At 72.4% G+C, this 45,433-nt stretch carries 34 protein-coding genes and 3 tRNA genes; 20 read left to right on the forward strand and 17 right to left on the reverse strand.

The window, feature by feature from the left end; translation table 11 throughout:
- Positions 1-387: 387 nt before the first annotated feature.
- Positions 388-1,824, reverse strand: a complete 1,437-nt coding sequence (locus FRZ03_RS26850) for an MFS transporter (protein ID WP_146467715.1) — start codon at positions 1,822-1,824, stop codon at positions 388-390.
- Between the two features lie 101 nt (positions 1,825-1,925).
- Between FRZ03_RS26850 and FRZ03_RS26855 the strand changes: the two genes are divergently transcribed.
- Both FRZ03_RS26855 and FRZ03_RS26860 read left to right on the forward strand, forming a co-directional pair.
- A complete protein-coding gene (locus FRZ03_RS26855) occupies positions 1,926-2,801 on the forward strand; it encodes a helix-turn-helix transcriptional regulator (protein ID WP_146467716.1) in 876 nt (291 codons plus the stop codon).
- A 134-nt stretch (positions 2,802-2,935) separates the two neighbouring features.
- Positions 2,936-4,303 carry a S53 family peptidase gene (locus FRZ03_RS26860; RefSeq protein ID WP_146467717.1) on the forward strand — a complete coding sequence of 456 codons (1,368 nt, stop codon included), beginning with the start codon at positions 2,936-2,938 and terminating at the stop codon, positions 4,301-4,303.
- A gap of 70 nt (positions 4,304-4,373) precedes the next feature.
- Here the strand turns inward: FRZ03_RS26860 and FRZ03_RS26865 are convergent, their stop codons facing one another.
- A complete protein-coding gene (locus tag FRZ03_RS26865; protein WP_146467718.1) occupies positions 4,374-5,819 on the reverse strand; it encodes an MFS transporter in 1,446 nt (481 codons plus the stop codon).
- Between the two features lie 165 nt (positions 5,820-5,984).
- Between FRZ03_RS26865 and dusB the strand changes: the two genes are divergently transcribed.
- Positions 5,985-7,115, forward strand: a complete 1,131-nt coding sequence (dusB, locus tag FRZ03_RS26870; protein WP_146467719.1) for a tRNA dihydrouridine synthase DusB — start codon at positions 5,985-5,987, stop codon at positions 7,113-7,115.
- Positions 7,116-7,197: 82 nt separating this feature from the next.
- Here the strand turns inward: dusB and FRZ03_RS26875 are convergent, their stop codons facing one another.
- A complete protein-coding gene (locus FRZ03_RS26875) occupies positions 7,198-9,135 on the reverse strand; it encodes an amylo-alpha-1,6-glucosidase (RefSeq protein WP_146467720.1) in 1,938 nt (645 codons plus the stop codon).
- Entirely contained in the window at positions 9,132-10,550 is a 1,419-nt protein-coding gene (locus FRZ03_RS26880; RefSeq protein ID WP_146467721.1) for an MGH1-like glycoside hydrolase domain-containing protein, read from the reverse strand. Before FRZ03_RS26880 ends, FRZ03_RS26875 begins: the two co-directional genes overlap by 4 nt.
- Before the next feature lie 139 nt (positions 10,551-10,689).
- Here FRZ03_RS26880 and FRZ03_RS26885 point away from each other — a divergent pair, with 139 nt between their 5' ends.
- The 5 genes from FRZ03_RS26885 to FRZ03_RS26905 all read left to right on the forward strand — a co-directional run bounded on the left by FRZ03_RS26885 (position 10,690) and on the right by FRZ03_RS26905 (position 18,367).
- Complete coding sequence (locus FRZ03_RS26885; protein WP_186785628.1) at positions 10,690-11,919, forward strand: ROK family transcriptional regulator; 1,230 nt, start codon at positions 10,690-10,692, stop codon at positions 11,917-11,919.
- A 413-nt stretch (positions 11,920-12,332) separates the two neighbouring features.
- Entirely contained in the window at positions 12,333-15,053 is a 2,721-nt protein-coding gene (ppdK, locus tag FRZ03_RS26890; RefSeq protein WP_146467722.1) for a pyruvate, phosphate dikinase, read from the forward strand.
- A 332-nt stretch (positions 15,054-15,385) separates the two neighbouring features.
- A complete protein-coding gene (locus FRZ03_RS26895) occupies positions 15,386-16,642 on the forward strand; it encodes an ABC transporter substrate-binding protein (protein ID WP_186785629.1) in 1,257 nt (418 codons plus the stop codon).
- Positions 16,639-17,541, forward strand: a complete 903-nt coding sequence (locus tag FRZ03_RS26900; RefSeq protein ID WP_146467723.1) for a carbohydrate ABC transporter permease — start codon at positions 16,639-16,641, stop codon at positions 17,539-17,541. The genes FRZ03_RS26895 and FRZ03_RS26900 overlap by 4 nt, the downstream gene beginning before the upstream one ends.
- On the forward strand, positions 17,534-18,367 hold the full coding sequence (locus FRZ03_RS26905; RefSeq protein ID WP_146467724.1) for a carbohydrate ABC transporter permease: 834 nt from the start codon (positions 17,534-17,536) through the stop codon (positions 18,365-18,367). Before FRZ03_RS26900 ends, FRZ03_RS26905 begins: the two co-directional genes overlap by 8 nt.
- A gap of 10 nt (positions 18,368-18,377) precedes the next feature.
- Here the strand turns inward: FRZ03_RS26905 and FRZ03_RS26910 are convergent, their stop codons facing one another.
- The gene (locus tag FRZ03_RS26910) at positions 18,378-19,052 is read right to left on the reverse strand and encodes a class F sortase (RefSeq protein WP_146467725.1); all 675 of its coding nucleotides are present in this window, start codon (positions 19,050-19,052) and stop codon (positions 18,378-18,380) included.
- Positions 19,053-19,206: 154 nt separating this feature from the next.
- Positions 19,207-19,761: a hypothetical protein gene (locus FRZ03_RS26915; RefSeq protein ID WP_146467726.1), complete on the reverse strand. Its 555-nt coding sequence runs from the start codon at positions 19,759-19,761 to the stop codon at positions 19,207-19,209.
- 624 nt (positions 19,762-20,385) lie between these two features.
- Here FRZ03_RS26915 and FRZ03_RS26920 point away from each other — a divergent pair.
- Positions 20,386-21,168 carry an HAD family hydrolase gene (locus tag FRZ03_RS26920; protein WP_146467727.1) on the forward strand — a complete coding sequence of 261 codons (783 nt, stop codon included), beginning with the start codon at positions 20,386-20,388 and terminating at the stop codon, positions 21,166-21,168.
- Positions 21,152-21,628, forward strand: a complete 477-nt coding sequence (locus tag FRZ03_RS26925) for a CYTH domain-containing protein (protein WP_222443412.1) — start codon at positions 21,152-21,154, stop codon at positions 21,626-21,628. Before FRZ03_RS26920 ends, FRZ03_RS26925 begins: the two co-directional genes overlap by 17 nt.
- 53 nt (positions 21,629-21,681) lie before the next feature.
- Here the strand turns inward: FRZ03_RS26925 and FRZ03_RS26930 are convergent, their stop codons facing one another.
- From FRZ03_RS26930 to FRZ03_RS26940, 3 genes are all read right to left on the reverse strand, one after another.
- Positions 21,682-23,331: a M4 family metallopeptidase gene (locus tag FRZ03_RS26930; RefSeq protein WP_146467728.1), complete on the reverse strand. Its 1,650-nt coding sequence runs from the start codon at positions 23,329-23,331 to the stop codon at positions 21,682-21,684.
- 133 nt (positions 23,332-23,464) lie between these two features.
- On the reverse strand, positions 23,465-24,952 hold the full coding sequence (locus tag FRZ03_RS26935) for a translocation/assembly module TamB domain-containing protein (protein WP_146467729.1): 1,488 nt from the start codon (positions 24,950-24,952) through the stop codon (positions 23,465-23,467).
- Between the two features lie 2 nt (positions 24,953-24,954).
- Positions 24,955-25,656, reverse strand: a complete 702-nt coding sequence (locus FRZ03_RS26940) for a SanA/YdcF family protein (protein WP_146467730.1) — start codon at positions 25,654-25,656, stop codon at positions 24,955-24,957.
- A gap of 182 nt (positions 25,657-25,838) precedes the next feature.
- Here FRZ03_RS26940 and FRZ03_RS26945 point away from each other — a divergent pair, with 182 nt between their 5' ends.
- The 4 genes from FRZ03_RS26945 to FRZ03_RS26960 all read left to right on the forward strand — a co-directional run bounded on the left by FRZ03_RS26945 (position 25,839) and on the right by FRZ03_RS26960 (position 31,622).
- On the forward strand, positions 25,839-27,113 hold the full coding sequence (locus FRZ03_RS26945) for a deoxyguanosinetriphosphate triphosphohydrolase (protein WP_146467731.1): 1,275 nt from the start codon (positions 25,839-25,841) through the stop codon (positions 27,111-27,113).
- A 107-nt stretch (positions 27,114-27,220) separates the two neighbouring features.
- Entirely contained in the window at positions 27,221-28,486 is a 1,266-nt protein-coding gene (locus FRZ03_RS26950) for an NAD(P)/FAD-dependent oxidoreductase (protein ID WP_146467732.1), read from the forward strand.
- A 46-nt stretch (positions 28,487-28,532) separates the two neighbouring features.
- The gene (dnaG, locus tag FRZ03_RS26955) at positions 28,533-30,440 is read left to right on the forward strand and encodes a DNA primase (protein WP_146467733.1); all 1,908 of its coding nucleotides are present in this window, start codon (positions 28,533-28,535) and stop codon (positions 30,438-30,440) included.
- Positions 30,441-30,518: 78 nt separating this feature from the next.
- A complete protein-coding gene (locus FRZ03_RS26960) occupies positions 30,519-31,622 on the forward strand; it encodes an RNA polymerase sigma factor (protein ID WP_398661177.1) in 1,104 nt (367 codons plus the stop codon).
- 45 nt (positions 31,623-31,667) lie between these two features.
- Here FRZ03_RS26960 and FRZ03_RS26965 read toward each other — a convergent pair whose 3' ends face one another.
- The 4 genes from FRZ03_RS26965 to FRZ03_RS26980 form a co-directional block, all read right to left on the reverse strand.
- Complete coding sequence (locus FRZ03_RS26965; RefSeq protein ID WP_146467734.1) at positions 31,668-33,596, reverse strand: ABC transporter ATP-binding protein; 1,929 nt, start codon at positions 33,594-33,596, stop codon at positions 31,668-31,670.
- Entirely contained in the window at positions 33,596-35,329 is a 1,734-nt protein-coding gene (locus FRZ03_RS26970) for an ABC transporter ATP-binding protein (protein ID WP_146467735.1), read from the reverse strand. Before FRZ03_RS26970 ends, FRZ03_RS26965 begins: the two co-directional genes overlap by 1 nt.
- A 164-nt stretch (positions 35,330-35,493) precedes the next feature.
- On the reverse strand, positions 35,494-36,942 hold the full coding sequence (locus tag FRZ03_RS26975; protein ID WP_146467736.1) for a xylulokinase: 1,449 nt from the start codon (positions 36,940-36,942) through the stop codon (positions 35,494-35,496).
- A gap of 50 nt (positions 36,943-36,992) precedes the next feature.
- Positions 36,993-37,298, reverse strand: coding sequence for a YtxH domain-containing protein (locus FRZ03_RS26980; RefSeq protein WP_146467737.1), 306 nt, complete (start codon positions 37,296-37,298; stop codon positions 36,993-36,995).
- A 159-nt stretch (positions 37,299-37,457) separates the two neighbouring features.
- Here FRZ03_RS26980 and FRZ03_RS26985 point away from each other — a divergent pair.
- The 4 genes from FRZ03_RS26985 to FRZ03_RS27000 all read left to right on the forward strand — a co-directional run bounded on the left by FRZ03_RS26985 (position 37,458) and on the right by FRZ03_RS27000 (position 40,001).
- Positions 37,458-37,530 (forward strand) — tRNA-Asn (locus FRZ03_RS26985).
- Between the two features lie 6 nt (positions 37,531-37,536).
- Positions 37,537-37,609: transfer RNA gene (locus FRZ03_RS26990), tRNA-Asn, on the forward strand.
- Between the two features lie 177 nt (positions 37,610-37,786).
- A tRNA-Ile gene (locus FRZ03_RS26995) sits at positions 37,787-37,860 on the forward strand.
- Positions 37,861-38,318: 458 nt separating this feature from the next.
- Positions 38,319-40,001 (forward strand): SWIM zinc finger family protein, encoded by a 1,683-nt coding sequence (locus FRZ03_RS27000; RefSeq protein ID WP_261399346.1) that lies wholly within the window; start codon positions 38,319-38,321, stop codon positions 39,999-40,001.
- A gap of 11 nt (positions 40,002-40,012) precedes the next feature.
- Here the strand turns inward: FRZ03_RS27000 and FRZ03_RS27005 are convergent, their stop codons facing one another.
- Both FRZ03_RS27005 and FRZ03_RS27010 read right to left on the reverse strand, forming a co-directional pair.
- The gene (locus tag FRZ03_RS27005) at positions 40,013-40,426 is read right to left on the reverse strand and encodes a PIN domain nuclease (protein WP_146467739.1); all 414 of its coding nucleotides are present in this window, start codon (positions 40,424-40,426) and stop codon (positions 40,013-40,015) included.
- Positions 40,423-40,680, reverse strand: a complete 258-nt coding sequence (locus FRZ03_RS27010; RefSeq protein WP_146467740.1) for a type II toxin-antitoxin system VapB family antitoxin — start codon at positions 40,678-40,680, stop codon at positions 40,423-40,425. The genes FRZ03_RS27005 and FRZ03_RS27010 overlap by 4 nt, the downstream gene beginning before the upstream one ends.
- Positions 40,681-41,384: 704 nt before the next feature.
- Here FRZ03_RS27010 and FRZ03_RS27015 point away from each other — a divergent pair.
- On the forward strand, positions 41,385-42,449 hold the full coding sequence (locus FRZ03_RS27015; RefSeq protein ID WP_146467741.1) for a fatty acid desaturase family protein: 1,065 nt from the start codon (positions 41,385-41,387) through the stop codon (positions 42,447-42,449).
- Positions 42,450-42,623: 174 nt separating this feature from the next.
- Here the strand turns inward: FRZ03_RS27015 and FRZ03_RS39330 are convergent, their stop codons facing one another.
- Positions 42,624-43,379 carry an EamA family transporter gene (locus FRZ03_RS39330; protein WP_186785630.1) on the reverse strand — a complete coding sequence of 252 codons (756 nt, stop codon included), beginning with the start codon at positions 43,377-43,379 and terminating at the stop codon, positions 42,624-42,626.
- Positions 43,380-43,434: 55 nt separating this feature from the next.
- On the opposite strand from FRZ03_RS39330, the gene FRZ03_RS27020 reads away from it, so the two are divergent.
- Complete coding sequence (locus FRZ03_RS27020) at positions 43,435-44,298, forward strand: MurR/RpiR family transcriptional regulator (protein WP_146467742.1); 864 nt, start codon at positions 43,435-43,437, stop codon at positions 44,296-44,298.
- Between the two features lie 18 nt (positions 44,299-44,316).
- On the opposite strand, the gene FRZ03_RS27025 is transcribed toward FRZ03_RS27020, so the two are convergent.
- Positions 44,317-45,354 carry a rod shape-determining protein gene (locus tag FRZ03_RS27025; protein ID WP_146467743.1) on the reverse strand — a complete coding sequence of 346 codons (1,038 nt, stop codon included), beginning with the start codon at positions 45,352-45,354 and terminating at the stop codon, positions 44,317-44,319.
- Positions 45,355-45,433 lie beyond the last annotated feature (79 nt).

Consider the following 45,433-nt stretch of genomic DNA (forward strand, 5'->3'; position numbering starts at 1 on the left):
GGCTGCGGCCGTACCGCCGGTGAGCAGCGCCACAGTGAGGGCGCCGGTGCCCAGCGCGCGGCCGTAGCGGTGGTGGCGGAGTACGGAGGTCATGGTTCTCTCCTGTCGCTCGATCGTCGCTCGATCGGACGTCATCCAGGCTGACCCGACTTCGCTCCGTCGGCCACTCGAAGCGCTCCGTGACCGCCCTTGGTGATCTGTGTACACGCAGGTCAGGGGCGTATTGCGGGAGTTTTCCGAAGGCCCTTTCCCGGCCCGGGGGGAGCGGTGGCGACCCTGTCCCGGGTTGCGCCATGCGGCGGGGTCCGGGTAGTGACCCGGCGGGCGCCGACAGGGGCTTCGCGGGGCCGCCCCTCACGGACGGCTCACCGACGTCTCGCGGATGCCCTACGGCAGCTCCCCGACCGCCCGCGGCAGCCGCAGTCCGAGCAGCCCGGTCACCGCGATCCCGCCCACCTGCGCGAGCAGCGTGACCAGCAGGGCGTCGCGCATGCCCAGGTGCGGGACCAGGGCGAGGAACAGCGTGCCCAGCGTGGCCACCCCCAGCGCGAGCGCCGACTGCTGGGCGGTGACCATCACCCCGCCGCCCACCCCGGCCCGGGCCGGCGGCACCTCGGACAGCACGATCCGCATGATGTTGGGGAGTTGGAGCGCCTGACCGGCCCCGGCCACGGCCATCCCCGGCACCAGCGCGACCACGTCCAGGTGCGGCCACCCGTGCCGGACGGCGAGCGCGATCAGCAGCACGCCGACGACCTGGACGACGGACCCGGCGCTGACCACGCGGGTGCCGTAGCGACCGATCAGCCGGGGACCGGCGAGGGAGGTGAACAGGAACGCCACGGCCATCGGCGCCAGCGCGAGCCCGGCCGGCACCGGACCGAGCCGGGCGCCCTCCTGGAGCGCCAGCGCGATCACGAACATGAAGCCGCTGAAGGCGACCGCGAACGGCACGATCAGCACCAGTCCGCGCCGCAGCGACACCAGCTCCAGCAGGCTCGGCGGCACCAGCGGGGTCCGCCCCGCCCGGTCCGCCCGCCGCTCCACCAGCCAGAAGGCGGCCGCCGCGAACGGGAACGCGGCCAGCGACAGCCAGGTCCACAGGGGCCAGCCCGTCGCCTCGCCCTCGGCGAGCGGGGCGAGCAGCGCCAGCAGGGACAGCCCGAGCAGCACGGTACCGAGCCCGTCGACGGGTTCCGGGTGCTGCGAGCGGGTCTCGGGCACCACCCGCACGGCGAGGATCAGCCCGAGGACCACCACCGGCACGTTGACCAGGAACACCGCGCGCCATCCGGAACCGGCGATGTCGGCGGCGACCAGGACCCCGCCGAGTATCTGCCCGGCCACCATGGCCAGGCCGGCCGTGGCGCCGTACAGGCTCATCGCCCGGGCCCGGCGCGCGCCCCGGGTGGCGGACTGGATGGTGGCGAGGACCTGCGGCAGCATCGCGGCGGCCGCGGCGCCCTGCGCCACCCGCGCGGCCACCAGTGACCAGGGGCCGGGCGCGAGTCCGCAGGCCAGCGAGGTCAGCCCGAAGGCCGCCATGCCGCCGAGGAACAGCCGGCGGCGGCCGAACAGGTCCCCGAGCCGGCCGCCGAGCACGAGCAGGACGGCGTACGCCACCCCGTACCCCGCGACCACCAGCTCCAGGACGGCCTCGCTCGCGTGCAGGTCGGCGCCCATGGTCGGCAGGGCCACGTTGACGATGAAGAAGTCGACCAGCGGCAGCGCCGCGGCCAGGAGGACGGTGAACAGTCCGAGCGCGCCGAGCGCGGGCGGCGCGGTCGCCCGGCGTACGGCGTCGACGGTGATGGTCTCACTCATGCCATCGAGCCTGCGGTCCGGCCCAGACGGGTACCAGAGTGTCCTCATCCTGGTACCAGGAGTACCTGGAAACAGGATGACCGTACCGGCACCCTGGAAGCATGACGAGCACGGTCACCGCCCGGCAGCAGGACACCACCGTCAAGGGCGCGGAGATCCGGCGGCACGAACTGGCCGCCTTCCTGCGCAGCCGGCGCGAGCGCATCAGTCCCGAGCAGGTCGGGCTGCCGCGCGGCCCCCGTCGGCGGACGCCGGGGCTGCGCCGCGAGGAGGTGGCGCACCTGTCCGCGGTCGGCGTCACCTGGTACACCTGGCTCGAACAGGCCCGCCCCATCCAGGTCTCCGTGCAGGTGCTCGACGCCCTCGCGCGCACCCTGCGGCTCGACGCCAGCGAGCGCGCCCACCTGTTCCAGCTGGCCGGCGCCAACGACCCGTCGCCCGCGGCGAGTTGTCCGAGCGTGACCCCGGCGATCCGGGAGATGCTGGAGCGCCTCGAACCGATCCCGGCCGCCGTGCAGAACAGCCGGTACGACATCGTCGCCTACAACCGCACCTACGGCCGCCTCATGGGCGACCTGGACGCGATCGCGCCGGAGGACCGCAACTGCGTGCTGCTCGCCTACACCAACGCCGACTGGCAGGCGGCGATCGTGCACCTGGAGGAGAGCCGGCGGCTGATGGCCGCCCGGCTGCGCGCCTCCCTCGCCGGTCATCTCGGGGAACCGGCCTGGAAGATGCTGCTCGCCCGGCTGGAGGAGTCGCCGGTGTTCCGGGAGCACTGGGAGCGCTACGAGGTGGTGCGCCACCGGTCCAGGACCAAGGAGTTCATCAACCCCTATGTGGGCCGCCTGACGCTGGAGCACACCGATCTGTGGCTGGCCCCCGAGGCGGGCTTCCGGATGGTGACGTACACGCCGCGGAACGACGAGACGCGGGAGCGTCTGGAGCGGCTCCACCTGCTGGCGCAGGGGAGCTGACGGACCGCCGGGGGCGGGTGGGCTTTCGGTAAAAGGTTCGACATCTGCGGTTCAACTGGGTTGTCCTGTGCATGACTCGCCCGATGGGATGCGCACGACCACTTCGGTCGTCACCGGATCTCTCAGGGGACTTCATGCACATAGCCCGTACCGGGCGAGGCGTCGCGGCCGCCACCGCGACCGCCGCCGCCCTCGTCGCCGCCGCGCTGGCCACCGCCGCCCCCGCAGGCGTCGCCGCCGCCCCCGCCGCCGTGCCGCACACCTTCGCGGCTCCGGCCGTCGCCGGGCACACCCTGGCCCACGACGTGGACAGCCCGATCTCCATCGCGCAGTGCCAGGCCAAGTGGCACATCAACTGCTACACCCCGTTGCAGTACCGCACCGCGTACCACCTCGACTCGCTGTACCGCAAGGGCGTCACCGGCAAGGGGCGCACGATCGTCATCGTCGACTCGTTCGGCTCCCCGACGATCCAGCACGACCTCGACGTCTACAGCAAGCAGTTCGGCATGCCGAGCACCAAGGTCGACGTGGTCAAGTGGGGCAAGGTGCCCCCCTTCGACCCCAAGAACTCCGACATGACGGGCTGGGCCGGCGAGTCCACCCTGGACGTCGAGATGGCCCACGCCGTGGCGCCGGGCGCGAAGATCGTCCTGGTGGAGACGGGCGTCGCCGAGACCGAGGGCGTCACCGGTCTGCCGGAGATGATGAGCGCCGAGAAGTCCCTGATCGACCACGGTGTCGGCGATGTCATCACGCAGAGCTTCGGCGCGACGGAGAACACCTTCCCGGGCTTCGACAAGGGCGACTTCTCCAGCATCCGCGGCCTGCGGTACGCCTTCGAGGACGCGGCCCGCAAGCACGTGACCGTGCTCGCCTCCTCCGGTGACGGCGGCGCCACCGACAGCACCGCGGACGGCAAGGGCTACTACAAGGAGCGGGTCAACTCCTGGCCCTCCGCCGACCCGCTGGTGACCTCCGTCGGCGGCACCCAGCTGCACCTGGACGAGCAGGGCAGGCGGATCGCGCCGGACAGCGTCTACAACGACTACGGCGCGGGCGGCGGCGGTCAGTCCCACGTCTTCACCCGGCCTGACTTCCAGAACGGCGTGAAGAAGGCCGTCGGCAGCCGCCGCGGCACCCCGGACGTCTCGATGGCCGCCGCGGTCAACGGCGGTGCCTGGGTGTACTCCAGCTACGACCCGACCGCGGTCGGCTGGGACGTCTACGGCGGCACCAGCGAGGCCAGCCCGCTCTTCTCGGGCATCGTGGCCCTCGCCGACCAGGTGGCCGGACACCGCGTGGGCGACATCAACGCGGCGCTCTACAGCCTGGCCAAGCACAAGGGCACCGGCGTCGTGGACGTCAACGACGGCACGGACAACAGCTACGCGGGCGTCACCGGCTACCAGGCCGTCGACGGCTACGACATGGCCACCGGCGTCGGCACGGTGGACGCGCCGGCCTTCGTCGCGGCGCTGGCGAAGGCCGCCCGCCACTGAGGCGGCCGTCCGGACACGAGTGAGCCGGCCCGGGTTCCGTACCCGGGCCGGCTTCGCCGTGCGGGGACCGCTACCGGCCGGCGGCGACCGTCTGCCGGATCTCCGTCGTCTCCAGCCGCTGCGCCGTCAGCTCGGCCGTGCGGTGGGCCCAGCGGCCGCTGGTGAGCAGGCCCAGGACCAGCACCGCGACACCGCAGACGGTGAGGATCCACCAGCCGGGACGGGCGGCGGAGACGAACGCGGTGCGGTAGGACGACGCGCCGATGCCGGAGGCGAGCACGGCGCCGATCACCGCGACGCCGAGGGTCTGGCCGAGCTGCCGGCTGGTGGAGGCGACGGCGGCGGCGACGCCGGCCTGGGTGCGGGGCATGCCGGAGACGGCCGTGTTGGTGATCGGCGCGTTGACGAAGCCGAAGCCGACGCCGAACAGGACGTAGCCGAGGAACAGGGTGACGTTCGAGGTCTCCGCCTCGAACAGCGCGAACAGGACGGCGCTCACGGTCATCGCGGTACCGGCGATCAGCAGCGGCACCCGGGGGCCGCGGGTGCCGACCAGCCGGCCGGACAGCGGCGCGCACAGGAAGGTCGGCACGGCCATGGGCAGCATCCACAGGCCCGCGTGCAGGGCGTCGAGGCCGCGCACGTTCTGGAGGTACAGCGTCGACATGAACAGGAAGCCGCCGAGCGCGGAGAAGGCGCAGATGGCGATCACGGTCGCCCCGCTGAACGGAGCGGAGCGGAAGAAGCGCAGGTCGATGAGGGGTTCGTCACGCCTCGGCTCGTACCAGAGCAGGGCCGCGAGGGCAGCGACGGCGATCACGAAGTACGGCGCGACCGAGGCGAGACCGGACTCCGGGGCCTGGATGATGCCGTACGTCAGCGCGCCGAACAGGGCGATGACCAGCACCTGCCCGGCCGGGTCGGGACGGCGGGCCTTGGGGGCGCGGGACTCCGGCACGAAGCGGAGGGTGAGCAGCAGGGCCGCGAGGCCGATCGGGAGGTTGATCCAGAAGATCGCGCGCCAGCTCACGGACTGCACGAGCAGCCCGCCGACCAGCGGGCCCGCGGCCATGGATATGCCGACCACCGCGCCCCAGGCGCCGATCGCGCGGGCGCGCTCACGGGCGTCGGTGAAGGTGTTGGTGATGATCGACATCGCGACCGGGTTGAGCATCGAGCCGCCCACCGCCTGGATCATGCGGAAGACGACCAGCAGCGACAGGTTCGGTGCGAGCGAGCAGAGCACCGAACCGATGGTGAAGACCGTGAGCCCGGCCATGAAGACGCGCTTGCGGCCGATCCGGTCGGCCGTGGAGCCCGCCAGCATCAGCAGCGAGGCGAGGACGAGGGTGTACGCGTCGATGGTCCACTGCAGACCCGAGGTGGTGGCGTGCAGATCGCGCTGCATGGAGGGCAGTGCCACATTCAGCACGGTGTTGTCGAGGCTCACGATCAGCAGGCTCATGCAGCAGATCGCAAGCACGAGCATGCGCCTGCGGTGACTCAACTCTGGCATAGCCGTCATCGTACGCCGATTTCGATAGTGCGTCTAACTAATGACTATTACACGGTCCCGGGCGGATCCGGGGCATCCGAGGGCCGGGCATCGCGGCCGGTGAGGGACAATGGGTTCTTGTCCCACGCCGTTCTTTCCGTTGTACAGCCGTTCCGGAGCCGTCTGATGACCCACCCGCTGACCATCGGCCCGCACGCCGTGACGCCGCCCGTGGTGCTCGCACCCATGGCGGGCATCACCAACGCCCCCTTCCGCACCCTGTGCCGGGAGTTCAGCGGGGGCAAAGGCCTGTTCGTCAGCGAGATGATCACGACCCGGGCGCTGGTCGAGCGCAACGAGAAGACCATGCAGCTGATCCGGTTCGACGCGAGCGAGACCCCGCGTTCGATCCAGCTGTACGGCGTGGACCCGGCGACCGTCGGCAAGGCCGTCCGCATGATCGCGGAGGAGGACCTCGCCGATCACATCGACCTGAACTTCGGCTGCCCGGTGCCCAAGGTGACCCGCAAGGGCGGCGGCTCGGCGCTGCCGTACAAGCGGAACCTGCTGCGGGCGATCCTGCGCGAGGCGGTCTCCGGCGCGGGCGACCTGCCCGTGACCATGAAGATGCGCAAGGGCATCGACGACGACCACATGACCTACCTCGACGCCGGGCGCATCGCCGTCGAGGAGGGCGTGACGGCGATCGCGCTGCACGGCCGTACCGCCGCCCAGCACTACGGCGGCACCGCGGACTGGTCGGCCATCGCGCGCCTGAAGGAGCACGTGCCCGAGATCCCCGTGCTCGGCAACGGCGACATCTGGTCCGCGCAGGACGCGCTGCGGATGGTCCGGGAGACCGGCTGCGACGGAGTGGTCGTGGGCCGGGGCTGCCTGGGCCGGCCGTGGCTGTTCGCCGACCTCGTCGCCGCGTTCGAGGGGCGCACCGACCACCAGCGGCCCACGCTGCGGGAGGTCGCCGACGTGATGGTGCGGCACGCGCGGCTGCTGGGGGAGTGGCTCGGGGACGAGTCCAAGGGCGTGATCGACTTCCGCAAGCACGTCGCCTGGTACCTGAAGGGCTTCGCCGTCGGTTCCGAGATGCGGGGGCGCCTCGCGATCACCTCGTCCCTGGAAGAACTGCGGGCCGGCCTCGACGAACTCGACCTCGACCAGGAGTGGCCCGCCGGCGCGGACGGCCCGCGCGGCCGGACCTCCGGCAACAACCGGGTGGTGCTGCCGGACGGCTGGCTGAAGGACCCGTACGACTGCGCGGGCGTGGGCGCGGAAGCGGAACTGGACACGTCGGGCGGCTGAGCCGCCGCCCGCCTGCCCTGTCCCGCGCCGCTCTTCGGTCCCGTCCGGCCGTCCGGCCGTCCGGCGCCGCTCCCGCCCCGGCTCAGGCGCCCCCCACCGCCGTCAGCAGCGCCAGTGGCGCCGCCGCCGAGCGGGACTCGCGGGTGCAGGCGTGCGGGTAGGGGACCGGTTCGGGGTGCGTGGAGCGCGGATAGCCGGCCAGCACCTCCGGGAGGCGGTGGCCGCCCGCCGTGGCGGCGTCGACCAGGGCGTGGGCGATGGTGCGGGCCTCGTCGTGCAGGCCGTAGCGGGCCAGGCCGAGGGCGATCAGGGCGTTGTCGTGGGGCCAGACCGAGCCGCGGTGGTACGAGAGCGGGTGGTAGGCGGGCTGGCCCGCGGCCAGCGTGCGCACGCCCCAGCCGGAGAAGAAGTCGGGCTCCAGCAGCCGGCGGCCCACCACCTCGCCGTACTCCTTGTCCAGCAGACCGGTCCACAGCAGGTGCCCCGCGTCGGAGGCCAGCGCGTCGATCCGGTGCCCCTCGCCGTCCAGGGCCAGCGCCGGGAAGGAACGGTCCGCCAGCCAGAAGTCCCGCTGGAAGCGGTCGCGCAGATCGGCGGCCGACTGTTCCAGCAGCGCCGCGTACGCCCCGTCGGACCACACCGTGCGCGCCACCCACGCCGTGCGGCGCAGCGCGTCGTACGCGTACCCCTGGGCGCCCGCGGCCATCACCGCCCCGCTGGGCCGGGTGCCGTCGGCGCAGCAGATCGCGCCCGGGGAGTCCTTCCAGTTCTGGTTGGCGAGGCCGCCCTCGTCCGCGCGGTAGACGAGGTAGCCGCGGGAGGTGAGGCCGCCGTGGTCCAGCATCCAGGCGACGGCGGCGCGGGCGTGCGGCTCCAGCCGGCGGGCGAGGGCGGCCTCGCCGGTCCGCTCGGTGTAGGCGCCGAGCAGGATCAGGAAGAGCGGCGTCGCGTCCACCGAGCCGTAGTAACGGCCGTACGGCACCTGCCCGAAGTGCGCCAGCTCGCCGTGCCGTACCTCGTGCACGATCTTGCCCGGCTGGGCGGCCCCGGAGACGCCGCCGCCGGTCGCCTGGGTCGCGGCGAGCGCGAGGAGGGTGCCGGCGGCCGGCCCGGGACGGTAGGGGAGCGCGAACAGCGAGGTGAGCAGGGCGTCCCGGGCGAGCAGCGTCAGGTACCAGGGGGCACCGCCGGCCGGCACCCGCAGCTCCTCCCCGTCCGGCCCGGTGGCCGGGATCTGGAGCGCCGCGAGGTCCGTGAGGCCGCGCGCGCAGGCCGCGGCCAGCTCCGGCCAGCCGGTCGGGAAGGCCACGCCCTCCACGAACGCGCTCTCCTCGGCGGTGAGTTGGCCGTGCACGGCGGCCGGGTCGCGGGGCACGCGCAGGGCGCGCCGGTCGCCGTGCGGGCGGGCCATCACCCGCAGCACGAGTTCCCGCGTGCCGTGCGGGGGCAGCTGGAGCGTCCACACCAGCCGGCGGGCGCCGGTGCCGGTCTCCTCCACGGCGTCCGGCGCCGGGTCGGCCGTGATGGTCGTGCAGGACCGCCATTCCGCGCGCCGGTAGGTGAACTCGATGCCGTCGTCCATGACGACCCGGGAGCGCAGGGCGCCCGCCTTGACGTAGGTGCGGTGGTCCGGGCGCAGCTCGAACTGGTCGGTGAAGTCCGCGTCGGCGGTGATGGCCAGCCGGATGGTGGTGGGCACCGGGCGGTTGCTGGTCACCCGCACCGTCTCCACGAACGAGCTGTCACCGACCGCCTGTTCGCGGAAGAGCGTGTGCGCCGGGGGCTCCGGCCGGCCGCCGCGCGGGACGAGGACACAGCGCGCGGTGCCGCCGTCCGCGACCGGCGTGAGCACCTCGGGCACCGCGCCGTCCACGGTGAGCTGCCAGCGGCTGAGATGGCGGGCGTCGCGCACGAACAGTCCGTCCGGGGAGCCGCCGCCCCGGACCCCGCTGATGTCGCCCCGCTCGCCCACGGCGGCGAACGTCGCGCCGTGCACGAGCAGATGATGCCGGTCGGTCATCCCCGGTCCCTTCCCTCGTCACTTGTGTCGAACGTGCCGGTGCCTGTCTTGGACACGCCCTGTGACGGGCGCTTGAGAAGCTCTTGGTGCAGGTCGAGTGCGAGGGCCGCGGTCCAGCCGAAGCCGCTCGCGCCGCAGGCCTCGCCCGTGAACGGGTCGACGTACTCCGCGAAGCCGGTCGCCTCGGCCAGCTCCAGCAGCGCTCCGCGCAGCGCGTCGGCCGTCGCCGGCTCGCCGTGCAGCCGCAAGCCCCGCTCCAGCAGCCAGCCGGTGTTGAACCAGGCCGGTCCCCGCCAGTACCGGTGCGGGTCGAACGCCTCCCCGAGCAGGTCGTAACTGGGCACCAGCCGGGTGCGGGAGCCGAGCCCGAAGTGGGGGCCGGTCAGCGTGCGGACGAGCGGGGCGGCCAACTCGCGGGGCAGGGAGGGCAGGAGGAGCGGGACGAGGCCGGCGACGCCGCGCTCCGGGAGCAGGCCGCCGCCGCGCAGGTCCCGGCACAGGAACATCCCCGCCTCCGGGCTCCACAGCCGGTCCACCAGCGCCGCCGTCAGCCGTTCGGCGCGGGCGTGGCGGGCGGTGGCGGTCGCGCCGAGCTCGGAGGCGATCAGCGCGAGGGCGTGTTCGGAGGCGACGAGCAGGGCGTTGAAGGCCGGGTCCTCGACGGCGAACTCGCCGTGCCCGTCGGCGTACCCGGCGTCCCGGTAGTCGGCGGCCAGCCGCACGTACCGCCCGTAGTCCAGGTCCGTCGGCCGGTCCTCGGGCGCGCCGTGGTCGAGGTCGGCGCGGCGGAAGGAGCGGGCCGGGGCCGGGGTGATCCGGGCGAGCGGGGCGTCCCAGCAGGGGCTGTTGTCCATCCCCTGCTCCCAGGGGTGGACGACGCACACCAGGCCGCCGCCGCCCAGGTCCCGGCGGTGCAGCAGATAGCGGTGCCAGGCGGCCAGCCGCGGGTAGACCCGGGCGAGGAAGCCCCGGGCGGCGGACAGACCGGGGTCGGCGCGGTGCACCAGCCAGGCCGCGAGCGCGTGCACCGGTGGCTGCACGATGCCCGACGTCTGTACGGTGCGCGGAGCGCCCGCGGCGCGTCCGGCGGTGGCGGAGCGCCAGAAGCCGGGGCCGGGGAAGTAGGCGCCGGGCGGGACGGAGGGGTTGAAGACGATGTGCGGCACGCGCCCGTCGGCCCACTGGGCGGCCAGCAGCGTCTCCAGTTCGGTCTGGGCGCGCAGCGGCCACAGGTGCCGCAGCCCGATCGCGATGAACGCCGAGTCCCAGGACCACTGGTGCGGGTACAGACGGCGGGAGGGGACCGTCGAGCTGCCCGTCCAGTTGGCGTCCAGTACCCGGGCGGCCCGGCTGCACAGGCGGCACCGGGACTCGTGCTGCGCGGCGCGGGCGATGAGTTGGGCGGTGCGGTCCACTCGGGGCTCCCCGGAGACGATGGTGTCCGGACGGCCGCAGGACCCTCGGGTTCGGTCGTGGCCGTCGTCGAGTTACGCCTATTTAACACGCAAAACCCACTATGTAATGCAGGGTTGGGAAACACAAGAGGGGGTGCGCATGGCCGGACGACCGAGCAGAACCGGGAACCACACCAGGAACGGCAGTCAGGCGGGCGCCGGTGATCTGCTCGAACTGGTGCGCCGCGGGCGGGCGGTGACCCGGGGCGCGCTGCAGGAGGCGACCGGACTGTCCCGCGCGACCGTCGGCCAGCGGCTGGACCGGCTGTTCCGGGCCGGCTGGCTGCGCGAGGGCGCCGGCGGCCCGGTCGGCTCCCCGCTCGGCGGACGCCCGTCCATCACCCTGGAGTTCGACGGCTCCCACGCGGTCGTCCTCGCCGCCGACCTGGACACCCGGCACGCCCGTGCCGCCGTGCTCTCGCTGACGGGCGAGATCCTGGCCGAGCACTCCGGCACCCTGGTGATCGAGGACGGGCCGGAGCCGGTGCTGGCCGAACTGGGGCGCTGGTGCGGGGCGTTGCTGGAGAAGGCCGGGCGGCGCGCGGGTGAGGTGTGCGGGATCGGGCTCGCGGTGCCGGGCCCGGTGGACAGGGAGACCGGCCGGGTGGTGCAGCCGCCGATGATGCCCGGCTGGGACGGCTACGACATAACCGGCCGCCTCTCCCGGGCCTTCACCGAGCACACCGGGGCGGCGCCGGTCCCGGTCCTCGTGGACAACGACGCCAACCTCATGGCCTACGGCGAACAGCGCGCCGGCCACCCCGACTGCGCGGCCTTCGTGCTGGTGAAGGTGTCCACGGGGATAGGCGCCGGGGTGGTGGTCGACGGCTCGATCTACCGGGGCGTCGACGGCGGCGCGGGCGACATCGGGCACATCAGGGTGGGCACGGACGCCTTGTGCCGCTGCGGTTCGTACGGCTGTCTCGCCGCGGTGGCGAGCGGGGGCGCCGTGGCCCGCAGGCTCGCGGCCTCCGGGGTGCCGGCCGCCTCCGGCTCGGACGTGCGGGAGCTGCTGGCGGCCGGGCACCCGGAGGCGGCGGCGCTGGCCCGGGAGGCCGGGCGCCGGGTCGGCGACGTGCTGGCGACCGTGGTCACGCTGCTCAATCCGGGTGTGCTGATGATCGCGGGCGACCTGGCCGGAACCCCGTTCCTCACGGGGGTGCGGGAGCTGCTGTACCAGCGGGCGCTGCCGCGTTCAACGGCCCACCTGGACGTGGTCACCTCCCGGCTGGGGGAGCGCGCCGGGCTCATCGGAGCGGGGGCCCTGGTGGTGGAGCACCTGTACGCGCCGGAGCGGGTGGAGGAGCGGCTGCGGGCGCTCGGGGTGTGACGGGGGCGCGGTCCGCGAGGCGGTCCACAGGGCGGTCCGGATGGTGAAATCCCGGGCTCTGTGGCAGCGTGATTCTCACCACCCCTGATAAGGGTTGCGCTCATATGAGCAGACAAATGGCGGCTGCACTTCTCAAAGGGTGGCACTGGGTGCCACCCTTTGATCGTTCATCGATCGAACTCAATCGTGGAAGCAGTCGCTCATCTGAGCGTCAAACCGAGCTTCCGAGTGAGTTTGCGTTCAAGAAGTGAAGACATAACCGTGGTCGAGCTTGCCAAGCTTTGACTTTCGATCCGCTGGCGGACGAGTGGTTACATGCGCATGACGCGCAAGTGGACGTACCCATGTGCCTTCGATCTGGGTATGTTCCTCGCCGTCAGGGCAGCCACCGTGGCCTCAAGGAGTCGAGTCCCGTGTCGGAAAACAAAGCACCCCACGCAGCGAAGTTCGTTTACGACTTCACCGAGGGGAACAAGGACCTCAAGGACCTCCTCGGTGGCAAGGGCGCGAACCTCGCCGAGATGACCAACCTGGGTCTCCCGGTTCCTCCCGGTTTCACCATCACCACGGAGGCCTGCAAGGTCTACCTGGAGAGCGGCGAGGAGCCGACGGCACTGCGTGACGAGGTCAGTGCGCACCTCGACGCCCTCGAAGCCCGCATGGGCAAGAAGCTCGGCCAGGCTGACGACCCGCTGCTGGTGTCGGTCCGTTCGGGCGCCAAGTTCTCCATGCCCGGCATGATGGACACGGTCCTCAACATCGGTCTGTCGGACAAGTCGGTGCAGGGCCTGGCCAAGCAGGCCGGCGACGAGCGCTTCGCCTGGGACTCCTACCGCCGCCTCATCCAGATGTTCGGCAAGACCGTCCTCGGCGTCGAGGGCGACCTCTTCGAGGAGGCGCTCGAGGCGGCCAAGGCCGCCAAGAAGGTCACGGTCGACACCGACCTGGAGGCCGCGGACCTGAAGAAGCTGGTCACCACCTTCAAGAAGATCGTCAAGAAGCAGGCCGGCCGCGACTTCCCGCAGGACCCGCGCGAGCAGATGGACCTCGCCATCAAGGCCGTCTTCGAGTCCTGGAACGGCGACCGCGCCAAGCTCTACCGCCGCCAGGAGCGCATCCCGCACGACCTCGGCACCGCCGTCAACGTCTGCTCGATGGTCTTCGGCAACCTCGGCCCCGACTCCGGCACCGGCGTCGCCTTCACCCGCGACCCCGCCTCCGGCCACCAGGGCGTCTACGGCGACTACCTCCAGAACGCCCAGGGCGAGGACGTCGTGGCGGGCATCCGCAACACCGTCGCGCTGGCGGAGCTGGAGCAGATCGACAAGAAGTCGTACGACCAGCTGATGCAGATCATGGAGACGCTGGAGAACCACTACAAGGACCTGTGCGACATCGAGTTCACGATCGAGCGCGGCCGGCTGTGGATGCTCCAGACCCGGGTCGGCAAGCGCACCGCGGGCGCCGCCTTCCGCATCGCCACCCAGCTGGTCGACCAGGGCCTGATCGACGAGACCGAGGCGCTCCAGCGCGTCACCGGCGCCCAGCTGGCCCAGCTGATGTTCCCGCGCTTCGACGAGAAGGCGAAGGTCGAGCAGGTCGGCCGGGGCATCGCGGCGTCGCCGGGCGCGGCCGTCGGCAAGGCGGTCTTCGACTCGTACACCGCCGTCAAGTGGTCCCGCTCGGGTGAGAAGGTCATCCTGGTCCGCCGGGAGACCAACCCCGACGACCTCGACGGCATGATCGCGGCCGAGGGCATCCTCACCTCGCGCGGCGGCAAGACCTCGCACGCGGCCGTGGTCGCCCGCGGCATGGGCAAGACCTGTGTCTGCGGCGCGGAGGACCTGGAGGTCGACACCAAGCGGCGCCGGATGACGGTGCCCGGCGGCCATGTGGTCGAGGAGGGCGACGTCATCTCCATCGACGGCTCCACGGGCAAGGTCTACCTGGGCGAGGTCCCGGTGGTCCCGTCGCCGGTCGTGGAGTACTTCGAGGGCCGGATGCACCCGGGCGCGGACGACGCCGACGAGCTGGTCGAGGCCGTGCACCGGATGATGGCCTTCGCCGACCGCAAGCGCCGGCTGCGGGTGCGGGCCAACGCGGACAACGCCGAGGACGCGCTGCGCGCCCGCCGTTTCGGCGCCCAGGGCATCGGCCTGTGCCGCACCGAGCACATGTTCCTCGGCGAGCGGCGCGAGATGGTCGAGAAGCTGATCCTCGCGGACACCGCGGCCGAGCGCGAGGCGGCCCTGTCCGAGCTGCTGCCCCTCCAGAAGAAGGACTTCGTCGAGCTGTTCGAGGCGATGGACGGGCTGCCCGTCACCATCCGCCTCCTCGACCCGCCGCTGCACGAGTTCCTGCCCGACATCACCGAACTCTCCGTACGGGTGGCCCTGGCCGAGTCCCGCCAGGAGCCGCACGAGAACGACCTGCGCCTGCTCCAGGCCGTGCACCGGCTGCACGAGCAGAACCCGATGCTGGGCCTGCGCGGCGTCCGCCTCGGCCTGGTCATCCCCGGCCTGTTCGCCATGCAGGTCCGCGCGATCGCCGAGGCGGCCGCGGAGCGCAAGGCGGCCAAGGGCGACCCGCGCGCGGAGATCATGATCCCGCTGGTGGGCACGGTCCAGGAACTGGAGATCGTCCGCGAGGAGGCCGACAAGGTCATCGCGGAGGTGCAGACGGCCACGGGCACGGAGCTGAAGCTGGCGATCGGCACGATGATCGAGCTGCCGCGCGCCGCGCTGACCGCCGGGCAGATCGCGGAGGCGGCTGAGTTCTTCTCCTTCGGCACCAACGACCTCACGCAGACCGTCTGGGGCTTCAGCCGCGACGACGTCGAGGCCTCCTTCTTCACGGCCTACCTGGAGAAGGGCATCTTCGGCGTCTCCCCCTTCGAGACCATCGACAAGGACGGCGTGGGCTCCCTGGTGAAGGCCGCCGCGGAGGCCGGCCGGCGCACCCGGCCCGACCTCAAGCTCGGCGTCTGCGGCGAGCACGGCGGCGACCCGGAGTCGGTCCACTTCTTCCACGAGGCCGGCCTCGACTACGTCTCCTGCTCCCCCTTCCGCATCCCGGTCGCCCGCCTCGAAGCGGGCCGCGCCGCGACGCAGTCCACGGGCAGCGACCACCGCTGATCCCGGCCGGGACCCGGACCCCGGGCCCGCCGTCGGTCCCCGACCCTCATCCGATCGACGGCGGTCCCGGCCCACGAAAAAGGAGGGGCGGCACCCTGTGCGGGGGTGCCGCCCCTCGGCGCGTTCCCCGCGGGGACCGCCCCGGACCCCGGTCCGCCGGTGGTCGGCCGATGCAGGGCGTTCGGCGTGCGGCATCGAGGCCACGGCGGGCCGCCCGTCGCGTCACAGACCGTCCGTCCCGAGTGACACACCGCAGTAACACCCCTTTCGTAATCGCCGCGCATGGTTGATCGTTGGGCCGTGCGTTGAGGACCGACGTCAGGGGGAAGAGCATGACGATCAGCCGCAGGACGCTGCTGGGCGCGGGTGCCGGGGCCGGGGTCGCGGTGGTGAGCGCGTGCGGGTCCAACACCGGGCGTGGCGGCGGGGGTTCGGGCGGGACGGCGCTCGCGCAGTGGTATCACCAGTACGGGGAGCCGGGGACCGAGCAGGCCGTCGAGCGGTATGCCGCCGCCTACAAGAAGGCGCACGTCACGGTGCAGTGGCGGCCGGGGGACTACGACCGGCAGACCGCCGCCGCGCTGCTCACCGACTCCGGGCCCGATGTCTTCGAGGTCAACGGGCCCTCCCTCGACCAGATCCAGGGCCGGCAGGTGGAGGACCTGACCGAGCTGGTGGCGGGGGTCAAGGACGACTTCAACAGCGCCGTGCTCGCGCCCAAGACGTACCGGGGGCGGGTCTACGGGATTCCGCAGACCATCGACATGCAGATGCTCTACTACCGCAAGAGTCTGCTGGCCGACGCCGGGGTGCGGCCGCCCGAGAGCCTCGACGAACTGGTGGACGCGGCGCGCGAGCTGACCAGCAGGAAGGTGAAGGGGCTCTTCCTCGGGAACGACGGGGGCGCGGGCGTGCTCGGCGGAACTCCCCTGTACGCGGCGGGACTCCGGCTGGTCACGGAGGACGGCAAGGCCGGCTTCGACGATCCGGCCGCCGCCCGCACCCTCGGCAAGCTGCGCCGGCTGTACGCGGAGAAGTCCCTGCTGCTGGGCGCTCCCGCCGACTGGTCCGACCCGTCCGCCTTCCTCCAGGGGCTGACCGCGATGCAGTGGTCCGGGCTGTGGGCGCTGCCGCAGGTGCAGAAGGAACTGGGCGACGACTTCGGGGTGCTGCCGTTCCCCAAGGACGGCGCCGCCGGCCGGCCCTCCGTGCCCGTCGGGGCGTACGGCGCCGCCGTCAGCGCGCGCGGCAGGCACAAGGAGGCCGCCAAGGAGTACGTGAAGTGGCTGTGGGTCGAACGGACCGACTACCAGGAGGACTTCGCCCTCTCCTACGGGTTCCACATCCCGGCCCGGATCTCCCTCGCCAAGAAGGCCGCCAAGCTGCGGACCGGCGCCGCCGCCGACGCCGTGCGGTTCACCACCGAGCACGGCTACGCCCAGCCGCTGCTGTGGACCCCCGCGAGCCAGGTCGCCTACCAGGACGCGCTCAGCCGGATCATCAAGGACGGGGCGAACCCGGAGAACGAACTGCGCACCGTCGTACGGAAGGTGTCCGCCGAACTCGACCGCGTCACGCACACGTCGTGAGGCGCCGAAGGGTCCTGTGGTTCTGGGTCTTCGTGGGCCCATTCACGATCGGGCTCGCGCTGTTCACCTACGTTCCGCTGCTGTGGAGCGTCGGCCTGAGCTTCTTCGACGCGCACAACACCGTGACGCCCACGCACTTCGTCGGCCTGGACAACTACGTGTCGATGCTCCGGGACGACGCGTTCACCGGCAGCCTGCGCACGTTCCTCGTCTTCACCGCGTTCATCGTGCCCGTCACCTTCGCCCTGTCCCTCGCCCTCGCCCTGATGGTCAACCGGGTGCGGCGGGCCCGCGCCTTCTTCCGGTCGGTGTTCTTCCTGCCCGCCGCGTGCAGCTACGTCGTGGCCGCCCTGATCTGGAAGATGTCGATCTTCAACGGGGTGCGGTTCGGGCTCGCCAACACCCTGCTCGGCTGGTTCCACACCGACCCCGTGGCCTGGCTGTCGACCACCGATCCGCCGTGGTACTGGCTGGTCATCGTGACCGTACGGCTGTGGCTGCAGGCCGGGTTCTACATGATCCTGTTCCTCGCCGGGCTCCAGCGGATCGACCCGGTGCTCTACGAGGCCGCCGCCGTGGACGGGGCCCGGCCCGGCTGGACCGTGCTGCGGCACATCACCCTGCCCCAGCTGCGGGCCACCTCGGTCGCGGTGGCGCTGCTGCTCGTCGTCAACGCCTTCCAGGCCTTCGACGAGTTCTACAACCTGCTGTCGGACGCGCGGGGTTACCCGCCGTACGCCCGCCCGCCGCTCGTCTACCTCTACTACACCGCCCTCGGGCAGGGGCAGAACCTGGGGCTCGGCAGCGCGGGGGCCGTGATCCTCGCGCTGATCATCGCCGTCGTCACCGTGGGGCAGGCGCGCTGGCTGCGGCTGGGAAGGACGGAAGCCGATGGATGACGCCCTGGTACGGGCCGGACGGGCGCTGCGCGCGGTGCTGCTCGTGGTGCTCGCGCTGCTCTTCCTGATCCCCTTCTACCTGCTGGTCCGCAACGGGCTGTCCAGCGAGCGGGACATCACCTCGCCCTCCTGGACCCTCTTCCCGGGCGAGGTGCGGTGGGGCAACGTACGGGAGCTGTTCGACGACCCGTCCGTGCCGTTCGCCCGCTCGCTGCTCAACTCCGCGCTGATCGCCGTCGCCACGACCCTCGGCACCCTGCTGCTGGCCTCCCTCGCCGGGTACGGCCTCGCCCGCATCCCCTACCGGCACGCGAACAAGGTGTTCTACGGCATCCTCGGCACCCTCCTGGTCCCGGCCGCCGTCACCTTCGTCCCGAGCTTCGTGCTGGTGTCCACCCTGGGCTGGATCTCCACGCTGCGCGGCCTGATCGTGCCGACCCTGTTCTCGGCGTTCGCCTGCTTCGTCTTCCGGCAGTACTTCCTGGGCTTCCCCAGGGAACTGGAGGACGCGGCGCAGGTCGACGGGCTCGGCTACTGGCGGACGTACTGGCTGGTGGTCGTGCCGAACGCGCGGCCGGTGTTCGCGGCGGTCGGCACCATCGTCTTCCTCGGCGCCTGGAACTCCTTCCTGTGGCCGCTGGTGATCGGGCAGGACCAGAGCGCCTGGACGGTCCAGGTGGCGCTGTCCTCCTTCACCACCGCCCAAGTGGTGCGGCTGCACGAGCTGTTCGTCGCGGCGGCGGTGTCGATCCTGCCGCTGCTGCTGGTGTTCCTGTGCTTCCAGCGGTGGATCGTGGCGGGCGTGGAGCGCTCGGGGATCGACTGACCCCGGCCGCTCAGCGGCTGCCCGTCAGATGGGCGAAGACGACCACGTTGCCCTGGTAGCCGGTGGTCTTCGAGTAGCCGCCGCCGCAGGTGATCACGCGCAGCTCGGGGCGGCGGGCGGCGCCGTAGACCTTGCGGTCGGGGAAGGCGCTGGCGGCGTAGACCTCGACGGCGTCCACGGTGAACTCGGCCACGGTGCCGTCCCGGCGGTCGATCTCGATCCGGGCGTCCCGCTTGAGCGCGCCGAGGTCGTAGAAGACGGCCGGGCCCTCCGTGTTGTCCACGTGTCCGGCGACGATCGCGGTGCCGGTCTCACCCGGCATGGTGCCGGCCTCGTACCAGCCGGCCAGGTTCTTGTCCTGCGCGGGCGGCACGTCCAGGCTGCCCGAGGGGGTGAGGGCGAGGCCCATCAGGGGCGCGTTCACCCGGATCGACGGGATGCGGATGCGCAGCGGCGGGGACGGCGGGAGCGAGGGCGCGGCGAGGCGTTGTCCGCCGGGGTCGGGCCGGCCCTCGGCGGCCGTCGGCTGCGGGGGCGCGTGGGTGTCGCCGAGCAGCCAGACCCCCGTGGCCAGGGCCACGACGGTGACCGCGGCTATCGCGGTGTCCCCGAGCCTGCGCGCCCGGCGCCCGCGGACCCGGCGGGTGCCACGGGCACGGCTCCCCGGCAGGCGTGTGCTGCGCATACCAACCCCTCTCCCGGGGGTGGACCCCCGCAGTGGACCTGGGGCGGCCCCGCCCGGTGCGGCGGGACCCCCTCCCCCTCCGGGCCGCGAGGGGCATCGGACCCGGAGGGGGCGGGACGTGCGGTACCGGCGGACGGACAGCGGAGGGTGTCCGTCAGATCCCGTCGCCTCTCGCCCGGCGATGCAGGAGCCAGGTACCGCCCGCGGCTGCGACGGCCAGTGCCGCCACGCCCGCCGCGGTCTGCACGGGGTCGGGGCCGAGTGCGCCGCCGACCCCCGTCTTCACGCTTCCCCGCGGCTGCACCTGGTCGTGCGCCGCGCTCAGGGCCACCACCAGGTCGCCCGTCACCTGCCTGCTGCCCTCCGCGCACTTGGCGACGATCTCGTACGTCCCCGGCTGCGCGCTCGGCGGCACCTGGAACTGGCCGATCGCCTCGCCCTGGTGCGTGGTCGGCGCCAGGGTGAAGACACCGGCGCCCACCGCGCCCGCGTCCCCGGTCGCGCCGCCCTTCTCCCCGCACGCGGCGGTGTTCACCGTGACCTGGCCGCCCGGGATCGCGGTGGCCGGATACACCTCCAGGCTGCCCGTGGGGGCGCCGTAGGGCCGGGCCGCCGGCCGCGGCGCGCCGCCGTGGGCGGGCGCGGTGGCGAGCGCCGCCGTGGCCACGGTGAGCGCGGTACCGGTCAGCAGACGGGCGGTGCGTCGCATGGTGCTCCCCGAGCTTGTCCGACTGATGTGCTGTGCCTGATGTGCTGTGTGCCCTTCCGAGGTAACGGGGTGATGGCCGGATCCGCTTGCCGAGAGATCGTCGGGACTGCGGTGAACGGGTGGCGGGCCGGGTGCCCGTACGGCGTAGCCGTCGGGGAGTTCCGGCAGGTCAGGGGCGGTCTGCCGGGAAATGGGAGAAGAAAGTACGAAGAACACACGAATGGAGCGACGGGAGCGGTCGAACGGGTGACCGGGCCCCGCCCCGGCCGTCCGCACCGCCAGAGGGGCATGCGCCGGATCTGTACCGCCCGGGTGAACCGGAACGAACCCCGACGGTAGGAAGATCTTGACTCCGGATGCGGCCGCGGTTAGTTTTTGACGCGCCTTCGGGGGAAGGTGCCATGGAACCGGGGGCTCTTTGACCGGAACGCCGGCCGCGACAGGCCTGAGAAGTTCCTGATTCTTCTGCGCGGTGTCGCAGTCATCGCATTCCTCGTTCAAAGCCTTCGGCGGTTCGCCGTGCGGCGTCAGGGGCCTCGCGCGGCCGCTAACCTCTGTCATGCCCATGATTAGGCGCCCGGTTGCTCGCTGAGGGCCACCCCCCAGCGGAGGGAAGTGGAGAGCATGGAGAACGTCGAGGTCATCGATCTGGAGGACGACATCGGCGAGTCCGAGTCCGCCGAGGACGGCGCCGCGCCCGCCACCTCCCGCACGACCGTCTCGCTCGTCATCTTCGACTGCGACGGCGTACTCGTCGACAGCGAGCCGATCGCGGTGCGCACCCATGTCGCCCTGGGCGCCGAACTGGGCTGGCCGCTGAGCGAGTCCGACGTCATGAACCGCTTCGTCGGCCGCTCGACCACCTCGATCGGCGAGCAGATCGCCGAGCGCCTCGGCGCCGAGACCGCCCGGATCTGGGACGAGCGGTTCCGGGAGATGCACGCCCGGGCGGTGGACGAGGACCTGACCGCGGTCGACGGCATCACCGAGGCCCTGGACGGCCTGGAGGCCGCGGGACTCGGGGCCCCGCACTGGTGCATCGCCTCCAGCGGCAGCCACGAGAAGATGCGGCACACCCTCGGCCGGGTCGGCCTCTACGAGCGGTTCGAGGGGCGCGTCTTCAGCGCCCACGAGGTGGCGCGGGGCAAGCCCGCGCCGGACCTCTTCCTGCACGCCGCGCGGCGGATGGGCGTCGAGCCGTCCCGCTGTGTCGTCGTGGAGGACAGCAGGTTCGGCGTCCAGGCGGCCGCCGCCGCCGGGATGCGCTCCTTCGGGTACGCGGGCGGCCTCACCCCGGCCGAATGGCTCACGGGGACGGCGACGGCCGTCTTCACCGACATGCGCCGGCTGCCGGACCTGGTGGCCGCGCACGGCACGAGGGAGGTGCCGGGTGCCGCTGGAGATTGAGCGCAAGTTCCTGCTCGGCGACGAGCCGGTGCCGCCCGCCGTGGCGACCGAGCCCATCGAGCAGGGCTACCTCGCCGTCACCGCGACGGGCACCGAGGTACGGGTGCGCCGCATCGCGGGCCGGTGCGTCCTCGGGGTCAAGCACGGACACGGCGAGCTGTCCCGGGTCGAGGTCGAACTCCCGCTCACCGAGTCGGAGTTCGACGACCTGTGGCCCGCCACGGCGGGTGCCCGGCTGGTGAAGACCCGGCACTCCGTGCCCGTGCGCGACACCCTCGCCCATGTCGACGTGTACGAGCAGGAGCTGTCCGGCCTGCGCACCGTCGAGGTCGAGTTCCCCTCCGAGGAGGCGGCGCGGGCCTTCAGCCCGCCGGAGTGGTTCGGTCCGGAGATCACCGGCGACAAGAAGTACCGCAACCGCCGGCTGGCGACCGAGGGCCTGGGCGAACTCGCGCCCTGAGAGCCGCGGCCGTCGCCCCGCGCCCGCCCGGGCGCGGGGCGACCACCGTTCGCTCAGTTCACGTTGACCGCGCTCCAGGCCGCCGCCACCGCGCTGTACTCCGCGCTGCCGGCGCCGTAGAGGTCCTTGGCCGCGTCGAGGGTGGCCGCGCGGGCGCCCGCGTAGTCGGTGGAGGAGGTCATGTAGACCGTCAGCGCCCGGTACCAGATCTTGCCGACCTTGTCCCGGCCGATGCCGGTGACCGTGGAGCCGTTGTACGTCGGAGAGTCGTAAGCGACGCCGTTGACGGTCTTCGCGCCGCTGCCCTCGGCGAGGAGGTAGGCGAAGTGGTTGGCGACGCCGGACGAGTAGTGGACGTCCAGGCTGCCGACCGAACTGCTCCAGTAGTCCGCCGAGTTGCCGTCCTTGGACGGCCGGTCCATGTAGCGCAGCGCCTTCTGGCCGAAGCCCGGGCGGACGATCTGCTCGCCGATGAGGTAGTCACCGGGGTCGGAGGAGTTGTTCGCGTACCACTCGACCATGGTGCCGAGGATGTCGGAGGTGGCCTCGTTCAGGCCGCCCGACTCGCCCGAGTACGTCAGCCCGGCCGTCGTGGACGTGACGCCGTGCGACATCTCGTGCCCGGCCACGTCCAGCGCCACCAGCGGGCCGAAGGTGGTCCCGTCGCCGTCGCCGTACGTCATGCAGAAGCAGCTGTCGTCCCAGAAGGCGTTGTTGTAGGCGTTGCCGTAGTGGACGCGGTTGTACGAGCCCTTGCCGTCGCCCGCGATGCCGGTGCGGCCGTGCACGTTCTTGTAGTAGTCCCAGGTCTCGTCGGTCCCGTACTGCGCGTCGACCGCGGCCGAGGAGCGGTCGGCGGTGCTGCCCGTGCCCCAGTGGTTGTCGGCGTCCGTGAACAGGGTCGCGGGGGCGCGGCTGATGCAGATGCCGAAGATGCACAGGTCGGTCTTGTTCGCCGCGTCCCCGGTGTAGGTGTTGCCCCGGGTCGGGTCCTTGAGCTGGTACGACGATCCGGACTGCGTCGTCTCCAGCGGCACGGTGCCGCCGTACAGCGACCGGCCGTCGCCGGTGACGGTCTCGATGGCGTCCCAGGCGTCGATCCGCGCGCCGCTGCGGGCGTCGGTGAGCACGGTGCGCGCGACGGGGTTGCCGAGCGGGTCGAGGCCGGCCGCGTCGGTGCGCCAGGCGAGCCGCGGGGCGCCGTGCAGCGCGTCGACCACCAGCCGCGGCTCGGCCGCGACCTGCCGCAGCCGCTCGCCCGGGTGGGCCGCGCGCAGCGCATTCACCGCGAGGCCGGCGGCCTTGGGGGCGGAGACCTCCGGGGTGGTCGAGGGCGGCGCGATCGCGGCCCGGGTGGCCCGGTTCGCGCCGCGATAGTGCCCGTCGGGCCCGAGATGCACGACGAAGTCGCCGCCGAGCACGGGCAGTTTCCGGTACGTGCGCTCGTACCGGACGTGCTGGCTGCCGTCCTCGTCCACGATCACGTCCTTGACCCGGGTGGTCTGCGCGGCGCCGAGCCCGAGGCCCGACGCGTGTGCCACGAGTGCCGCGGCCGCGTGCTCGACGGCGGCGGCCCGGGTGGGTCTCGGGGCGGCCTGGGCGGTGGGGGAGAGGGCGGCTGCCAGCAGGGTCGCGGCGGTGACGGCGACACCGGCGGTGGCGAGACGACGGGTTCCTCGGACGTGCTGCCGTATCCGGCTCATCTGTCTCCTCGGAAAAGGCGCCTGGCGGGGCGTGGGGATGACGCGGGATGCCCTGGATTTAAGGAGACATGACAAGCAATGTCCATAGGGAGTTCACAGGAAGGGCGGGAAGAGGCCGCCTTGTGCCCGGTTCCTACTGCCGGTTCAGGGAGCGCGTGATGCCCGCCGCGATCGTCGTCGCCAGCACCCAGCCCAGGGCGATCAGCAGGTAGGACAGCCACTGGTAGGCGCCGCGCGGCGCGAACGCCGGTTCCTGGCCGAAGTCGATGACGGGCAGCAGCAGGTCGAGGGTGTAGAAGAGCGGGTTGAAGCCGGGGGCCTCGGACGGTTTGAGGGCGGGCGGACGGTGCAGGGCGAAGACGAGGGTGCCCGTGCACAGCAGGAGCAGCAGCCAGCCCGCGGCCCGCATCGGGCGGAAGCCGTAGCCGACGGCCGCGTCCTGGAGGTGGCCCCACAGTCGGGCGTACGGCGGCAGGGTGCGGCGGCGGCGGCGCAGCTTGGCCAGCTGGACGGTGCGGGCCGCGGCGTCGTCCCCCACCGTGCGGTACGCCGTGGCCAACTGCTCGTAAGGGTGCGGGAGATAGCCGTCCGGCTCGCGCTCCAGCAGCGGCAGCCGCTGCTCGGCGGGCAGGTGCGGGGTGAGCACCCGGTAGGCCAGCCCGTCGAGGTGGACCCGGTCCGGCCACACCTCGGGCGGCACGTGCAGCAGGTCGAGCTGGGCGCGGCGCAGATTGACGTCCCCCTCGACCGGCGCGGCCTCCCGCAGCCACAGCTCGCCGATGACGCCGCTGCTGGCGCGCAGGGCCACTCCGCCCGGGTTCGCCAGCCGGGCGTGCGCCAGGTTGAGCTGGCGGGGGATGCGGGCGCCACCCAGATTGACCCGGCCCCTCACGCGCAGCCGCATCGCGTGCAGATCGGTGCCCACCGCCAGGACCTCGGCGTGCAGCGCGGTGTCGCCGGGGGCGTCCAGCACCGCGTCGTTGAGGTTCACCTGCCCGCCGACGACGGCGCCGTTCAGCTGCACCCGGCCGTGCGCCACCAGTCCCGGCGCCCACACGTCCGTGCCCACCTCGGCATGGTTGAGCTGGAGCACGGGCTCCGCCGGGGCCACGCCGGGCGTGCCCAGCGTCGCGCCGTTGGCGAACAACGCCCCCGCCAGCTTCGCCCCTTGCAGCCGCACCGGGCCCGTGAACCGGCAGCAGGTGATGCGCAGGACCCCGTCGGCGCGCAGCGCCCCGGCCGTCAGCCCCGGCAGCACCGAGTCGCTCAGCACCAGGGCGCCCACCCGCGCCCCGTACAGGTCCGGCGCCTGCTCGAAGTGGCAGGAGCGCAGCCGCACGGGGTGGCCGACGGTGCCGTACCGGAGGTCGAGCCGGCCGGTGATGCGGGCGCCCGTCACCTTCAGACCGGCGGTACGGCCCTCCCGTACCGGGCCCGCCAGCAGCAACTCCCGCAGGAACTCCGCCCGCAGGGTGCGTTCGGGCCCCCAGTCGGCGCCCCGCGCGGGATCGTCGTCCCCGTCCTGCGGGGAGTCGGGCCGCTCCCGCAGATCGACCCCCTCGCCGAGCGGGAAGGCGTCCCAGACACGCCGTTCGGCGGGCGTCGGATCCGCGATCTCCACGCTCAGCCGTCCCCGCGCCGGGCCGGACCCCCGGGCGCCGCCAGCGCCTCGGCGATCCCCTGCTCCCGGGGGCCCAGGAACGTCGGGTCCGGCCGGAACACCACGTCCAGCACCGCCTTGCCCGCCGCGAACACCTCGCGCGTGCCGCCGTAGTACCAGGTCGCGTCGTGCTTCGCGTCGACCCCGACGCCGTACGAGTCCACCCCCGCCGCCTCGCACAGCGCCACCGCCCGGCGGATGTGGAAGCCCTGGCTGACCAGCACCGCGCGGTCGACGCCGAAGATCTTCCGGGCCCGCACACAGGAGTCCCAGGTGTCGAACCCGGCGTAGTCGCGCACGACCTTCCCGCCCGGCACGCCGTGCCGGGTGAGGTAGGCGCGCATGGCGTCCGGCTCGTCGTAGTCCTTGCGGCTGTTGTCCCCGGTGACCAGCACGGCCCTGACCCGGCCCGCGTGGTACAGCGCCGCCGCCGCGTCCAGCCGGTGCGCGAGGTACGGCGAGGGCACGCCGTTCCACAGCCCGGCCCCGAACACCACCGCGACCGGCGCCGACGGCACGTCCGCCACCGTGCGCAGCCGGTCCGCCGTGGACGCGAACAGCCAGGTGACCGGGGCCAGCGCCAGCACACAGACGGCCATCACGGCCTGCACCAGCCGCCGCTGCCCGGCGCGGGTGCGCGGCAGGCGCGGTCGACGGATCCTCATACGGCCCCCCTCGGTACGGATTCCGGAGTCCGGTTCCGACCATGGAGGACGCCGCCCGCGCCGATCCGGTTCGCTCCGTTGTGCGATTGCGCTTCACCGAGGCGGCCGGATTCCCCAACGCGCCGTCCGACTGGGCCACCCGGCACCCCCCATTTGTCACCGGTGGCGCTTACTGTCGAAGCATGGCAGGCAGTGCACCCCCCGATCCCTACGGCCCGGCCGCCCTGGAGCGCTGGGCCCCCGAGCCCGACAAACGCCCGGGCCGTACCGCCTTCCAGCGGGACCGGGCCCGCGTCCTGCACTCCGCCGCGCTGCGCCGCCTCGCCGGCAAGACCCAGGTCGTCACCCCGGGCAGCCACAGCCAGGCCTGGGACGCCAGCCCCCGCACCCGGCTCACCCACTCCCTGGAGTGCGCCCAGGTGGGCCGGGAACTGGGCGCCGCCCTCGGCTGCGACCCCGACCTGGTCGAGGCGGCCTGCCTCTCCCACGACCTCGGCCACCCGCCCTTCGGCCACAACGGCGAACAGGCGCTGAACGAGTTCGCGGACGACTGCGGCGGCTTCGAGGGCAACGCCCAGTCCCTGCGGCTGCTCACCCGCATCGAGCCCAAGCGGTTCACCGCGGAGGGCTCCGTCGGCCTCAACCTCACCCGCGCCGCCCTGGACGCCGCCACCAAGTACCCCTGGCCGCGCGGCGCCCACCCCACCGACCCGGCCTCGGCGAAGTTCGGGGTGTACGCGGACGACCGCCCGGTCTTCGACTGGGTCCGGGCCGAGGCCCCCGGCACCCGCACCTGCTTCGAGGCCCAGGTCATGGACTGGTCCGACGACGTGGCCTACTCGGTGCACGACGTCGAGGACGGCCTGCACGCCGGGCACATCGACCCCAACTGCCTGCACGCCGAGCCCGAACGGCAGGCGGTGTTCGAGGTGGCCGTCGGCCGCTACGTCCCGGCCGGCACCGACCCCGCCGAACTCGCCGATGCCCTCGACCGCCTCCAGGCCGAGCCGTGGTGGCCGCACGGCTACGACGGCACCGCGGTCGCCCAGGCCCGGCTGAAGGACGCCACCAGCCAGCTCATCGGCCGCTTCTGCCTGGCCGCCGAGGGCGCCACCCGCGCCGCGTACGGCAGCGGCCGGCTCACCCGCTACGGCGCCGAACTCGTCGTACCCCGCGCGACCCGGATGGAGTGCGCGGTGCTCAAGGCGGTCGCCGACCGGTATGTGATGCAGCGCGCCGAGCAGGAGCGGCTCCGCGCCGACCAGCGGGTCATCGTCGCGGAGCTGGCCGAGGCGCTCACCGCCCGCGCCCCGGACGGCCTGGACCCGCAGTTCCGCGCCCTGTTCGACAAGGCGCCCGACGACCACGCGCGCAAGCGGGTGATCGTCGACCAGATCGCGTCCCTCACCGACGCCTCCGCGCTCTCGCTGCACGCGAGACTGACAGGGCATATGTGAGAGGAACGTGTCACCAGGTGGCCTGATCGGGTCACCCCCCCCCTTCCCGCAGCACGCCCGGTGCGGGACGCTCGCATGTGGCGGCACCCTTACGAGGAGGCAGACAAGTGGTCGACGCGGACCAGACATTCGTGATCGTCGGCGGTGGTCTCGCGGGAGCGAAGGCGGCCGAGACGCTCCGCGCGGAAGGCTTCACCGGCAGGGTGATACTGATCTGCGACGAACGCGACCACCCCTACGAGCGCCCGCCGCTGTCCAAGGGCTTCCTGCTCGGCAAGGAGGAGCGCGACAGCGTCTTCGTGCACGAGCCCGCCTGGTACGCGCGCAACGACATCGAGCTGCACCTCGGCCAGAGCGTCGACCGCATCGACCGTACGGCCAAGACGGTCCGCTACGGCGACGACGGCACCCTCGTCCGCTACGACAAGCTGCTCCTCGCGACCGGCGCCGAGCCCCGCCGCCTGGACATCCCCGGCACCGACCTGGCCGGCGTGCACCACCTGCGCCGCCTCGCCCACGCCGAACGGCTCAAGCGGGTGCTGGCCTCCCTCGGCCGGGACAACGGGCACCTCGTGATCGCCGGCGCCGGCTGGATCGGCCTGGAGATCGCGGCGGCGGCCCGCGAGTACGGCGCGGAGGTCACGGTGATCGAACCGGAGCCGACCCCGCTGCACGGCGTGCTCGGCCCCGAGCTGGGCAACGCCTTCGCCCAGCTGCACCGCGAGCACGGCGTCCGCTTCCACTTCGGGCGCAGGATCACCGAGATCGTCGGCCAGGACGGCATGGTCCTCGCCGTGCGCACCGACGACGGCGAGGAGCACCCGGCGCACGACGTCCTCGCGGCGATCGGCGCCACCCCCCGGACCGCGCTCGCCCAGGCCGCGGGCCTGGAGATCGCCGAACGGGAGCACGGCGGCGGCATCGTGGTGGACGAGCGGCTGCGCACCTCCGACCCCGACATCCACGCGGCCGGGGACGTCGCCGCCTTCCCGCTGGAGCTGTTCGACGACCGGATCCGGGTCGAGCACTGGGCCAACGCCCTCAACGGCGGACCGGCCGCCGCGCGCTCGATGCTCGGCCAGGACTCGGTGTACGACCGGGTGCCCTACTTCTTCACCGACCAGTACGACCTGGGCATGGAGTACAGCGGATGGGCGCCGCCGGGGACGTACGATCAGGTGGTCATCCGAGGCGACATGGGCCGGCGCGAGTTCATCGCGTTCTGGCTGCGCGAGGGCAGGGTGCTGGCCGGGATGAACGTGAACGTGTGGAACGTCACGGACCCGATCCAGAAGCTCGTCCGCGCCCGGAGCCGGGTCGACACCGACGCGCTCGCCGACCCGCACGTCCCTCTGGACCGCCTCCTGCCGTGAGCCCCGGCCGCCCCGGGACCGTCCGCGCGCCCCGTAGAATTCACCCGTGGCAGGACGGATCAACGACGAGGACGTGAAGGCGGTACGGGACGCGGTCCCGATCGACGCCGTGGTCTCCGAGTACCTCCAGCTGCGCAACGCGGGCGGCGGCAACCTCAAGGGGCTGTGCCCGTTCCACGACGAGAAGTCGCCGTCCTTCCAGGTCAGCCCCAGCAAGGGACTCTTCCACTGCTTCGGCTGCCAGGAGGGCGGCGACACCATCACCTTCGTGATGAAGGTGGACCACCTCTCCTTCTCGGAGGCGGTGGAGCGGCTCGCCGCCCAGGCCGGGATCACGCTGCGCTACGAGGAGGGCGGGTACAACCCGGCCCACCAGCGCGGCGAGCGGATCCGGCTGGTCGAGGCGCACAAGATCGCCGCGCAGTGGTACGCCGAGCAGCTGGCCACCAGCCCCGAGGCGGAGACCGGCCGGGTCTTCCTCGCCGAGCGCGGCTTCGACCAGGCCGCGGCGGTGCACTTCGGCGTCGGGTACAGCCCCCAGGGCTGGGACCACCTCACCCGCTATCTGCGCGGCAAGGGCTTCAGCGACAAGGAGCTGATCCTCTCCGGCCTCTCCCAGGAGGGCCGGCGCGGGCCCATCGACCGCTTCCGGGGCCGGCTGATGTGGCCGATCCGGGACATCGGCGGGGACGTCGTCGGCTTCGGCGCGCGCAAGCTCTACGAGTCGGACAACGGCCCCAAGTACCTGAACACCCCCGAGACCGCGATCTACAAGAAGTCGCAGGTCCTGTACGGCATCGACCTGGCGAAGAAGGAGATCGCGAAGGCCAGCCGGGCGGTGGTGGTCGAGGGCTACACCGACGTCATGGCCTGCCACCTCGCCGGGGTGACCACGGCCGTCGCGACCTGCGGCACGGCCTTCGGCGGCGAGCACATCAAGATCCTGCGCCGGCTGCTGATGGACAACGGGTCGGCCCGGGTGATCTTCACCTTCGACGGCGACGCGGCCGGGCAGAAGGCCGCGCTGCGCGCGTTCGAGGACGACCAGAAGTTCGCCGCCGAGACCTACATCGCGATCGCGCCGGACGGCATGGACCCCTGCGAGCTGCGCCTGGCCAAGGGCGACGAGGCGGTGGCCGACCTGGTCGAACCCCGCACCCCGCTGTTCGAGTTCGCGCTGCGGCAGATCGTGAGCCGGTACGACCTCGACACCTCCGGGGGACGGGCCGCCGCGCTGGACGAGGCCGCGCCGATCGTGGCCCGGATCAAGAACAGCGGCGCGCAGCACGAGGTCGCGGTGGAGCTGGCGGGGCTGCTGGGCATCCTGGACACCCAGTTCGTGGTCCGCCGGGTGGCCCAGCTGGCCCGCTGGGCCCGGGACCGCGGCGGCAGGGGCCCCCAGCAGGAGCGCCCGCGCGGTGCGGAACAGCAGTGGGCGTCGGCCCCGCGCTCCACGAACTCCGGCCCGGCCCTCACCCTGCGCAACCCGGTGTACGCCGCCGAACGCGAACTGCTCAAACTCGCCCTCCAGCGCCCCGAGTTGGTCTCCCCGGCGTTCGACGCCTACGGGGTCGACGAGTTCACCGCCCCGCCCTACGCCGCCGTCCGCCAGGCCATCGCGGAGGCGGGCGGCGCCGAGTACGGGGTGGCCGACCCGCAGGAGTACCTGGTCCGTGTCCGGGAGGCCGCGCCGGACGACACCGTGCGCGCCATGGTCACCGAACTGGCCGTCGAACCGATCCTGCGCCGCACCGTGGACGAGACCTACGCCGGCACGGTCCTGGTCCAGATCCGCCGCCGCGCCGTGGAACGCCGCATCCGCGACATCGAGTACCAGATGACCCGTCTCTCCGCCGGCGGCGACCCGGCCCAACTGGCCGCGGTCCAGAACGAGATGTGGGTCCTCCAGCAGTACGACCAGTCACTGCGGGCGAGGGGCGCGGAGGCGCTCTGAGCGGCCGCCGGACGGCGAACGTCAGCAGCGGGTCACGGACCGGACGCAAAAAGTCATCGCACGCCCCTCGTGGGAGCGATGTGCCGTACCCCACACTGTTGGGGGTGCCCGAGTCCGGTGAACATCCTGGAGGTCGCCCTCGTGCAGACCCAGACCCGCACCCCCGCCGACAGCAGCACCGGTGCCCGCGCGGACGAGCCGGACGCGGAGCCCGACGTCCTCGTGGCCGTTCCCCCGCAGGGCCGTGCGCCCCTGCACCCGGAGAGCGGGGGACCCACCGCGGACCTGTTCCGGCAGTACCTGCGCGAGATCGGCCGCATCCCGCTGCTCACCGCCGCCGAGGAGGTCGAACTCGCCCGCCGGGTGGAGGCCGGCCTGTTCGCCGAGGAGAAGCTGGGCAGCACCCCGGACCTGGACAGCGGGCTGGCGCACGACCTGGACCGGCTGGTGGTCATGGGGCGGGTGGCCAAGCGACGGCTGATCGAGGCCAACCTGCGGCTCGTCGTGTCCGTCGCCAAGCGGTACGTGGGGCGCGGGCTGACCATGCTCGACCTCGTCCAGGAGGGCAACCTCGGGCTCATCCGCGCCGTGGAGAAGTTCGACTACGCCCGCGGCTACAAGTTCTCCACCTACGCCACCTGGTGGATCCGCCAGGCCATGTCCCGCGCCCTCGCCGACCAGGCCCGCACCATCCGCGTGCCGGTGCACGTGGTGGAGCTGATCAACCGGGTCGTACGGGTGCAGCGCCGGATGCTCCAGGAGCGGGGGTACGAGCCGACACCCGAGGAGGTCGCCGCCCATCTCGACCTGCCGCCCGAGCGGGTCGGCGAGGTGCTGCGCCTCGCCCAGGAGCCGGTCTCGCTGCACGCCCCCGTCGGCGAGGAGGACGACGTGGCGCTCGGCGACCTCATCGAGGACGGCGACGCCGCGAGCCCCATGGAGTCCGCCGCGTTCCTCCTGCTCAAACAGCACCTGGAGGCGGTGCTGTCCACGCTGGGCGAGCGCGAGCGCAAGGTCGTACAGCTGCGCTACGGCCTCCTCGACGGCCGCCCCCGCACCCTGGAGGAGATCGGCCGCCTCTTCGGCGTCACCCGCGAACGGATACGCCAGATCGAGTCCAAGACCCTCGCCAAGCTCAGGGACCACGCCTACGCGGACCAGCTGAGGGGCTACCTGGACTGACGGAAGGGGGCCGCCTCCCGACGACCCCCTCCTGCCGACTCCCGGTCAGTCGACCTCGGCCACCGCCTGCGCGAACTGCGCCTTGTACAGCCGGGCGTACGCGCCGTCGGCCGCCAGCAGCTCGGCGTGCGCGCCCTGTTCGACGATGGAGCCGTTCTCCATGACGAGGATCGTGTCCGCGTCCCGGATCGTGGAGAGCCGGTGGGCGATCACGAACGACGTGCGCCCGGCGGCGAGTTTGGCCATCGCCTTCTGGATCAGCACCTCGGTGCGGGTGTCCACGGAACTCGTCGCCTCGTCCAGGACCAGGATCACCGGGTCGGACAGGAAGGCCCGCGCGATGGTGATGAGCTGCTTCTCACCGGCGCTCACCCCCGTGCCCTCGTCGTCGATCACGGTGTCGTACCCCTCGGGCAGCGTCCGGATGAACCGGTCGGCGTGCGCCGCCCGCGCGGCCTCCTCGATCTCGCCCCGGGTCACCTTGCGCGAGGCGCCGTACGCGATGTTCTCCGCGATGGTGCCGCCGAACAGCCAGGTGTCCTGGAGCACCATCCCGATCCCGGACCGCAGGTCGTCCCGGGTCATCGTGCGCACGTCCACCCCGTCCAGGGTGATCCGCCCGCCGGAGACGTCGTAGAACCGCATGAGCAGGTTGACCAGCGTGGTCTTGCCCGCGCCCGTGGGACCCACGATGGCCACCGTGTGGCCGGGCTCCACCGTCAGCGAGAGGTCCTCGATCAGCGGCTTCTCCGGGTCGTACCGGAAGGACACGTGCTCCAGCTCCACGCGCCCGCGCAGCTCTGCCGGCCGCTCGCCGGGCACCGGGTCCGCCTCCTGCTCCTCCGCGTCCAGGAGTTCGAAGACCCGCTCGGCCGAGGCCACGCCGGACTGCACCAGGTTCGCCATGGAGGCGACCTGCGTCAGCGGCATCGAGAACTGCCGCGAGTACTGGATGAAGGCCTGCACATCACCGATGGACAGCGCGCCGGACGCGACCCGCAGGCCGCCGACGACCGCCACCAGCACGTAGTTCAGGTTCGACACGAACATCATCAGCGGCTGCATCACCCCGCTGTTGAACTGCGCCTTGAACGCGGCCTGGTACAGCGCCTCGTTCTGCTCGGCGAACTGCTTCGCCGACTCCTCCTGCCGCCCGAACACCTTCACCAGCGTGTGCCCGGTGTACATCTCCTCCACATGGGCGTTGAGCTTGCCCGTGGAACGCCACTGCTGCACGAAGTGCGGCTGCGAGCGCTTGCCGACCCGGGTGGCGACGAGGAAGGACAGCGGCACGGTCACCAGCGCGACCAGCGCCAGGATCCAGGAGACGTAGAACATCATCAGCAGCACGCCGATGATGGTCAGCACCGAGTTGATCAGCTGGCCCATCGACTGCTGGAGCGTCTGCCCGATGTTGTCGATGTCGTTGGTGGCCCGCGACAGCACCTCGCCGCGCTGGCGCTTGTCGAAGTACGACAGCGGCAGCCGCGACAGCTTCGTCTGCACGGACTCGCGCAGCCGGTACATCGTGCGGTTCACGGTCCGGTTGACCAGCCGGGTGGCGACGGCCATCAGCAGGCCGGCGACCAGGAAGGTGCCGAGCGCCAGCAGCAGGACGTCGCCGACCGCGCCGAAGTCGATGCCCTTGCCGGGCGTGAAGTCGGTGCTCTGGAGCATGTCCGCGACGGAGCCCTTGCCGCTGGCCCGCATCCCGGCCAGCACCTGCTCCTTGGTGGCCCCGGCGGGCATCTGCCGGCCGATGATGCCGGCGAACACCAGGTCGGTGGCCTTGCCGAGGATCTTCGGCCCGACCACGCTCAGCGTCACGCTGACGACCACGCACAGCAGCAGGATGCCGACGGTGACCCGCTCCGGCCGGAACTGCGCGACCAGCCGCTTGCCGGACCCCTTGAAGTCCATCGACCGCTGGTCGGGACTCCCTCCGGCCATCATGCGTCCCATGGGCCCGGCCATCAGGCGGCCTCCGCTTCCGTCAGCTGGGAGAGCACGATCTCCCGGTAGGTCTCGTTGCCCGCCATCAGCTCCTGGTGCCGGCCGGAGCCGACCACCCGGCCCTCGTCCAGGACGATGATCCGGTCCGCGTCCCGGATGGTCGCCACCCGCTGGGCGACGATCACGACGGTCGCCTCCGCGGTCTCCTGGGCCAGCGCGGCGCGCAGGGCCGCGTCGGTGGCGTAGTCGAGCGCGGAGAAGGAGTCGTCGAAGAGGTAGATCTCCGGGCGCTGCACGAGGGTGCGCGCGATGGCGAGCCGCTGGCGCTGGCCGCCCGACACATTGGTGCCGCCCTGGGCGATCGGCGCCTCCAGGCCGCCCTCCAGCCCGGACACGAACTCCTTGGCCTGCGCCACCTCCAGCGCGTGCCACAGCTCCTCGTCCGTGGCCTCCGGATTGCCGTAGCGCAGGTTGCCGGCGACGGTGCCCGCGAACAGATAGGGCTTCTGCGGGACCAGCCCGACCGTCCGGGCCAGCAGCGCGGGCTCGACCTCGCGGACGTTCACGCCGTTCACCAGGACCTCGCCCTCGGTGGCGTCGAACAGCCGGGGGACCAGCCCGAGCAGGGTGGACTTGCCGCTGCCGGTGGAGCCGATCACGGCCGTGGTCTCACCGGGCCGGGCCACCAGCTCGACGGAGCGCAGCACCGGCTCCTCGGCCCCCGGATAGCGGAAGCCGGCCGCGCGGATCTCCAGGTGCCCGTGCCGGCGCAGCTCGGTGACCGGCGCGAGCGGCGGCAGCACGCTGGAGCCGGTCTCCAGCACCTCCTGGATGCGCTCGGCGCACACCTCCGCGCGCGGCACCATCATGAACATGAAGGTGGCCATCATCACGGACATCACGATCTGCATCAGATAGGCGAGGAAGGCGGTCAGGTCGCCGATCTGCATCCCGCCGCTGTCGATGCGGTGCGCGCCGAACCACACCACCGCGATGGACGACACGTTCACCACGGTCATCACCATCGGGAACATCAGCGACAGCAGCCGTCCGGTGGCCAGCTGCATCTCGGTCAGCTCGCCGTTGACCCGGCCGAAGCGGGCCCGCTCGTACTCGTCGCGGACGAAGGCGCGGATCACCCGGTTGCCGGTGATCTGCTCGCGCAGCACCCGGTTCACCTTGTCGAGGCGGGTCTGCATGGTGCGGAACAGCGGCCGCAGCCGGCGCACGATCAGCGTCACACAGACCGCCAGCACCGGGACGACCGCGACCAGCACCCCGGACAGCGGCACGTCCAGGCCGAGGGCCAGCACGATGCCGCCGACGCACATGATGGGCGCCGAGACCATCAGCGTGAACGTCATCAGGACCAGCATCTGGACCTGCTGCACGTCGTTGGTCGTACGGGTGATGAGCGAGGGCGCGCCGAACTGCCCCACCTCGCGGGCGGAGAAGGACTGCACCCGGTCGAAGACGGCACCGCGCACGTCCCGGCCGAGCGCCGAGGCGGTCCGCGCGCCCAGGTACACGGCACCGATGTTGCACACGACCTGCACCAGCGAGATGCCGATCATCAGGGCGCCGAACGACAGGATGTAGCCCGTGTCGCCCTTCACGACGCCGTTGTCGATGATGTGGGCGTTCAGGGTGGGCAGGTAGAGGGTGGCGCAGGTCTGCACGAACTGGAGCAGCACCTGCACGGTGATGGGTTTCTTGTAGGGCCTGAGATAGGTCCGTAGAAGTCGTATGAGCACGCTGCGTCTCTCGGAGTCGGCGACAGGGGCAGGTCGGTGTGCCCTTGGCCCCTATCGTCGGACACTCCACCCGCGTTACCTCAACCGATTAACCCGGCAGCGGATTTCCGTACGGCCTTCTGGGTGTTGGTCGTTGTGGGATGGTTTGGGACATTTCGTACGGCTTACTGGAACGCGCCGGGGTGGGTCTGCTCCCGCACCGCCGTGAACTGCTGCCGCACCGCCTGCCCGACGGCCAGCTCCTCGCCCGGCTCCAGCACCTGTGCCGCCGCGCCCTGCCAGGCCGGCGGGGTGCGCGGATCGAGGGTGCCCTGCGACACGCCCAGCGCCCAGGCCGCCTGCCGGGCCGCGCCGATCGCCGTGTAGTCCGCGGGCTGCGGTACGACCACCTGCGCGCCGAACAGCGAGGGCGCCGCGGCCTGCACGGCGGGCAGTTCGGCGGCCGGGCCGAGCAGGAAGATCCGCCGCACCTCCACGCCCCGCCCGCGCAGCACGTCCAGCGCGTCGGCGAGTCCGCACAGCATGCCCTCGAACGCGGCCCGCGCCAGGTGCTCCGGCTTCATCGACTCGCGCCGCAGCCCGGCGAGGGTGCCCGCGGTGTGCGGCAGGTTCGGCGTGCGCTCGCCCTCCAGGTAGGGGAGCAGGACCAGGCCGTGCGCCCCCGGCGTGGACTTCATCGCCAGCTCGGACAGGGCCTCCAGGTCCGGCAGGCCGAGGAGTTCGGCGGTGCCGCGCAGGGCGCGTACGGCGTTCAGCGTGGTGACGACCGGCAGGTGCATGCCGGTGGCGTCGGCGAGCGAGGTGATCATCCCGGACTGGTCGGCCAGCGCCTCCGGGTGCACGGCCATCACCGAGCCCGAGGCGCCGAGCGAGACCACCGCGTCCCCGAGCCCGATCCCGAGCCCGAACGCGGCGGCCATGGTCTCCCCGGTGCCGGCCGAGATCAGCAGACCCTCCGGGGTGGTACCGGCCGCCTCGGCCGGGCCGATCACCTCCGGCAGCATCGCCTGGTGGCCGAGCGCCAGCTCGACCAGGTCGGAGCGGTAGGCACCGGTGGCCGCGGACCAGTAGCCGGTGCCGGAGGCGCCGCCGCGGTCGGTGGTACGGCGCACCGGGCGCCCGAGCAACTGCCACACCAGCCAGTCGTGGGCCTGGAGCAGCACCGCGACGCGCCGGGCGTTCTCCGGCTCGTTCTTGGCCAGCCAGCGCAGCTTGGTGACGGGATGCGCGGACTGCGGCACACAGCCGACGGCGTGCGCCCAGGCCTCCCGGCCGCCGAGCGCGTCCACCAGGTCGGCCGCGGCGACCTGCGCGCGCCGGTCCCCGCCGACCAGCGCCGGGCGCACGGTGTTGCCCTGGGCGTCCAGCGGGACCAGCGCGTTCTGCTGCGCGGAGACGCCGATGGCCTGGACCCCCTCCAGCAGTCCGCCGCCGGCGGCTTCACCGAGGGAGAGCAGCCAGGCCTGGGGGTCGATGTCGCTGGGGCGACCGCCTTCCGGCGGGTCGACGGGATGGGGGGCGTACCCCTGCCTGAGTAGGGCACCGGTGTCTGTGTCACAGACCACGATGCGGGTGAAATCAGGTGAGCTGTCCAAACCGGCGACTATCCCCATGCGGACGATTTTGCCGCATCACCGCGCCGGGTCCGGCCCCCGCCGCCGGGTCAGGTGGCGCTGGTGCCCCAGTCGTCCCCCGCCGTGCCGCCCGACGTGCGGTCCTTCAGGGAGCGGACCCGCTGGGCGACCGAGTCCGGGACGCGGTCGCCGACCTTGTCCGAGACCGTGTGGAAGGCCTTGCCCGCGTAGCTGCGGCCCTGCTGGGCCGCGGTCTCGGCGGTGTTGCGTACGGCGGGGTTCTGGGCGATCTGACGAGCGGACTTCTTCAGCTGCTCGTAGCGCTCGCGTCCGGCCCGTGTGCCGAGTACGTAACCGATGGCCAGTCCGGCGATGAACGTGAGCCGGTAGCGCATGGCTGCCACCCTTCCCGTGCGTTGGTGTCTGGTGCGACGCAGGTGCCCGAGGGTACCGATTGGCGGAGCACCCCCCTGCTTGCGCTAATGTATGTGTCGCAGCGAGCGACCGCCCCCTGGCGAATACCCGGGGAGGTCCGTTCGATGCAGACGAGGCGATCCTCCGTAGCTCAATTGGCAGAGCAGCCGGCTGTTAACCGGCAGGTTACTGGTTCGAGTCCAGTCGGGGGAGCTTCGGTCCTCCGTAGCTCAATTGGCAGAGCAGCCGGCTGTTAACCGGCAGGTTACTGGTTCGAGTCCAGTCGGGGGAGCACGCTGAACGAGGGCCCCTCAGGGGTCCTTTTTCATGTCCCCGGGAACCGCCGTGGCCCGCGCCGATGTCCTCAAGGTCATGAGCAGCGCGGAAGCCGACCATCCGAGGCAGGAGATCGTATGAGCGGCTATGCTGCGGCAGACGGCGCGCACACTTGTACGCGACACGCCGCTATGGGGCGGTAGCTCAGCCGGTTAGAGCAGCGGACTCATAATCCGTCGGCCGTGGGTTCGAGTCCCACCCGCCCCACCGGGCGCTACACGCGCAGAAGCGTTTCTACCTGCAGAAACGTATGAAGGAGGGCCGCCACGCCAGCGTGGCGGCCCTCCTTCACTCCCTCAGACCAAGATCCAGGGGACAGACAGGGGACACGGTGCGGGCGACATACGAGGCATAGGCGAAATCAGCCGTATCACCTGATCGGTGCCGTGGCGGGAAAGTGTCGCGCGAGGCCTCGGCTCTCTGTCGCCTCTTCCGCACGCCGGGGCGCCGCAGCTCTTGGCGCGGCGTATCGCTGCTCTCGGCTCACCGGTACCGCGACCGTGTCCATTGGCTTCGGGATCGCCCCCTCGGCTGGAGCGAGGGCTCGACAGCGGCTACCCGTCTGACCCGCGAAACGGGAACACGCAGGCGAGATCGAGGCCGGGGCCGAACGGGGGGCAGGGGAACGCATTCCGCACCTGCCGCCTCGCGGTTGAATGGCGGGCGTGGCACGGAAAGTGGTGGGGTTCGACGAGGACGATCTGCGGGCGCTTGCGGGGGCTCGGTCGTTCGAGCGGGGGCTGGGGTACCTGGACGCGGTGAGCGGCCTGGAGGTGGGGGACGGCTCGGTCACCGCCGTGGTGCACGGTACGGATGGCTACGAGGTGGAGCTCACCCTCGGCGGGGACGACGGACTCTCGGGATGGTGCGACTGCCCCTACGGGCAGGAGGGCAACTTCTGCAAGCACTGTGTGGCCGTGGGGTTGACCGTGCTGCGGCGGGCGAAGACGATCCCGCACCAGCGGGCAGTGGCAAAGGCGCGCGCCTCCGGGCTGGAAGCGTGGCTCACGGCGCTGTCACGTGACGAACTCCTGGCGCTGGTGCGGGAGCAGATCGCCGAGGACCGACGGCTGCGCAGGCGACTGGAGTTGCGGGCCGCCGCCGCTCACTCCGACCTCGGTACGCTCCGGGACCGGATCACGACCCTGATCGATCCGCGCCCCTTCGCCCGCTACGGATATGTCGAGTACGCCGATGCCCCCGGGTATGCGCGGCAGGTGGCAGAGGCGGCGGCCGCACTGCGCGCCCTGAGCGCCGACGGGCGAGCGGCGCACGCGGTCGGCCTGGCCGAGGAGGCGATCCGGCTGCTGGGGGAGGCCTGTCGGGAGATCGACGACGCCGACGGCGTGGTCGGGGAGGCCGCGGCCGCGGTGGCCGCGGCCCATCTGGAAGCATGCGGAGCCGCGCGCACCGATCCGGAGCGGCTGGCCGAGTGGCTGGTCGGCCACGTACTCGGCGACGACAGTGAGGTGACGGATCTGGATCCGCTCGACTACGCCGAGGTGCTGGGGCCGGGCGGGCTGGCCCGCATGCGGCAGCTGGCGACCGAGGCGCGGCGGCGCGGCCCGTCCGGCTGGGCGGAGCGGTATCTGATGGAACGTCTGGTCAAGGCGGAGGGTGACGTCGACGCGCTGGTCGCCCTGTATGCACAGGACCTCGACCCGTCCGGTGCCACGCATCTGCACATCGCTGAGGAGCTGGAATCGGCGGGCCGCGCGGACGAGGCGCTGGCCTGGGCGGAGCGCGGACTGCGGGACTGCGCCGCCGAGACGCACATCGATGGCCGCCTGGCCGACTACGTGTGCGCCCGGTACGTGAAGGCGGGGCGGTCGGCGGACGTGGTCGGGGTGCGCCGGGCCCGGTTCGGTGTCGAGCGGTCCCTGGCCGCCTACCGGCAGCTGCGCGCTGCCGCCCGGGCGGGGGAGTGCTGGGAGGACGAGCGAGCATCCGCGCTGGCCGCCCTGGAAGAGGACGCCCGCCGTGCGCGCGGGGGTTGGTACGGCGGGACCGTTCTGATCGACGCACTGCTCGACGACGGCGACCTGGACGCCGCCTGGCGGGAGGCGGCCGGCCAGGCCGACGACCAGCAGTGGGAGCGACTCGCCGACCTGTCGCGCGGGACGTGTCCGTCCGAGGCGCTCGCGGTATACCTGCGGCTGGTCGAGCGGCTGAAGGAGCCGACCGGCGACCGCGCATACGAGCACCTGGCACGGCTGCTGCTGGGTGCTCGCGACTGCCATCGCGCGCTGGGGACCGAGGAGGCGTTCACCGCGTATCTCACCGGCCTGCGGACGGAACTGAAGCGCAGGCGGAAGCTGATGAGCATCCTCGACCGCTACGGGCTGTGAATGGAGTGCGATCAGTCCTTGAGATCGATCATCTCTACTGGCTGTCCGGTCGCACGGGCGATCGTTTCGAAGTCGCGGTCGTAGTGGAGCAGCGTCAGCCCCGCCTCCTCCGCCGCAGCGGCGACCAGCAGGTCGACGGGGCCTGCACTGCGATGCTCGCCCTTGACAGTGAGCAGTTCCTGGACGACGCGTGCGCGTCGGTAGATGCCGTCGGGCATGGGGCACCAGGTGTAGTGGGCGTTCAGCGTGCGCTTCACACGTTCCCGGTCCGCCGCCGAGCGTGCGGAACAGAGGACTTCCAGTTCGGTGATGTCGCACAGGGCGACGAGCCCCGCGCCGATCCTGTCGTCCCACTCGGCCGTCGTCCGGCCGAGGAGGACGCGGGCGACGGCGGAGGTGTCGATCAGGTAGTCGGCGACGGTCACTCATCCGCTCCTGCATCGCGAACACCGTCCGGCCCGCCGGTGGGCCGGTACTTGCTCTTGTGGAGGAGGACAGCCATGTCGAGGGCGCCCTCCGCGACCAGTTCGCGGGCTTCTCCGAGAGCGCGCAGTCGCCGGTAGCGGGCGGTGACCTCCCGAAGGGCGGTGTTGATGGTGTCGCGCTTGGTCGTGGTGCCGAGTTCCTTGGCCGCGGCCTCCAGCGCCTCGTCGTCGAGATCGATCACGGTGCGGCTCATGGGCGCCTCCGTGTGTATACGCGGCTATATATCAATATATATGGTCCAGTATGTTCGACGGTGGGTGTTGCCCGTTACGAGGGGCCTGGCAGCAGCCCGGCGCAAGGAATGCCGATCGGGGCTGCCGTAGTCGAGTGGCGTCGCGAGGCATGGGTCGCGGCCGGGCTCCTCGAGGACGCCCCTCCTCCGCCGTCTCGCCCTCGGCCCGCACCCACGCTCTCGACTGGTCGGCGGACGCAGGTGAACCCGTGGTCCTGATTGTGCGTCAGCTCACTCGGTACCCGCCGCGCACGGCACCCGCCGTGGTCCCTCGGCGTGCGCATGGAGGAGGGCGCGGTACTCGGCGACCTGTTGGCCGACCTCGGCCAGTGAGCGGGGGCGGTGACGGCGCCGTGGCCGTCTCACCGCGTGTTCGGCGCCGCGGCAGGGCCTCGCCGGCGGAGGTGGTGTCGCAGGTGGATGCAGGACCGTTTCTACCTGGCGACGTATCGAGCCGTGATCGACATGCGCCGCTTCAGCCGGTCGGGTGCGGCGAGGTCGTGTCCTTCGACAGCGCCGCCCGTTCGGTCGTTCGGCCCACGAGCCGCCGGAGGGCACGGGCCGGGGTGTGGCCTGCCCCCCGGCCCGGCCGGGGGGCAGGCCCCCCTGCCGTCCGGTGGCTGGCAGGCTGTCCCGCGCGGACGGCCGTCGCGAGACTCGACGGCATGACGATTTCCACACAGGCACCCGTGGCCGCGGGTACCTCCGCCGCCGGCAGCGACTTCGCCCGCCTCACCCGGCGCATCACCGAGGCGGGTCTGCTGGAGCGGCGCCCCGGTTACTACACGCTGCGCATCGGTGTGGTGACAGGGCTGCTGGCGGCGGGCTGGGGGGCCTTCCTCGCGCTCGGCGACACCTGGTGGCAACTCGCGGTCGCCGCCTTCCTGGCGCTGGCCTTCGGTCAAGTGGCCCTCGTGGCCCACGACCTGGCCCACCGGCAGGTCTTCCGGCGGCGCCGGCCGAGCGAGACGTGGGGCCGGCTCTTCGGCAACCTCGGCATCGGCATGAGCTACGGCTGGTGGATGAACAAGCACACCCGCCACCACGCCAACCCCAACCACGAGGACCTCGACCCCGACGTCGCCCCGGACATCCTGGTGTGGTCCACCGACCAGGCCCGCGCCAGCAGCGGTCCGGCCCGCCTCATCGGCGGCCACCAGGCCTACCTCTTCTTCCCGCTGCTGACCCTGGAGGGATTCAACCTACACGTCGCGAGCGTGCGGGCACTGCGTTCGCCGTGGATGAAGAGCCGGCTGTCGGAGGGGCTCCTGCTCTTCCTGCACATGGCGGCCTACCTGTCCGCGCTCTTCGTGGTGCTCCCCCCGGGCAAGGCGGTGGCGTTCCTCGCCGTGCACCAGTGCCTGTTCGGTGTCTACCTGGGCTGCACCTTCGCGCCGAACCACAAGGGCATGCCGACCTTCAGCGGCGACGAGCGGCCCGACTTCCTGCGACGCCAGGTGCTCACCTCCCGCAACGTGCGCGGCGGACGGCTCACCGACGTGCTGCTCGGCGGGCTCAACTACCAGATAGAGCACCACCTGTTCCCGAGCATGCCCACCCCCCACCTGCGACGCGCCCGGCTGGTGGTGCGCGCGTACTGCGCCGAGATCGGTGTGCCGTACCACGAGACCGGACTGCTCCGGTCCTACCGCGAGGCGCTCGCCCATCTGCACCGGGTGGGGGAACCGATCAGGCGGCGGCGCCGGGCGGCCCGGGCCGGCCGGGCCTGAGCGGGCCGGGACGAGGGGCGCGTGGCAGGGGCGCGGCGGGCCGTCGCACGCGGCGCGCCCCCCGGCCGGTCGCGGGTGGTGTCCGCCGGCCGCGGAAAGTGCGGGAAGGAGCCGCGTACTTGGCGGATGCCGGTCACCGAGGCTTGAAGCCCACCCGGCGTGGGCACGGACCTCCTACCGGTGTCGGCAGGAGGAGACGTCATGGACCGTCGGATCCGGGTACGCGTCAGCCGGCGGCCCCCCGCGCCGCGCGAGCAGGAGATCGACCGCAGGACGCCGTCGGGGCGCGTGCTGCCGTACTGACCGTTCCGTTCTCACGGATGTCCTCGGGAGACGTGGCGGGCCGCCGCCGCCCGCCGGGCCGCGCGCCGGGGTTCCGGCGGGGGCGGGCCGGACGGGGCCGCGCCGGCGGGGATCGCCGCCGCGATGGTGGCCGACCAGGGTGTACGCGGCGATGATCGCGCCCGAGCCGAGCGCCGCGCCCAGGGCGGGCAGCTGGGCGCGGCCGATCCGGCCCGAGGCCAGCGCGAGGGCGGCCAGGCCCCCGGAGACCAGCAGCACGCCCACCGCCTGGACCGGGCTCAGCGCCCCGCCGAGGAGGGTGACCGAGGCGATGGCCACGAGCAGCGGGGCGACCCCGCGCGCCAGCGGGTACATCTGCCCGAAATCGCCCAGCTCGTAGGCGCGCAGCAGGAACAGCTGCGAGCTGACCTGGAGCGCGGCCGAGGCGGCCAGGAACGGCCAGGCCCCCGCCGGGGGCAGCGGTGTGCAGCAGACCAGGACGGCCGCGCAGCCGGTGCACGCGAGGCTGATCAGGGTGAAGCCGATCAGCTTGTCCGGGATGCGGTGGGCCATCGAGTTCCAGACGGCGTGCAGCACCGCGGCCGTGAGGACGGCGGCGAGCACTCCGGCGGACAGGGTTCCTGACATGGGGGCGGCTCCTGGCGGGGAGGTCTGGAATTCAATTCCACGGTAGGCTATGTACATGGAACAGAATTCCGCCACCGGGGGGACCGCCGGTACGGGCTCCCTCTCCGCACGGGTGCGGGCCCGGCTGCCGGAGCTGCGCGAGACCGAGGCCCGTGTGGCGCGGGTGGTGCTCGACCAGGGCGCGGCCCTGGTCCACCTCAGCGTCAGCGACGTCGCCGCGCTGGCCGGCACCGCCTCCTCCACGGTCGTGCGCACCTGCCAGCGGCTCGGCTTCCGGGGCTTCCAGGAACTGAAGATCGAGGCCGCCCGGCACACCGCGGAACCATCCCCGCCGCCGGCCGACGACCCCGCCGCGCACGCCCTCGCCGCCACCCTGCACGCCTCCCGCGACGCGCTGGACGGCGTCGCCGCCACCCTCGACCCCGCCGCGCTCGCCGCCGCGGCCGAGGCCCTGCACACCGCGTCCCGCGTGGTCGTCGTCGCCGCCGGGCTGTCCGGCGCGGTCGCCCTGGACGCCGCCTACCGGCTGCGCGCACTCGGCTGCGCCGTCGACGCGCCGCCCGACCCGCTGACCGCCCAGCTGGCCGCCGCGCAGCTGCCGCCGGACGGGGTGCTGCTCGCCGTCAGCCACACCGGGGCCACCCGCACCACCGTCGACGCCGCCCGCCGCGCCCGGCGGGCCGGTGCCACCGTCGTCACCGTCACCAGCTACGCCCGCTCACCGCTGAGCGAGACCAGCGGCCATGTCCTGGTGGCCGGCGGGCAGGACCTCGTCTTCGGACTGGAGACCTCCGCCAGCCGGATCGCCCATCTCGCGGCGGTGGACGCCCTGGCCCACCTCCTGATGGGCCTGCGCCCCGAGATCGCCCGCCACCACCTCGACCTGTCCGCCGACATCACGGCCGACCACGCCTACTGACCTACGGGGGGCGGGAGTTCAGGCGGCCAGCGGGTCCAGGACCAGCGGCTCGATCCGGCCCTCCAGCATCTCGCCCAGCCCCCGGGCGGCGCACAGGTCCGGGCGCTCGGCGATGTGCACCGGCATCCTGGTGGCCTCGCGCACCATCTGGTCGAACCCGGGCAGCAGCGCGGAACCGCCGACCATGATGATCCCGCGGTCGGCGAGATCGGCCACCAGGTCCGGCGGGCACTCGCGCAGCACCTTGCCGATGCCGTCCAGGACGGCCGTCAGCGGGGTCTGGATCGCGTTGCGCACTGCCGCGGTGTCGACCCGCACGTTCCGGGCGAGCCCGGTGGCCACGTCCCGGCCGTTGATCTCGGTCTGGGCCGGGCCCTGCGGGGTGAGCCCGTTGCCGGACAGGGCCAGCTGAAGCGGCCGTACCGACTGGCTGGGCAGCACCAGCTGGTGCGCGTGCCGCAGATGCTGCACGATCGCCTGGTCCACCGCCTCACCGCCCACCGGGATCCGCTCGGCGGTGACGATCGAGCCCAGCGACAACACCGCGACCTGGGTGGCCGCCGCCCCGCACACCATGATCATCGTCGCTTCGGGCCGCTCCACCGGCAGCCCGCAGCCCACGGCCGCCGCGATCAGCGTGTCCACCAGCTCCACCCGGCGCGCACCCAGCCCGACCAGCGTCTCCACCGTCGCCCGCTGGGCCAGCGGATCGGCGTCGTGCGGGGTGCAGGCGGCGGCGCGCAGCCGGGCCTTGCGGCGCAGCGCGCGGCGCATCTTGTCGCCGATCAGGTGCCGCAGCATGCGCTGGGCCATCTCGATGTCCACCACCGTGCCACCGGAGATGGGCCGGACCACCCTGATGTGGTGCGGTGTCCGCCCGGTCATCTGCTCCGCGAAGTCGCCCACCGCGATCAGCGAGCCGGAACGGATGTTCACGGCCGCGACCGAGGGCTGGTCCACGACCAGTCCGGCGCCCTTCACATACACCCGGGTGCGGGCCGCGCCCAGGTCGACGGCGAAGTGGCAGCGGCGCAACTGGTCCAGGCTGACGGTCACGGCGGTTCCTCCCGGGCGGGGCTTTCCTTGTCCCTGCATCCTGCGCGGGGCCCGGGCGCGGGCGCCTTCTGAAGGGGGC

Origin of the sequence: Streptomyces misionensis, assembly GCF_007896895.1 — a bacterium.
GTDB classification, from domain to species: domain Bacteria; phylum Actinomycetota; class Actinomycetes; order Streptomycetales; family Streptomycetaceae; genus Streptomyces; species Streptomyces misionensis_A.

Coding starts and splice junctions, on each gene's coding strand:
- FRZ03_RS26915 (WP_146467726.1), bottom strand. CDS start 19,761: ATGCGACGCACCGCCCGTCTGCTGACCGGTACCGCGCTCACCGTGGCC.
- FRZ03_RS26975 (WP_146467736.1), bottom strand. CDS start 36,942: ATGGGGATAGTCGCCGGTTTGGACAGCTCACCTGATTTCACCCGCATC.
- FRZ03_RS26895 (WP_186785629.1), top strand. CDS start 15,386: ATGACGATCAGCCGCAGGACGCTGCTGGGCGCGGGTGCCGGGGCCGGG.
- FRZ03_RS26885 (WP_186785628.1), top strand. CDS start 10,690: ATGGCCGGACGACCGAGCAGAACCGGGAACCACACCAGGAACGGCAGT.
- FRZ03_RS26905 (WP_146467724.1), top strand. CDS start 17,534: ATGGATGACGCCCTGGTACGGGCCGGACGGGCGCTGCGCGCGGTGCTG.
- FRZ03_RS26875 (WP_146467720.1), bottom strand. CDS start 9,135: ATGACCGACCGGCATCATCTGCTCGTGCACGGCGCGACGTTCGCCGCC.
- FRZ03_RS26910 (WP_146467725.1), bottom strand. CDS start 19,052: ATGCGCAGCACACGCCTGCCGGGGAGCCGTGCCCGTGGCACCCGCCGG.
- FRZ03_RS27020 (WP_146467742.1), top strand. CDS start 43,435: ATGGAACAGAATTCCGCCACCGGGGGGACCGCCGGTACGGGCTCCCTC.
- FRZ03_RS26965 (WP_146467734.1), bottom strand. CDS start 33,596: ATGGCCGGGCCCATGGGACGCATGATGGCCGGAGGGAGTCCCGACCAG.
- FRZ03_RS26920 (WP_146467727.1), top strand. CDS start 20,386: ATGGAGAACGTCGAGGTCATCGATCTGGAGGACGACATCGGCGAGTCC.
- FRZ03_RS26855 (WP_146467716.1), top strand. CDS start 1,926: ATGACGAGCACGGTCACCGCCCGGCAGCAGGACACCACCGTCAAGGGC.
- FRZ03_RS27015 (WP_146467741.1), top strand. CDS start 41,385: ATGACGATTTCCACACAGGCACCCGTGGCCGCGGGTACCTCCGCCGCC.
- FRZ03_RS39330 (WP_186785630.1), bottom strand. CDS start 43,379: ATGTCAGGAACCCTGTCCGCCGGAGTGCTCGCCGCCGTCCTCACGGCC.
- FRZ03_RS26980 (WP_146467737.1), bottom strand. CDS start 37,298: ATGCGCTACCGGCTCACGTTCATCGCCGGACTGGCCATCGGTTACGTA.
- FRZ03_RS27010 (WP_146467740.1), bottom strand. CDS start 40,680: ATGAGCCGCACCGTGATCGATCTCGACGACGAGGCGCTGGAGGCCGCG.
- FRZ03_RS26860 (WP_146467717.1), top strand. CDS start 2,936: ATGCACATAGCCCGTACCGGGCGAGGCGTCGCGGCCGCCACCGCGACC.
- FRZ03_RS26960 (WP_398661177.1), top strand. CDS start 30,519: ATGTGCCGTACCCCACACTGTTGGGGGTGCCCGAGTCCGGTGAACATC.
- FRZ03_RS26850 (WP_146467715.1), bottom strand. CDS start 1,824: ATGAGTGAGACCATCACCGTCGACGCCGTACGCCGGGCGACCGCGCCG.
- FRZ03_RS26930 (WP_146467728.1), bottom strand. CDS start 23,331: ATGAGCCGGATACGGCAGCACGTCCGAGGAACCCGTCGTCTCGCCACC.
- FRZ03_RS26945 (WP_146467731.1), top strand. CDS start 25,839: ATGGCAGGCAGTGCACCCCCCGATCCCTACGGCCCGGCCGCCCTGGAG.
- FRZ03_RS26865 (WP_146467718.1), bottom strand. CDS start 5,819: ATGCCAGAGTTGAGTCACCGCAGGCGCATGCTCGTGCTTGCGATCTGC.
- FRZ03_RS26940 (WP_146467730.1), bottom strand. CDS start 25,656: ATGAGGATCCGTCGACCGCGCCTGCCGCGCACCCGCGCCGGGCAGCGG.
- dusB (WP_146467719.1), top strand. CDS start 5,985: ATGACCCACCCGCTGACCATCGGCCCGCACGCCGTGACGCCGCCCGTG.